The sequence below is a fragment of the Arthrobacter sp. MYb221 genome, assembly GCF_002979835.1.
GTDB lineage: Bacteria > Actinomycetota > Actinomycetes > Actinomycetales > Micrococcaceae > Glutamicibacter.
In genome coordinates this window covers 342,621-383,591 of record NZ_PCPW01000003.1, presented here as the reverse complement: position 1 = coordinate 383,591, position 40,971 = coordinate 342,621, and the positions used below count along the sequence as shown (strand labels likewise).

Below are 40,971 nucleotides of genomic sequence, written 5' to 3'. Positions count from 1 at the left end.
TTCCGGGGTGAATTTCTGACGTTTGGACATGCACTCATTCTCCTACATACGCGTGTCTCACAACATCATGACAGCTCAGTTGCAACTTTGCTGGGCTTCGGATTTTACTTCGTCAGGGGCGGGGTGCAGATTCGGGTTGCTCCGAAGGCGTTCAAACGCATGAAGGATACGATTCGGAGGCTGACTTCCCGTAAGTGGAGTGTGTCGATAGACTACCGCATCGGTCAGCTGAACCGTTATGTTCGGGGTTGGATGGGCTATTTCCGGTTGTCTGCGACACCGAAGAAGTTCTCTGAGCTTGATAAGTGGTTTCGGCATCGGATGCGTCAGATCCGTTGGAAGGAATGGAAGCTTCCGAGGACTCGGGTGGCGAATCTTCGTCGTCTGGGTATCGTCAAGGATCAGGCTTACCAGTGGGGTAATAGCTCGCGTGCTTATTGGCGTGTGGCTGGTTCTCCGATTCTTCAGCGTGCCCTGCCGAATTCCTATTGGGAAGAGTTGGGTGTGTTGCTCTTTCGCCGGGCTTGGGACCGTTTTAAATGACTTGGCGAACCGCCGGATGCGGGCCCGCATGTCCGGATTCTTCTATATCTGTCAAGCCTTGCTCGGTAGCATTTCGGCGGACTCAAGGATCTTGAAGATTCGGCGAGCTAAGAACCGTTTGATGCACCGGCGGATCTCCTTGATTGTCTTGCCTTCCGCGGTACGTTTCTCAACGTAGGCCCTCGTCTCCTCGTCATGGGTCATCCGCACCAATGCAGCAGTATGCAGCGCCTTATTCAGCTTTCGGTCCCCTCTCCGATTGAGCCGGTGGCGCACCGTATTCCCCGAAGACGCAGGGATAGGATTCACTCCCGCCAAGGAGGCGAACGCGGCCTCCGAACGCACTCGGCCGGGATGCGACCAGGCCGCTACGCAGACCGCCGCGACCACCGGCCCAATACCTGTGACGTTAAGCAGTTCCTTGCCTTCGCTGAGCTTGACCAATTCAGACATTTCCGAGGAGTTCTCCTTGATGTCCGTGTCTAGTTCACCGATGCGTCGGGCCAGGCGTACCGCCTCGGCGCGGGCAACCCGTAATTCGATGGTTTCATCCCGGGTGCGCCAGCCCGCCACCTCGAGGATCTGAGCGTTGCTCAAGGGTTTGCGGGCATCGATACCCAGCAGGGTCACACGCAGAAGCGCGGTGAGTGCGTTGACGTATTTCGTGCGTTCTACGGCCAGCATGTCACGGGCTGTGACCAGTACGCGTAATGCGGCGCGGGCCCCGTCGTTCTGCCGTGGAATACGTAACTTTTCGCAGTCCACTGGTAGCGCTGCTGCGGCCATTCTCTGGGCGTCTAGTGGATCAGTTTTGCCCACGCCGCGTCCGGCTTTTGCGTAGCCGCCGGGGGCTTCGGCGACCGTGTAACCGGCGTCGGAGACGGCGCCGGTGAGGATCGCTCCGTAGGAGGCTGTTCCTTCGATCACCCATAGGGTGTTGGCATCTCCACCGGTGCGTCTGCCGACCCAGGCGATGGCTCGTTTGATGCTGGCGCTGGTGGTGGGGAAATCGCGGGTTTCGAGGTGTTCACCACTGTTGGTGATGATGGCGTAGACATGCTTTTTCGCGTGGGTGTCCACGCCGATGATGTAGGAGTATGTTTTGGCGATGCTCTGGGGGAGGATAGTCATGCGGCTCGGTGCTCTCTTCTTTTCACGGACAAGGGTTTCGGCCGTACGGCCGGTACCGGTCCGGGGAGAGGTCACCGTCGGAGCAACACTGTGATGGGTCACGCCCTGTTGGGTGGACAATCTTCTGATCAGGCTACCGGGGTGGGCCGGGTAGGTGCCGGCCGCCCACCACCGAGAGCAGACAATTCCGGACAATGACACCATACGGGTCAGTAGTGTGATGAGTCATGTTCCCGGCAGTGAGAGGCCTGGTTCCTACCTTGCCAGCTGATCCCAGACCAGCCACTACAAGACTCACAGTGGTGTGAGAGGTGGGGGCTAGACACCCCCACCTACTCGATTCCGTTCCGCTGCGGCCCCGAAGAAAATCAGCCTCCCGCCGCCTCCGCGCGAAACTCCAGCGGACTGATCGGCGGGATGGGATCGGTGGGCAACCGCGCATAATTCAACACATCGATCCGCTGGCCATTGATCAGGAACTTGCCGCGCTCGCGTCCTTCGAGAATGAACCCGCAACGCTCGGCGACTATCTTCGACGCCGGATTGTTCACGCGCAAACCCAACTCCAGTCGCTGCAAGCGGTAGCTGGAGAATAACTCCGCCGAGAGGGCGGCCAACGCCCGGCTGCTCAACCCGCGGCCCCGATGCTCCGCGTGCAGCCAATACCAGACCCAGGCGCTCAGGTTCGCCTCATCGATGGTCCCGCACACCAGACCAACGAGCGCAGAATTCTCGACGACGGCCAACGGAACCTGCCGGGCCGGGAATTCGAGCAACATGCGGACATAGGCTTCGGCCTCGGCAAGCGTACTCACCTCGCCTTGCCGGGCCATATCCGGGCTCGAAAGGAAGGCCGCGAGGACTTGCGGTGCATCCGCTAGGCGAAGCGGACGCAAAGATGCCGTCGTTTCGCCAGCGGCGCCGAGCCGCCGGCCGCTGATCTGGGACGACGCGGATTGACCGGTGCCTTGATGAAAGAGCAATTGCCAACCTTGGGCCGAATGAACCCAGAGCGAGGTGCGTTGGCTCAGGTTCTCCGGCTTGGTTCGCCACCGCAGAATCAGCAGCGAATCGCTGAGCCTGCGCACGCGCGGATCATGCACTTCGTCCCTAGTCGATTCAACGACTGGTTCATTGCACAGCTGCTCGATAATCTGCGCGCGAGAATAGCACCTGCCCGAGGCACCAACCTCTTCGAAATCTGCGTGGAGCAGCCGCAATAATGCCTGCCGATCCCGGCGGACGGCAGGCAAGAGCAGTTGCCGTTCGCCATCGATGACAACCTGTGCCAGTCGATGATCGGTAGACAAATCCTCCGGACCACTGAATTCGCTCATGCCAACGAGTAAAACACAGGCAGAAGCACAGGTTGAAGTCATGAAGTTCGCCAAAGTGAGCTGAGGCATGCTTATAATCCAAGTACTCCGCGGGAGCCCAACAGCGATTGGGCTGAGAGGGCCATGTGCCGACCGCTACACCTGATGCGGGTCATGCCGCCGTAGGAAGGAAATGCCTTCGTGCATATAGTCATTGTCGGCGCCGGAATCATCGGGCTTGCCACGGCATTCGAACTGCGCGCCCGCGGCGCCGAAATCACGCTAGTGGATCCGGCGCCTGGGCTAGGAGCCAGCCACGCCGCGGCGGGAATGCTCGCACCGACCGCCGAAACCACCTGGGGACAGGGCGCACTTCACCGCCTGATGGCCACTTCGGCCAAGGAATACCCCGCATTCATTGACCGCGTGGAACAAACCACCGGCAGCAGACCAGCGTACGTAGAAAACTCCACGCTGGTCGTCGCCGCCGAAACCGCGGATATGGACGCACTGCTTGCGCTCATGAAGCTGCAAGCCTCGCTGGGATTCAGCGCCGAGCGGCTGCTGGGCAGCGCGGCACGCAAACTCGAGCCGGCGCTTGCCACCGGCATCGCCGGCGCCATCCGCTGCGCCGAAGACCAGCAACTGGACCCGCGGTCCCTGCTGCGCATCCTGATCGATGAGCTTGACCGGTCGATCGTGCGCGAAACGGCGGTGCGGCTGCTGCGCCAGGGATCACGGACCAGTGGAGTGCTTACCTCAACTGGCCAAGAAATCCATGGCGATCAGGTACTGCTTGCCAACGGGTTGGGCGCGCTAGCAGGTGCGCCAGCTCTGCCATTGCGCCCGGTCTACGGAGACATCCTCAGGCTCCAAGGACCGGTGGGCGCGCCGCTGATCAAGCACACCGTGCGCGGAATCGTGCATCGGCAGCCGGTCTACCTGGTGCCACGCACCGATGGAAGCCTCGTGCTGGGCGCGTCGAGCCGCGAGGACAGCCAAGAGCAGGTGAACGTGGGAGAAATGCACGCCCTGCTGGACAATGCGCGCAGGCTCGTGCCGGGCATCGTCGACACCACCTTGAACGAGGCGATCGTGCGGGCCAGACCGGCGACACCCGATGATCGGCCGCTGCTCGGACGCGTAGATGAGGGACTGGTGGTTTCCACCGGTTATTCGCGCCACGGGGTGCTGCTTACCCCGCTCGGCGCACGGCTGGGGACCGAGCTGCTGCTCGGGAACCCGGCAGATGCACAACAGCTGACCAGCGTTTCACTCGATAGGTTTGGCGCGCAACTCGCCAACAGCACACCATTTTAGGAGCCAGAGAAGATGCAACAGATCGAATTTATCCTCAACACCGAGGCGGCCACCGTGCCGGCGGGAAGCACCGTGCGCGAGCTGCTCGCGGCGCACTTGGGAAAGAGCATCGGAACGGACGGACGGGCCAGCGACGGGTCGCGTTTAGGCGTTGCGGTGGCGGTGGACTCGGCAGTTGTCCCGCGCAGTGGCTGGAATGACTTCGAGCTGAAGCCCGGCCACCGGGTTGAACTCGTCACCGCGGCTCAGGGAGGCTGAAGATGGAAGAGCTAACTCTTGACACCGATGGCTTCGAGGTCGCCGGGGAACGCTTCGACTCCCGGCTGATTCTCGGCACCGGCGGGGCGACCTCGATGCATACCCTCGAGCAGGCCCTGCATGTTTCGGGCACCGCGCTGACCACCGTCGCCATTCGCCATTTCGCCGCGGCCGGTTCCGGATCGGTGTACGAGCTGCTGGCGCGCAACGGGGTGCGCCCGCTGCCCAATACCGCCGGATGCTTCACCGCGCGAGATGCGGTGCTCACCGCCCAGCTGGCGCGCGAAGCGTTGGAAACCGACTGGATCAAGCTCGAAGTGATCGCCGATGAGCATACGCTGCTGCCGGATCCGATCGAATTGTTCACCGCGGCCGAAGAACTCGTCGCCGACGGCTTTAAGGTCTTCGCCTATACCAACGATGATCCGGCCCTGGCCATGCGGCTCGAACAGCTAGGCGTGGCAGCGGTCATGCCGGCCGGATCCCCGATCGGCTCCGGAATGGGGATCCTGAATCCGCACAACATCTCAACGATTACCGCGCGCGCCGGGGTGCCGGTGATCCTCGACGCCGGGGTGGGGACCGCCTCGGATGCGGCCAAGGCGATGGAGCTGGGCTGCGATGCGGTGCTGCTCGCCAGCGCGGTGACCCGAGCGCAAAACGCGCCCTTGATGGCCGCCGCGATGCGCGACGCGGTCCGGGCCGGGCGCGCGGCGTTCCTTGCCGGGCGTATTCCGCAACGCGATCTCGCGCTGGCCTCATCTCCGACAGCGGGAATGATGCAAAGACTCGTTGGAGAATTCTGATGTCTACCAAGCCGATGCCGCCGCGCAGCCGTGCACAACTCGCCCGGTACACCCGCCATCTGTCCCTGCCCGGGGTGGGTGTGGAAGGCCAAGAGCGTATCGCGAACGCGAAGGTACTGATCGTGGGCGCTGGGGGATTGGGCAGCCCTATCGCCAGCTACCTGATCGCGGCCGGCGTCGGAGAGCTGAGCGTGATCGATCCGGACACCGTCGAACTCTCGAATCTGCAACGCCAGACCGTGCACCGTGAAACGGACCAGGGCCAGCTTAAGGTTGAATCGGTGCGGCGCCTGGCGGAAGAACTGAACAGCGAAGTTTCTGTGCGGCTCTACGCACAGCGACTGGATCCTGGCAACGCGTTGGAACTTTTTGCCGAACACGATGTGGTGATTGACGGCAGCGACAATTTCGCCACCCGGTACCTGTCAAACGATGCCGCGGAGTTGACCCAGACGCCGCTGGTCTGGGGCACCATCTTCCAATTCTCCGGTCAGGTCTCGGTGTTCGACCCCCGAGTGGGCCCAATGCTCAGGGATATTTTTCCCGACCTCCCGGAAGCGGATTCGGTCCCTTCCTGTGCCGAGGGAGGAGTCTTCGGGGCCCTTTGCGGAGTCATCGGTTCGCTGATGGCCACCGAGGCGCTGAAGCTGATCACCGGCGTCGGAGCACCTTTGAGCGGAAAGCTCTGGCTCTACGACGCGTTGGACGCAAGCGTGCGCATCTTGACGTTTGCACGAGATCCGGAGCGTGCTCCGGTCACCGGGCTCGGTGAATATACCGTGGCGTCCTGTGCGGTTGCAGGCTCCGCCCAGGAGCTGAACGCAAATGAATTTGAACTGCTTCGGGCCGCCCGGGAAGTCCTGGTGGTAGATGTTCGCCAGGGGTGGGAACGCGAGCTTGCGGTCATTCCCGGCAGTGTCCACTTCCCGCTGGAAAGACTTGCCAACGAAGGCTGGCGGGAGCTTCAGAGCTTCCCTGCAACCGAGCTGGTTTTCGTGTGCAAAACCGGTGTTCGCTCGCTGCGCGCCGCCACGGAATTGAACCAGTCGCTCCCCGAAGGCAGCGCCCGGGTGCGGAGTTTGCGCGGGGGAACGCTTGGGTGGCTTGCGGAAATCCGCGATGAAATAGTGACTTACTAGCCGGTGCTGACATACTGAGGCTATGCAGCGTTCCACGAAACTAGTGATCAGAGAGCTTGTTCCGGATGATGAAAGGCAGGCTATCGCCGCTCATCACGACTTGCTGGACGATGACTTTGATTTTCTTCCGACGTGGTCCGCACGCCAAAACTGGGAGGCGTACATCGAGCGCATGGCCGAGGGGCGCAGCGGCGAGTTCGTCCCCGAGGGATGGGTGCGCAGCGGACTGTTCGTTGCCGAACTGGACGGACAACTCGTTGGCCGTGTTTCGGTGAGGTACGAACTCAACGATTTTCTCAGCGAAGTCGGCGGACACCTGGGCTATGGTGTTGTCCCGAAATTCCGCGGACAGGGAATCGCCACCCAACTGTGCAGATTCGCCCTCGCCGAGCTGGGATCCCACGGTGTCGACTCGGCTTTGGTAACCTGTGATAAGCAGAACGCCGCCTCGCGCGCAACGATTATCGCGTGCGGCGGCCAAATAGATCAAAACCGTCCCTCGGTTGAAGAAAACGGCGGAAATACGAAGCTCCGCTATTGGATTTCAACACGCGGCTAGATCCCGTTAATCAAGTAATTTCTGTATGTTGCGCCACAGATAAACAACGCAATTGCCTCGAGCGCGTAAAATAGTATGTTGGGTCGCCTGTGGCCCCGCCTCCGAGACCCTAAATTCTCTACACGAAGTGAGCCTTCCCGTATGTCAGATACAACTCTCATCCGTCGCGACGACCTGCGCAACGTAGCAATCGTTGCTCACGTTGACCACGGCAAGACCACCTTGGTCAACGCAATGCTCCAGCAGACTGGTGCATTCGACAGCCACGGTGAAACCGAAGATCGCGTGATGGACTCCGGCGAGTTGGAACGCGAGAAGGGCATCACCATTCTTGCTAAGAACACCACGGTGTTCTACAGCGGTCCGGCCGCCGAGGGCAAGAACATGACCATGAACATCATCGACACCCCGGGTCACGCTGACTTCGGTGGCGAGGTCGAGCGCGGCCTTTCCATGGTCGATGGCGTGGTTCTGCTGGTTGACGCTTCCGAAGGTCCACTGCCACAGACCCGTTTCGTGCTTCGCAAGGCCTTGAGCGCCAACCTTCCGGTGATCATCGTCGTGAACAAGACCGACCGCCCGGACTCGCGCATCGAAGGCGTCATCTCCGACTCCATGGATCTGCTGCTGGGTCTGGCCTCGGACTTGGCCGATGAAGCTCCAGATCTGGATCTGGACGCGATCTTGAACGTTCCTGTCGTCTTCGCTTCGGGCAAGGCCGGCTACGCGTCGAAGAACCAGCCAGAAGACGGCACCCTGCCAGACAATGAGGACCTCGAGCCATTGTTCGAGACCATCATCAAGCACGTGCCGGCCCCGACCTACAACGAGGGCGAAGTTCTCCAGGCGCACGTCACCAACCTTGACGCCTCGCCATTCCTTGGCCGTCTTGCCTTGCTGCGTATCTTCAACGGCACCCTGCGCAAAGGCCAGGTCGTCGCCTGGGCCCGCCAGGATGGCACCATGAAGCAGGTCAAGATCACCGAGCTGCTGGCCACCAAGGGCCTGGCCCGCGTTCCGGCCGAAGAAGCCGGTCCGGGCGAGATCGTTGCAGTCGCCGGTATCGAGGACATCATGATCGGTGAAACCCTCACCGACCTTGAGAACCCAAAGCCATTGCCGCTGATCACCGTTGATCCACCGGCCATCTCGATGACCATCGGTATCAACACCTCGCCGCTGGCCGGCAAGGTGAAGGGTGCCAAGGTGACCGCGCGCCAGGTCAAGGACCGCCTGGACAAGGAACTGATCGGTAACGTTTCGTTGAGCGTACTGCCAACCGAGCGTCCGGATGCTTGGGAAGTTCAGGGCCGTGGCGAATTGGCACTGGCAATCCTCGTCGAGCAGATGCGCCGCGAAGGCTTCGAACTGACCGTTGGCAAGCCACAGGTTGTCACCAAGATGATCGACGGCAAGGTCAACGAGCCAATGGAACACATGACCATTGACGTGCCAGAGGAGTACCTCGGCGCAATCACCCAGCTGATGGCTTCGCGCAAGGGCCGGATGACCAACATGGCCAACCACGGCACCGGCTGGGTCCGCATGGAATTCATGGTTCCAGCCCGTGGCCTGATCGGCTTCCGTACGCGCTTCATGACCGAAACCCGCGGCGCCGGCATTGCCGCCTCGTTGGCTGAAGGCTACGAGCCATGGGCCGGTCCGATCGAGTACCGCATCAACGGTTCGATCGTGGCTGACCGCGCTGGCGTGGTCACTCCGTTCGCGATGATCAACCTGCAGGAACGCATGAACTTCTTCGTGCGTCCAACCGAAGAGGTCTACGAGGGCATGATCGTTGGCGAGAACTCGCGCGCCGATGACATGGACGTGAACATCACCAAGGAAAAGAAGCTCACCAACATGCGTGCGGCTTCCTCGGACTCCTTCGAGAACCTGACCCCACCGCGTAACCTGACTCTCGAAGAGTCGCTGGAATTCGCTCGCGAAGACGAGTGCGTTGAGGTGACCCCGGAAGCGATCCGCATCCGCAAGGTGCTGCTGAACGCAAACGACCGTGCCAAGGCAACGCGTGCACGAGCAAAGAGCTAACCAGCCGCTCACCGTCGGCGGCAACCCGGGCGCGCTGCTGCGTGGCCTGGTTGCCGCCGTGGTTGCAGGTTTACTCGGTACGGCAATCCACGCTTCGCTGAGCTACGCGGGCGATATCCCGCTGGTCTGGGGAGTGCTGCTGGCTTGGCTGCTGCTGGGGCTGCTCGTTTACTGGTCTGTGATTGCCTCGGGCAAGCTCTGGGCCGGGGCGGTCGGCTTCATCGGCTGCTACCTGGTCGTCGGCTCGATTTCCTATTTCGGAAACGACACGCTGATCTTGCCGTTGCAGTACCTTCAGTACCTGCCAGGTCCGACCATCGCGTCCCTGTTGTGGATGTATGGGATGATCGTGCCCGCCGTGATCGCTTTAACCGCTGCACTGCGAGTGCTTCGCAAACGCCAGCGTTAAGCCAAAAAATCCCCAGCCAATGGCTGGGGATTTTTTTGCGCAAAAACTACTTATTGCCGGTCACATCGAGGTGGTGGGCCAGGAACAACGAGGTGGCAACGCCGTCAACCTCCGGTTCGCGCATCGCATAGTCTTCGATAACCGCGCGAATGCGGCCCATCATTTCCTTCTGCGTAGCCTCGGATAATTTCAACCCCACGCGGATGACCTGAATCTCCTCGGGCTCCAGCCCGTTGATTTCCTGCAAGAACGTGTCCACAAGCAGGGGAGCGGCATCGGGGATGCGGGTACCCCACGATTGGCGGGTGCTGCGATAGGGGACTTCCTTCGCCCCACGGTTTCCCCGGCGAGGTTCCTCTGCGCTGAGAAAACCGCTGCTCACCAGCGTGCGTACGTGATGCAACGAGGTAGCCGGGTTCAACTCGAGAATGTCAGCTATTTCCTTGTTGGTGCGAGGCTCATGCAGGCATAGGCGCAGAATTCTAAGCCGCAACGGCGAGCTCAATGCTCGAGCGCGGGCTTGGACATGTTCGTCGGACGGCATATGGCCAGCATACGCGAAATTGGCCCAGTGATTGGTATCTTCAAATCACATGTCGCGAAACCAGCGGCCTGCGGGCGGCGGCGCAACCGCGCAAAGAGCTCCGCGGGGCTCCGTGGAACCTCTGCGGGCCCGTCAACGCGTTGGCTCGCGCGGAGGGATTACTTCAGGGTTGGCGGACGAGATCGGCGTACCGGTGGCGGCGGAACGCGTTTGGCATGGGTGATATTTTCACGCTCCACCTCGACCGGGCCGCGCCGAGTGCTGATGCGGATCTTGTCCGCATGCACCTCGATGACCTCCCCGAGTACGTCGCTGCTGGCGCGGTTGCCTGTGGCGACAGATGACTCGGTAAGTCGGTAGCGGACCACAATGCGGTCACCGGGAGTAAGATCTTCAAATTTGAGCATATTTTCCGTCATGTAATTGTAAGAAGAATTCACTTTCGCAGTCGCGCAACGAAATGTGAATGGTCGATTACGTCACAGGATGAGCGTGCGAGATCCCTTGCATGGGTATCAGGACTAGACTGTAGCTAGAGCTTACTTGCGGATTCAACGAGCAGTCGTTAAATCCGTGAAACCGAAGTGAAATCTTAAAATTGCGCTAAGAAAGGTCTCAGCACCCGTGACTTACATCATCGCCCAGCCGTGCGTCGACGTTAAAGACAAGGCGTGTGTCGAAGAGTGCCCGGTAGATTGCATTTACGAAGGCGAACGCTCGCTGTACATTCATCCCGATGAGTGCGTCGACTGTGGTGCTTGTGAACCGGTGTGCCCCGTCGAGGCCATCTACTACGAGGACGATGTTCCGGACGAGTGGGCCGACTATTACAAGGCCAATGTCGAGTTTTTCGACGAACTTGGTTCACCCGGTGGCGCCGCTAAGATTGGAAACACAGGAAATGATCACTCGTTGATCAGCGTCCTGCCTCTGCAAAACCAAGGCTAGGTTCCCCCTTTTATGCTTGAGCTCCCCGATTACCCCTGGAACCAGCTCGCACCCTACCGCGAGTTGGCTGCCGAACATCCAGATGGTGTTGTCGATCTTTCCATCGGCACACCTGTCGATGACACACCACAGGTAATCCAGCAGGCTCTGGCAGAAGCCGCAAATTCCCATGGATACCCGACCACCCACGGAACGCCCGCGGTGCGTCAGGCAATCGTCGACTGGTATGCCCGACGGCGCAACGTCACCGGGCTCGGTATTGACGATGTCATGCCCACCGTTGGTTCCAAAGAGCTGGTGGCCTGGCTCCCGCTCTTGCTCGGCATGGGTGCCGAGGACATCTTGGTGCGTCCGAAGATTGCTTACCCCACTTACGATATCGGTGCTCGCTTGGTTGGAGCCACGGCCATCGCCGCGGACGATTTGAGCGAACTGACCGAGGCGGAACGCGCTCGCGTGAAGCTGGTCTGGGTCAATTCTCCCGGTAACCCCACCGGCAAGGTCCGCGACGTGGAATCGCTGCGCCAATTGGTCGCCGAGGCGCGCGAACTCGGTGCGGTCGTGGCCTCCGACGAATGCTACGCCGAGCTTGGCTGGGATGAGTTCGACGGTCAGGTGCCCAGTGTTCTGGACCCGCGGGTCAACGGTGGAAACCTGGATAATTTACTCTCGCTGTACTCGCTGTCCAAGCAATCGAACCTCGCTGGATACCGGGCCGCATTCGTTGCCGGTGCCCCGAATTTGATGCCCGCGTTGGTCAACAGCCGCAAACATGCCGGCATGATCGTCCCGGGTCCCATTCAGCACGCAATGGTCATCGCCCTGGGTGATGACGCGCATGTGGCCGCGCAGCGTGAACTGTATCGGGCGCGCCGCGAAGCGTTGCGCCCAGCTCTTGAAAACTTCGGGTTGACCATCGAGGATTCGGTGGCCGGACTCTACCTCTGGTGCACCGAGGGCCGCTCCAGCTGGCAGACGCTGCAGCGCCTGGCGGAGCTTGGAATCGTCGCCGGCCCAGGTGCCTTTTACGGAACTGCCGGGCAGTCGCACGTACGTGTGGCGCTGACCGGTTCCGACGAACGGATCGCCACGGCCGTTGAGCGGTTGAATTCATCCGCCGCCCGGTGAAGATGACAGTCTAATTAGCATGAACGGGTCAGTTAGCGGTATGTTCTACCGTGACGACTGACCTTTCGGAACTAAAGCCTTTCCGGTTAGGAGATGCAATGACAGATACTAAATCTGCACAGCTACATTTTGGTGAATCCAGCCTAGAGCTACCGGTTATCCCGGCTGCCGAGGGCAATGATGGTTTTAACGTAGCGCCACTATTGAAGACCACCGGGAACGTAACCTACGATCCCGGCTTCATGAATACCGCGGCCACTAAGTCCGCGATCACCTACATCGACGGCGACGCAGGCATCCTGCGCTACCGCGGTTACCCAATCGAGCAGCTGGCACAGCACTCGAGCTTCACCGAGGTCAGCTACCTGCTGATCAACGGCGAACTGCCTTCGGCGACCGAGCTGGAAACCTTCGATGGTTCCCTGCGCCGCCACACCCTGCTGCACGAAGAGCTCAAGGGCTTCTTCGGCGGCTTCCCCCGCGATGCACACCCCATGCCGGTGCTGTCCTCGGCCGTTTCGGCCCTGTCGACCTGGTACCAGGATTCGCTGGATCCAACCGACGACGTGCAGGTCGAGCGTTCGACCCTGCGCCTGCTGGCAAAGCTGCCGGTACTTGCCGCCTATGCGCACAAGAAGTCCATCGGCCAGGCACTGCTGTACCCGGATAACTCGATGAACATGGTCGAGAACTTCCTGCGCCTGTGCTTCGGTACCGCCGCCGAGCCTTACGAGCTGGACCCAGATGTGGTCAAGGCCCTCGACCTGCTGCTGATCCTGCACGCAGACCACGAGCAGAACTGCTCGACGTCCACCGTGCGCCTGGTCGGCTCCTCGGATGCGAACATGTTCGCCTCGGTCTCCGCAGGCATCCATGCCCTGTCGGGCCCAGCACATGGTGGCGCCAACGAGGCAGTGCTCAAGATGCTGCGCGAGATCCAGTCTTCGGGCATAACTCCTGAGGCCTTCATGGAGAAGGTGAAGAACAAGGAAGACGGCGTACGCCTGATGGGCTTCGGCCACCGCGTGTACAAGAACTACGATCCACGTGCACGCATCATCAAGCAGACCGCACACGATCTGCTGGCCAAGCAGGGCAATAACCAGCTGCTTGACATCGCGATGAAGCTGGAAGAAACGGCGCTGAACGATGAATACTTCATCTCACGCAAGCTCTACCCGAACGTGGACTTCTACACCGGCCTGATCTACACCGCGATGGGCTTCCCGGAGAAGATGTTCACCGTGCTCTTCGCCATCGGCCGCCTGCCGGGCTGGATCGCCCAGTGGCGCGAACTGATCAAGGACCCAGAGACCAAGATCGGCCGTCCACGCCAGTTGTACATGGGTGAGACCGAGCGCAACTACCCGGGCGTCTAAACCGCGGATAGACGATTGAGTCTTGGCGAAACGGCCGGGCAAGCACGAAAGTGTTTGCCCGGCCGTTCCCTGTTTTAACGCGGAATTTCGGCGTATCCTAGGGTTCTAGGGCGCAATGATGCGTGGAAAAGTCAGGTGGTGCGCGTGTATTTTCGTCGTGGCAATAATTGGACTTTGGCCATAAATACAAATCCGAGCATGGTGTTGGCACTTTACCTACGCGAGTTGGGCGGGCTGGACCCGACCGAGGTGGGACCGAACTCCGGACTTGCGCCTGGCATCAAGGCACGCGGCAATCGGCAGGTGGCGGCCGGGCAAATCAAGCAGGAATGGTCCTCCTGGTGGGATTCGCTCATTTCCCGGGATCCAACAAGCGACGCCGAAGGCACCGTGGATCTGCTGGCGGACCTAGGCGCCGGCTGCTATCCAGAACTAGCGAAGCTGGCCAGCGCGCACTACGGGCAGGCCACCTTGTATGCTCAGCAGCACCGTGCGAAATTCAGCGAGCAGTCCAAAGACTATATTCCGCAGCGCATGGACGAGGTCGAACGGATTCTCATCGACCACGGGGTAGAACATGCCCAAGAGGTGGAAGAAATGCAGATTCAGGTCATCGACGTGCCGCTCACCGAGCCGCGGGCCTGGCTGATCGGCGGCGCGACGATCGTCGCGAGCACCTCGTTGTTGCGTGACGGGCGGGCCTTTCACGGTTACATCCAACCCATGGTGACCATCATCTTCCCCTGAGTGCTGTACGCAAAGAGGTCGAGGGACGCACCAGCCGGTGCGTCCCTCGACCTTTTGCGTTGGGAGAACTAGTTGGCGTGCAGCGCGCTGTTCAGCTCGACCTGCTGTCCGGCGCGGGCCAGTGCCTCCACGGCGCCGCTGACCGAATTGCGGCGGAAGAGCAGGTTCGGGACACCGGAAAGCTCCAGGGCCTTGACCGACTTCGCACCGAGCTGCACCCGGGTGCCAGCGGTAACGTAAAGTCCTGCTTCGACCACGCAGTCATCTCCGATGGAGATGCCCACCCCCGCGTTGGCTCCCAGCAGGACGCGCTCGCCAATGGTGATGCGTTCCTTGCCGCCGCCGGAGAGCGTGCCCATGATCGAGGCGCCGCCGCCGACATCGGAGCCGTCGCCGACAACCACGGAGGCCGAGATGCGCCCTTCGACCATCGAAGCGCCCAGGGTGCCGGCATTGAAGTTCACGAAGCCCTCGTGCATCACCGTGGTGCCTTCGGCCAGGTGCGCGCCGAGGCGGACACGGTCCGCATCGGCGATCCGCACGCCGGTGGGCAACACGTAGTCGACCATGCGCGGGAACTTGTCGACGCCGAAGACATCGACGTTGCCGCGGGCACGCAGTTTCAGTCGGGTCATTTCGAATCCCGCCACCTGGCAAGGGCCGAAGTTGGTCCACACCACGTTGGCCAGGTGTCCGAACACGCCGTCGAGGTTGATCGAGTTCGGGGTGACCAGGCGGTGCGAAAGCAGGTGCAGGCGCAGCCACACATCGGCGGTGTCGGCAGGCGCCACATCGAGGTCGATGGTCAGCGAAATGACCTTCTGCATGGTGCCACGCTGGGCGTCGTCGAGTGCGGCGGCGGAAAGTTCGCCGGAAAGTTCTGGAGCCTCGGCGAGCACACCGAGAACGGGGGCCGGGTACCAGACGTCAAGTACGGTGCCATCGGTCGCGATGGTGGCCAAACCATGACCGGAGGCCAAACGTACTGAGGAGTCAAAAGAAGTTGCTGCAGGTTCAAAAGTCATTCTCTGATCGTAGCGTTTGCACTGCGAGTAATGTTGATAAATGACAGCGGTATGAACTCAAAAAGTGTAGAACGATGGGTATTGTGAACGAATTAGACCTTCGAGAAGACGTCGCCAGCTTGACCGAACGGATCATGAATATCGAATCCGTCTCCGGAAACGAAAAGGCGTTGGCAGATGCGGTCCATCAAGCGTTGTTGGCGCTGGAGCACCTGGAGGTGCATCGGGACGGGGACTCCATCGTGGCGCGCACTCGGCTCGGTCGCGAGCGACGGGTGGTGCTGGCCGGGCACCTGGATACGGTGCCGTTGCCGCATACCCAAGGAGCGCGCGGCACGGTGCCGGCCACGGTGGTCGACGGGGTGCTCTACGGCCGCGGGGCGACGGATATGAAAGGCGGGGTCGCGGTCCAGCTGGCTCTGGCCGCCGAACTGACCGATCCACGCTATGACGTCACCTACATCTTCTACGACCACGAAGAGGTCGCCGCGGCGAAATCCGGATTGGGACGTCTGGCCCGGAATGCGCCAGAGCTGCTGACCGCCGACTTTGCGATTCTGCTTGAACCGACCAACGGCACGGTGGAGGGCGGCTGCAATGGCACAAGCCGTTTCCTGGTGCGAACCACCGGCGCCGCGGCGCATTCGGCTCGCGCCTGGATGGGGGAGAACGCCATCCACAAGGCCGCTCCGATCCTGGCACGCTTGGCAGCCTACGAGCCGCAGACCGTCGATGTCGAAGGCCTGGCCTACCGGGAATCGATGAACGCGGTACGGATCTCCGGTGGCATCGCCGGGAACGTGATTCCGGATTATTGCGAGGTGGAGGTCAACTACCGCTTCGCCCCGGATAAGGACCTGGCCCAGGCCGAAGCGGCCGTGCGCTGGCTGTTCGAGGGATTTGAGGTCGAACGCACCGATGGTGCCGAAGGCGCCCGCCCGGGCCTGGACCAAGCCATTGCGGCCTCGCTGGTCGAGATCCTCGGGCAGGAGCCCAAGCCGAAATACGGTTGGACCGATGTGTCGCGTTTTTCTGCGCTGGGAATCTCGGCGGTGAACTTTGGCCCGGGCGACGCCTTGCTGGCCCACACCGATGACGAGCATGTCACGCAGCAGGCCATCCGCGATTGCCGCAACACCCTGCGTGCCTGGTTGAGCGAAACCAAATAGTAGCCGGACCCTTGGACCCGGGGGTTAAAACAGCAGTTGCCTCCCCCAAAGGAGAGGCAACTGCTGGCGAGGAGCAATCCGACTAGCTCCGAGGATTCGGTTCGTCCTCGGCGTTCGGAGTTGGTTCCACCGGCAATACCGAGGGAGCTCCGACGACTGCAGCCTGCGGGGCCTGGCCGCCGGTCTTGTCCTTCTTCTCCCTGCTGCCCAGACGGCGCGAGACGATCTCGGCAATCTTGCCCAGGGTGAAGTTGATCAGGATGAAGATCGCCGCGGCAACGATCAGTGCCTGCAGGACGTTGCCGTTGGGAGACGAGTAGGTGCGTGCGAAGAACAGCAGCTCGTTGAAGCTGATGATGTAGCCCAGGGCCGAGTCCTTCAAGATGACGATGAACTGCCCGATCAGGGCCGGCAGCATGGCCACCAACGCCTGGGGGATTTCAATGAACCGCAATGACTGCCCGCGGGTCAGGCCGATCGCAATGCCTGCCTCGCGTTGCCCCTTGGGCAGGTTATGCACGCCGGAGCGCACCAGCTCGGCGACCACCGAACCGTTGTAGAACACCAGTGCGGCGACCACAGCCCACAGCGCGGTATCTCCGGGCAGTTGCAGGGAACGGGAGAAGAACACGTTGAAGAACACGATCATCAGCAGCACCGGCACGGCGCGGAAGAATTCCACGACAACGGTGCTGAACCCGTTGATGAGCTTGTTCTGCGAAAGCCGTCCGACGCCGAAGATCAGGCCGAAGATCACCGAGCCGACGATGCCCAGCACGGCGGCCTTGAGCGTGTTCAGCAGACCCGGCAGCAGATAGTTGGCCCAGGTGCTGCCTTCGATGAAGTCATCCCATTGGGAAGGCTGCATCTGGTCCTTGTTGGCCAGCCCGAAGATGATCCAAGCCAGGAGTCCGGCCGCAATCAGCGCGCCGACGACGTTGATGGCCAGGATGTTTCGCCGGGCCTTAGGACCCGGGGTGTCAAAGAGAATCGAGGCGCTCATCGTGCCACCGCCAGTTTCTTGGAGAGCCAGGTTGTTAGCAGACCCACCGGGATCACGATGATCACAAAGCCGACGGCGAAGGTCAGGAAGATCGGGATCACGATGTCCGCGCGGAATTCGATCATGGTCTTCATGGTCGAGGAGGCCTCGGTTGCCACCGAGCCGACGGCTGCTACGGTCGAGTTCTTAATCAGCGCGATCAAGGTGTTGCCCAACGGGACGATTGCGCCGCGGAAGGCCTGCGGCAAGATGACCTCGCGGGCCGCAGGCAAGAAGCTCAGCCCGATGGCGCGAGCGGCCTCGGCCTGCCCCAGCGGCACGGTGTTCACGCCCGAGCGGATGGCCTCGCAGACGAATGCTGCGTGGTAGAGGGCAAGTCCCATGACCGCCAAGCGGAAGAAGTTCCCCTGGAAATCTCCACCCAGGTTGAAGCCCAATTGCCCGTAAAGCGCCAGCACTCCGAAGAGGATGATGATCGTCAGCGGAGTGTTCCTGATGAGGTTCACATAGCTGGCGCCTATCGCACGGAAGCTGGCGACCGGTGAAATGCGAAGGAGCGCAAGTACCGTGCCTAGGAGCAGGGCGCCCAGAGCGGCCCAGAAAGTTAGTTGGATGTTGACCCAGAATGCTCCGGGTACGTCGTATTCAGTGAATATCGATAGATAGTTGTCCACTGCAAGCCTCTATCTCGATGGCCGCACCTGCGGCCAAGCGGCTATGGGTGTGGTGCCCGCTGCAAGGGGCACCGCGAAACATGAAGGTGTGCAAAGGGGCCAAGGGCAATGCGCTTGGCCCCTTTGCTACGGATGCTGCTAAGCGCAGGTATCCGAGAGTTCCGGTGGGTTGGTTTCCGAGTTCGGCGTGTAGCCGGTGCCCTCGGTGTTTGCCGTCAAGGCTTCTTCCCAGGCGCCGGATTCGATCATCTTGGTGATCGCCGCGTTGATGTCGCCGCACTTGTCGGTTCCGTCGGGAAGGCCCACTCCGTAGTTTTCCTCGGAGAACGGTGCACCGGCAACCTTGAACTTGCCCTGGTAGGCAGGCTGGGCCGCCAAACCGGCGAGGATGATGTCATCGGTGGTCACCGCGTCGATGGTGCCGCCGCCCATCTGGGTCACGCATTCTGCGTAGCCCGGAAGCTCCTGCAGGTTGGTGTTCTCGGCGTAGTTGTCCTTCACCTTCTGGGCCGAGGTGGAACCGGTGACCGAGCACAGGTTCTTGCCGTTGAGGTCTTCAGGGCTGGCGATATCCGAATCCGTGGCCACCAGCAGATCCTGGCCTGCAACGAAGTATGGTCCGGCGAAGTCGACAACCTTATTGCGTTCCTCGGTGATCGAGTAGGTTGCGAAGATCATGTCGACCTGGTCATTCTGGAGCATGGTTTCGCGGTTCGCCGAAGGGGCCGAAACCCATTCGATGTTCTCCTCGGCGTAGCCCAGCTCGTTGGCAACGTACTTGGCAACATCTACATCGAATCCGGTGTAGTTGTTGCCGTCTTTGAAGCCGAGGCCCGGCTGGTCGAACTTGATGCCGATGCGGATGCTCTCGGCATCGCCTTCGCCGCTCCCGCCGCCACATGAAGTGAGGGCCAAAGCCGCCACGGCTGCCATTGCAGCGACAGCGCCTAAACGATTCTTACGCATGATTCCTCCTGAATACAGAATGCGGTGATGGAATTAGTGGTTGGTAATGAGCTTGCCCAGGAAGTCCTTGGCACGGTCGCTCTGCGGGTTGGTGAAGAACTCGTGCGGAGTGGCCTGCTCGACGATCTGCCCGTCGGCCATGAAAATCACTCGGTCGGCGGCCTTGCGGGCGAAGCCCATCTCGTGGGTCACCACCAGCATGGTCATGCCTTCCTTGGCCAACCCGACCATGGTGTCTAGCACCTCATTGATCATTTCCGGGTCCAGCGCACTGGTCGGCTCGTCAAACAGCATGACCTTCGGCCTCATGGCCAGCGCACGGGCAATTGCCACGCGCTGTTGCTGGCCGCCCGAGAGCTGAGCCGGCAATTTGCCGGCCTGGTTGGCGACGCCCACGCGCTCCAAGAGCTGCATGGCGAGCTTGTCCGCCGCGGCCTTCTTCAGCCCCTTGACCTTGATCGGGCCGAGAGTCACGTTCTCCAGGATGGATTTGTGCGCGAAGAGGTTGAAGGACTGGAAAACCATTCCCACATCGGCGCGAAGCGTCGCCAGCGCCTTGCCCTCCTCGGGCAGGATCTTGCCATCGATGCTGATTTTGCCGTCGTCAATCGTCTCCAGACGATTAATGGCGCGGCAGAGCGTCGACTTGCCCGAACCGGAAGGTCCGAGAATGACTACAACCTCACCCTTGGTGACCTGAAGATTGATGTCGTTCAGTACATGGAGTGCCCCATAATGCTTGTTGACCCCAGTCAATTCAACGATGGGGCCGTCAGAAGAAGCTTGAGCTTGCTGATCGCTTTTCATAATCTAGACATTACTTCATGTGACGCACATAATGCGAGGCTACGAATGCGTCACAAAAAGTTGTTATCAAACTGTTCCGTAATCGTGCATCGGGCAATGCGCTGGATGCTGGGTGGTTACCGATAGAGTGAGGTCATGGTCCATAAGCGTAAAAGCGAAGAAAATGCGCATGCAGGGCGCAAGGTCCACGTTGAAGCGAGCTGGCCGAACAAAGAGCCAGCCGAGCAACTTGACCGCTATCTGCTGGAGAGTCCGCAGGAAGACGTCACGCATAGCGATGTGTGGCGCGTGCTGCGCATCCAATCGGAATTCGTCTCTGGCTTCGGTTCGTTGGCAGGGCTGGGACCAGCGGTGTCGGTTTTCGGTTCGGCGCGCACCGATCCGGACAGCCTGTACTACAAGCAGGCTTATCGCATCGGGCAACGGCTAGCCCAGTCCGGGGTAATCACCATCACCGGTGGCGGCCCGGGCGCGATGGAGGCTGCCAACAAGGGTGCCAGCGATGCGGAAGGCTCCTCGGTGGGGCTGGGGATCGAACTGCCCTTCGAAACCGGGCTGAATTCCTGGGTGAACCGCGGCATCAACTTCCGCTATTTCTTCGTGCGCAAAACCATGTTCGTCAAGTACTCGCAGGGATTCATCGTGCTGCCTGGCGGTTTTGGCACCTTGGACGAGCTTTTCGAGGCATTGACCTTGGTGCAGACGCAGAAGATCACCGGATTCCCCATTGTCTTGGTTGGCACCGAATATTGGGGTGGGCTGGTGGACTGGCTGACGGATGTGGTTGCCAAGGAACGCGCCATTTCACCAAAGGACCTGGATCTCTTCCACCTCACCGACGATCCCGACGAAGCCGTGGACATCGTGTTGCGTAATATGGTGGAGGACCTGGAAAAGAAGCAATCGAGCCGGAGCTAGCCATGCCATTTTTTCTCATAGCACTGGCAATCCTGGCCGTGGGCGGCGTGGCGTTGCTGATTTCAAGCCAACGGAAATCGGTTCCGGCCGGCCGGCATTTCGAATCCACGAGCGAGCCAATTGTGGGGCTCGTGGAGCATGAAGCGTCGTTGCCGCCTGTGTTGTTGCCGGAGCATCCGCGCGCCAACGATATTGACTCCGTGAAGTTCTCGCTGGGGCTGCGCGGCTACCGCTGCGATCAAGTAGACGACACCCTTGATGTGCTGGCTGCCGAGATCACCCGACTGGAAAATACAGTTCGTGACATGGAGTCCCGGCGTGTGATTAGCGACACGACGCAAAATTAGCAATAATAGAAGATAAGTGTCCCTTATCAGCGACGAATCATCGCAGAAGGTGGACTTAGACATTGGGTTGTGCGCAAGGCAAAAAATGTTGCGCGCGTTAGCCACGGACGAAGGGAACAGCTCATATGGCTGCGATGAAGCCACGTACCGGCGACGGGCCGATGGAAGTCACCAAAGAGGGTCGAAGCCTGATTTTGAGACTGCCAATCGACGGCGGAGGTCGTCTGGTGGTGGAGCTGAACAGTGCGGAAGCAACTGAACTGCGTAACTGTCTAGTTGGGGTCACCGAATAATTCTTTAGCAAACCGAGGGCCGGCAAGATGCCGGCCCTCGGTTTTTCTACCCGCCGAACGCGCTGCTAGCGCGCTTTAGGTGCGGACAGCACCGTGGCGACGAACAATCCCTGCTCGCTGGGGAAAAGGTGAGTCTGCAGCTTCGGGTCCTCGCGCAGCAGGCGCAGCGCATCGCGGGTGGCGACGGTGGAGGCGCGGCGTACCGCGGGACGCGCGAGGCGGTGTTCATCGAATGCGTTATTCAGCACGATCACTCCGCCCGGACCCACCAGGCGCTTGGCCTCGGCCACGTAGTCCAGCAGCAGTTCCGCGCTGGCATCGATGAGCACCAGGTCATAGGCGTGGTCGGCCAAGCGGGAGAGCACGCTTTCGGCGCGCTCGTTGATGATGCGCACGCGCGCCGAGAGGATTCCGGCTTCGCGCAGGCCCTGGCGCATGGCGTTGGCATGCTCCAGATCCGATTCGATGGCCGTCAGCGTCCCCGTGGCGCCCATGGCTTCGAGCATCGCCATGGAGGCGACACCCACTCCGGAGCCGATCTCGACGATGCTGTGCGGGGCGCGCAGGGTGCAGAGCAAGGCGAGCATCGAGCGCCCGGCCGGATCGATGCATCGAACACCAAGATCCGCGGCCCGCTCGCGTGCGGCAAGCACATGATCGCGCTCGGGCAGCTGGTTTTGGCTGAAGCCCCAGCTGGCGAGGAGTTCTGGATTCATCGAAGGCATGAGTGTGAGGTCCTTGGGGTTGTCTGTCGGGTGGTCCGGAGACCATCGTACCTACCGAGTTGGGCCGATCTTGGACGAACTGCTGGCAGGTGCGCAGGCGATTCTTAGCTTCAGCTCAGCTTTCCGGGTCACAATTGAAGAGTGAACACTGCAAGTAGCCAGCTAATTGCCCCCGTGGACGGCCCCGAAACCGAGACCCCCTCATGGGACTCCATGGTGCACGACCATGGCGAACGGGTCTTCCGTTTGGCGTACCGTCTGACCGGTAACCGCCAGGATGCCGAGGACCTGTCGCAGGAAGCCTTCGTGCGGGCGTTCAACGCGTTGGAGAAGTACACGCCCGGCACCATGGGCGGATGGCTGCACCGCATCACCACCAACCTGTTCCTCGACCAGGCGCGGCGCAAGTCCAAAATCCGTTTTGACCGTTTTGCCGAGGGCGCCGAGGACCGCTTCCCGAGCAACGCGGTCACCCCCGAGCGGGACTTCGAATTCAACAATCTGGACGTCGATGTGGCCAAGGCGCTCAAGGCGCTCGCCCCCGACTTCAGGGCGGCGATCGTCTTGTGCGATATGGAGGGTTTCTCCTATGAGGAAGTCTCGCAGATCCTGAATGTGAAGCTGGGCACCGTGCGGTCGCGCATCCACCGTGGGCGCGCCATGCTGCGCGACGCGTTGGCGCACCGCAACCCGGCCAACCGCGCCCCGTTGACCGTGAGCCTGCCGCGCATCCCGTTGGGGCTGCGCACCGCCAAGCAGGGCTGACGCATAAGTCATCCGCCGTGGCGCGGTGACTTCGACCATTCGAAGCCGACAAGGTAATCTTTCATACGTGGAGTTAATTGGAATCAATGGCGGAGAATTCATCATTCTCGCCATCCTCGCAGTGGTGATCTTGGGTCCCGAGAAGCTTCCGGAGTACGCCAAAAAACTGGCTAACCTGGTCAAGGAACTACGCCGCATGGCCAATGGCGCCAAGGAGCAGCTGCGTGAAGAGGTCGGCGACGAGGTCGCAGACATGGACTGGCGCAAGCTGGACCCGCGGCAGTACGATCCGCGGCGGATCATCAAGGAAGCGCTCGTCGATGAATTCGACGAGGCGGTGAACGCGGCCAAGGCGCCGCCGCACCCCGCGCAGGCCCCGGTGCGAACGGCCGTTGAGACCGCCAAGCAGCAACCGCTGGCGGCCGACGAGCTGGCCCCCTTTGACACGGAAGCCACCTAGAACCTCTAGAAGGACATTGGCAGCGATCGCCCGGCAAGCCCGCGCGGCCGCTGCCCTAATTTCTGCGCCAGCTGGCGCAGGGAACCTGCCACCGGCGACTCCGGGGCGCCCAGCACCACCGGGACCCCTCGATCCGAGCCCACCCGCACCGCCTCTTCCAGCGGCAGCTGGGCGAGCAGCTCCACCGGATATCCGAGCTGTTCGCTGAGCGATTCGCTCAGCCGCAGCCCGCCGCCGGTTCCGAAGATCTCCATCTTGCCGCCGTCGGGCAGGCTCAGGTAGCTCATATTCTCCACCACGCCGATGACCTGCTGCTTGGTTTGCAAGGCAATGGTTCCGGCGCGTTCGGCCACCGCTGTCGCGGTGGACTGCGGGGTGGTGATCACCAGCAGTTCGCTATTGGGCAGCAGCTGCGAAACCGAGATCGCCATATCCCCGGTGCCCGGGGGCAGGTCCAGCAGCAGCACGTCCAGGTCCCCGAAGTACACGTCGGTCAAGAACTGTTCCAGCGCGCGGTGCAGCATCGGCCCGCGCCAGATCACCGGCTGGTTCGAGTCCAGGAACATGCCGATGGAAATGACCTTCACCCCGTGGGCCACCGGGGGCAGGATCATCTCGTCCACACGGGTCGGTTTCCCGGTGATGCCCATCAGCGCCGGGATCGAGAAGCCGTGCACGTCGGCATCGATCAGTCCGACCTTCAGCCCGTCCGCGGCCATGGCGGCCGCCAGATTCGCGGTGATCGAGGACTTGCCCACCCCGCCCTTGCCGCTGGCCACCGCGATCACCCGGGTCAGCGAATCCGGGTCGGAGAATACCGTGCGCTTGGCTTGCAGCTTCGCGCGCAGCTCGGCGCGCTGGACCGGGTCCATCACATCCAGCACGACGTTCACCGCCGCCACCTCGGGCAGCGCGCCCACCGCCTTGGCCACGTCGGCCTCGATGGTCGAACGCATCGGGCAGCCGGCGATGGTCAGCAGGATGCGCACCTGCGCGGTGCCCTCGACCAGTTCGGCGGAAGCCACCATGCCCAGCTCGGTGATGGGGCGGCGCAGCTCCGGGTCGATTACGGATTCAAGGGCGCGGTGCAGGTCCGCGGATTGGGTCACTTGGGGTTTGCCTTCCGATGCTGGGAGCGGTTGGAATCAACCGTGTCGATTAATCCGGTGGACGGATTGCTGTGCTTGTTCTTGCGCTTGGCGCGCAGATGCAGGTCTTCGCCGTCGGTGGTTTCGAGCAGTTCTTCGAGCACATTGCGCAGTTCGGAACGCACATAGTCGCGGGTGGCGACATCGCGCATGGCCAGGCGCAGGGAGGCGAGCTCCCGGGTGAGGTATTCGGTGTCGTAGAGATTGCGCTCGGCGCGGTTGCGGTCCTCCGTGAGCGAGACGCGGTCGCGGTCATCCTGGCGGTTCTGCGCGAGCAGCAGCAGCGGGGCCGCATAGGAGGCCTGCAAGGAGAGCATCAGGGTCAGCGCGGTGAAGCCGATGGCCGCGTCATCGAAGCGCCAGGCGGCCGGGGCGACGGTATTCCAGACGAGCCAGAAGGCGCAGAAGATCGTCATGTAGAACAGGAACTGCGGGGTGCCCATGAAGCGGGCGAATTTCTCCGTCGCCGAACCGAAGAGGTCCGGATCGGGGGAGAATTTCGGCCAGAACCGGCTGCGTGCCGAAAGGGGAGTATCCAGCCCGTTGCTCTTGCGCTGTTCGGCCATCCGGTGAACTCCTTTGCTGCTGATCGAGAATGCTGAAGCTTGCCGGCCTAATCCGCCGAGCGCCAGTCATCGGGAAGAATGTGGTCCAGGACGTCGTCGACGGTGATGGCGCCGACGAGCCGCCCCTCGTTGTTGACCACGCCCACCGAGGTGAGGTTATAGGTGGCCAGATGGCGGACCACGTCGGTGATGCTCGACAGGTCCGACATCGGTTCAAGTTCCTTGTCAAGAATATCGCCCAGCGGCTCCGGGGGAGCGGCGCGCAACAGCGCCTGGATGTGAACTTGGCCCAGGTAGCGGCCGGTGGGGGTCTCCAGCGGCGGGCGCACCACATAGACCGTGGAGGCCAGCGCCGGGCTGATCTCTTCGAAGCGGACCGAAGCCAGCGCCTCGGCCACCGTGGATTCCGGGGTGAGGATCACCGGCACCGGGGTCATCACCGAACCGGCGGTGCCTTCGGGATAGGCCAGCAGGCGGCGGACGTCCTCGGCCTCCTCCTCGTTCATCAGCTCCAGCAGCTGGTGCTTGGTCTCCTCTTCCACCTCGGCGAGCAGGTCGGCCGCGTCGTCCGGGTCCATCTCCTCGAGCACATCCGCGGCGCGCTCCAGGCTGAGCGCGGAGAGGATTTCGACCTGTTCGCGGTCCGGCAGCTCCTGCAAGACGTCGGCCAGCCGGTCATCTTGCAGATGCGCAGCGACTTCCAGCCGGCGTTTGCCGGTCATCTCATGCAGCGCGTCGGCGAAGTCGGCGGCCTTCATCTCATCGTGGGTGGCCACGAAATTATCCGCGGACTGCGGTTCGCTCTGCGCCCCCTGGCGGATCTCCTCCCAGGAGACCAGCACCTTGTTGCGGCGGCGGGTGCGCAGGCCCAGCAGCGTGCTGGTGGTTTCCAGACGCTGGACGAAGTACTCGTTGATCTCCCAGTCCCCGCGCCGGGTCTGGGTCAGGCCCACGTCCTCGATCAAACCGCGCCCGGAGGCATCGAGGAAGGTGACCGTGCGGTCGAACATTTCGGCGACGACGAGCATTTCCTGCCCGCGCTGCTGGAAGCGGCGCATGTTGACCAGTCCGGAGCAGATGACCTGGGTGGATTCCATCGACTGGATCCGGGTCATCGGCACGAAGACGCGGCGTTTGCCCGGAACTTCGACGACCACGCCGACACAGGCCGGGGCCCGCTGCGGGCCGCGCGAAACGACGACGACGTCGCGTAGCCGGCCCAGGCGATCGCCCAAGGGGTCGAAGACGTCCAGCCCGAGGAGCCGGGCGACAAAGATTTTAGAAACGTGTGCGCTCACCGTTCTAGCCTAGCGTGCAAAGGGGCCGTTGGCGGTGTGCTGGGCCACGAAGCGGCACAGGATTCTTTCACCCTCAGCGATAGTGGGTGTACAACTGGGCCCACTCACAGTATTAGCGTGCACAATATAGGTATGACCTCGCCGCATGGAGTAAATTCAATCAGCCCCAACGGTTTGCCCCGTGGCGAACTGCTTGGGCGCTACACCAGCTATCTGGATGCCCAGAAACTGGTCGACTATCTTGCAGATAACAACTTCCCGGTCTCCGCCGTGAGCATCGTGGGCAATGACGTGCGCACCGTGGAACGGGTGACCGCGAAGCTTTCCTACCCGAAGGTGGCGCTGTCCGGCGCGGCCCAGGGCGGCATGATGGGCCTCTTCGTGGGCCTGCTGCTCTCGCTCTTCGGCGGCAGCGGAACCGGCCTGTACCAGATCCTCTCGGCCATCGGGCTGGGCATGGCGATCTGGATGATCGCCGGAGTCGTTTCCTACTCGATGCGCCGGGGCAAGCGCGACTTCGCCTCCTCGAGCAAGTTTGTGGCGACCAGCTTCGACGTGGTCGTGGACTTCGAGCATTCGCAGACCGCCCGGCAGCTGGCCGCCCAGCTGCCGATGCGTCCGCAGCCGGCACCGGGCACCGCGCCGGCAGCGCAGCCGGTACAGCCGCCCACTGCCCCGGTGGCGCAGCCAGTACAGCCGCCCGCAGCGACGCAGGCTCCGGCAGCTCCGGCAACGGAAGCAGCGCCCGCACCGACCAGCCAATTCGGCGACCTGCCAGATGGCCGCCCGCGCTATGGTGTGCGCGTGGACGAGCCGAAGCCCGCGGCGCCGGCGCAGCCCGAGGCGCAGGATGTGGCGCAGGCCGAGCCGACGGTGAAGCAGGATGCGGTGCAGCCGCCCTCCGGCGAAGCCGCCCCGGATGCGGCGGACCAGCCGCGGGCCGAAGCCAAGGAATCCGACAAAGAGACCAAGCAGCAGTAACCGAAGCGCAGCAAACCCGCCACGAAGTCTTCCGCACCGAGCGGAGCAGCGTGGCGGGTTTTTGCTTGCCCGCTGGTGCGCGAGAGGCAGCTGGCGAAGCCAAAAGCCAGGGGCAGCCGGGCTTCCGAGGTGGAAACCGGCTGCCCCTGGCAACTGTGCAATGACCGCTGGCGGACTAGCCGCGCAGCTTTGCCATCCACGCCTCGACCTCGTCGGGCTTGCGCGGCAGGGCAGCGGAGAGGTTCACCGCACCATCGGCGGTGACCAGGATGTCGTCCTCGATGCGCACGCCCAGCCCGCGGTACTCTTCCGGGATGGCCAGGTCCTCATTCTTGAAGTACAGGCCCGGTTCGATGGTGAACACCATGCCCTCGACGAGTTCCGCGTCCAGGTAGAGATCCGCACGGGCCTGGGCGCAATCATGCACATCCAGGCCCAGGTGGTGGCTGGTGCCATGCGGCATCCAGCGGCGGTGGTGCTGGCCTTCGGGGGACAGCGCCTCCTCCAGGGAGACCGGGAGCAGCCCCCAATCCTGCAGGCGTTCGGCGAGCACGGTGGTGGCGATGAGGTGCAGGTCGCGGAACTTCAGCCCCGGGCGGACCGCGGCGTAGGTTGCATCGGCGGCGTCGAGCACGGCCTGGTAGACCTTGCGCTGCAGCTCGGTGTACTTCCCGGAGACCGGCAGGGAGCGGGTGATGTCCGCGGTGTAGAGCGACTCGGCTTCCACTCCGGCGTCCAACAGCAGCACCTCGCCCTCGTTGACCTCGCCGGTGTTGCGGATCCAGTGCAGGATCGTGGCGTTGTTGCCCGAGGCGGCGATGGTGTCATAACCCAGTTCGTTGCCCTCGAGGCGGGCGCGGGCGAAGAAGGTGCCCTCCACGATGCGTTCCCCGCGCTGGTGGGCAATGGCGGCATCCAGGTTGCGCACGACGTCTTCGAAGCCTGCGATGGTGGCATCCACAGACTTCTGCAGTTCGGCCAGTTCGTACTCGTCCTTGACCAGGCGCAGCTCGGAGACGAACTCGGCGAGCTCGTTATCCAGCGCATCGCTGGCCTCCAGATCCTGTCCGGTGTTGATCCGCGAGGTATCGACCAGCGCCTCGACGTTCAGGTCGATCTCGCGCATCAGGCGGATGCGGATCCCGCCCAGGGCCTGCGGTCCCGAGTTCTTGGTCAGCGCATTTTCCAGCAGATCCAGCGACTGCGTGGAGATGCCGGTGCGGGCGGACATGGTGCTCAGCGTGGGACGCGGGCCCACCCAGAATTCTCCGGCGCGCGAGTCGAGGTAGAAGTCCGAGCTGTCACGGCCCGCCATCGGCGCGAAGTACAAGGTGGCCGCGTGGTTGCCGCCCTGGTCCCCGGCCCCGTCGTCGGTTGGCTCCAGCACCAGGACCGCATCGGGTTCGTGGTCCACGCCCAAACCGGTCAGGTGCGCGAAGGCCGAATGCGGGCGGAAACGGTAGTCCGTATCATTCGAGCGGACCTTTGCCGGGCCGGCCGGAATGACCAGGCGTTCGCCCGGGTAGTGCGCGGAGAGGGCCGCACGGCGGGTGGCTGCAAAGCTTGCGGCAGGATCTGCTGCGGGAAGCTGGGAGGTGTCCGGCGCCCAAGAGGAAGCCATGAACTTCTTGAATGCTTCCGAGGTGGGACGCTGGGAACGGTTGTTGACGCGATCTTCGAGCGGCTGGTCGTTGCCCGAAGGCGAAGAAACTTGATTGGTCATACTACTTAGTGTGTCACCGATTCGGGTATCCGGGCAAAGTAGCAGTAGGCCAGCTAATCTAGGGATATGCGAATTGACCTGCACACCCATTCAAATGTTTCGGATGGGACGCAACCGCCTGCCGAACTGATCGCGGCCGCGCAGCACGCCGGATTGGATGTGGTGGCGCTGACCGATCACGATCAGACCGCCGGGTGGGGCCAGGCGCGGCAGGCCGCGGCGAAACTTGGTGTGGGTTTTGTCCCCGGGATGGAAATCACCTGCCAGGACCATCAGGGAATCAGCGTGCACCTGCTGTGCTATCTGCAGGACCCCGGCTATCAGCCGTTGCTCGATGAATTGGATCTTTCGCGCAACTCCCGGGTCATCCGCGCCCAGCGCATCGTGGATCGGCTCGCCGAAGATTTTCCGATCAGCTGGGATTTGGTCTCCGAGCATTGCCAGCCGGGCGCCACGGTGGGACGCCCGCACATCGCCGACGCGTTGATCACCGCGGGGGTGGTGGAAAGCCGCAATGAGGCCTTCGCCAATATCCTCTCGGCGCGCTCGCGCTACTACGTGGGGCACCCGGCCATCGACCCGCGCGACGCGGTGCGCCTGGTCCTGGAAGCCGGGGGAGTGCCGGTCTTCGCGCACCCTGCGGCCGCCTTGCGCGGACGGGTCGTGCCCGAAGCGACCTTCCACGAGATGATCGATGTGGGACTGGCCGGGGTGGAGATCCACCACCGGGACAACAGCGCGGAAGGCAAGCGCTTCCTGGCCCGGCTGGCCAAGCAATACGACCTGATCGTGACCGGTTCTTCCGATTACCATGGGGCCGGAAAACTGAACCGGCTCGGTGAGAATCTCACCGAGCCGGACATGCTGGATCGAATTATTGCGGCGGGAACCGGAGCTCAGGCCTCTTTGTAGGCGGTGGTTTCCGGCAAGCGGGAACGCATCACCTCGATGGCCTCGGCGTTCTGGTCGATCAGCACGAAGCGCCGATTCAACTTCGCGGCTACCGCACCGGTGGTCCCGGAGCCGGCGAAGAAATCCAGCACCCAGTCGCCTTCGCGCGATGAGGCGGCGATGATCCGACGCAGGATCCCTTCGGGCTTCTGCGTCGGGTAGCCGGTCTTCTCCTTGCCGGTCGGAGAGACGATGGTATGCCACCAGACATCGGTGGGCAGTTTGCCCAGGGCACGCTTCTCCGGAGTCACCAGACCGGGAGCCATATACGGTTCGCGGTCCACCTCGGCCGAATCGAAGTGGTACTTCTTCGGGTCCTTCACGTATACCAAGATGGTGTCGTGCTTCGCCGGCCAGCGGCTTTTGGCGCGGGCACCGTAGTCGTAGGCCCAGATCAATTCGTTCAGGAAGTTCTCGCGCCCGAAAATCTGGTCCAGCAGCACCTTGACGTAGTGCACCTCGCGGTAGTCCAGATGCACATAGAGCGTGCCGTCTTCGGCAAGCAACCGGTGGGCTTCGTGCAACCGGGGCTCGATGAAGCTGAGGTAGTCATCGAAGCTGTCGTGATAGGAGCGCGCGGCCCCCAGCTCGGTGTTGTAGGAAAGACCCTTGAAGCCCACCCGATCGCCTTCGCCCTCGGCGGCCCGCACCATGGTGCGTTGCGCCCGGGTTTGCTTCCGGCCGGTGTTAAACGGCGGGTCGACATAGATCAGCGTGAAACTCCCGTCGGGCAGTTCCGACAAAGCCTTCACATTGTCACCGTGCAGTACGGTATTTTCCTGCGCCGGAGCGCCCGCGGTGAGTGCGGGCGCTCCGGTTTCGGGCAGGGTGGAATCCTCTGGTTGAGCGAGCACCGTTGGTACTGAATCCTTTCGGAAGAAGAATGAAAACGGAGAACTAATTAGTCCTGCGTTCCACCTTCGGTGCTGCGGGTGCGGCGGCGGGGCCGGCGGCGCGCACGCGATTCCTGCTCGGAGTCGGTGCCGGCAGCTGGCTGTTCCTCGTGCTGGTGGGTTTGGCGGTGGCGTTCGCCCTCGCGCGCCGGGCGGTCCTGCTTGCCCTTGGAATGCCCGTGGCGGCTGGCGCCCTGATCGCCGGACTGTTCGCCTTCGACGGTGCGGGTACGGCTGCGGCCACCGGTGCTGCGCCGGCGCGGGGTGCGCTCGGTGCGCTCGGCTTGGTCGCGGCGCGGGGAACCGTCGCCCTCGGCCGGGGCGGTCTTCTTTGCACGCTGCAAGCGGCCCTTGGTGCCCTTGGGGATGTCCAGGTCGGCGAAGAAGTGCGGGGAGGAGGAGTAGGTTTCGACTGGCTCGGGCACATTCAGGCCCAGCGCCTTGTTGATCAGCGACCAGCGAGGCACCGAATCCCAGTCCACGAAGGTCACCGCGATGCCGGTGTTGCCGGCGCGGCCGGTGCGGCCCACGCGGTGCAGGTAGGTCTTCTCGTCATCCGGGCACTGCAGGTTCACCACGTGGGTGACGTCGTCCACGTCGATGCCGCGGGCCGCGACGTCGGTGGCGACCAGGATCTCGACCTTCCCGGCGCGGAAGGCCTTCAGCGACTGCTCGCGGGCCCCCTGGCCGAGGTCCCCGTGCAGGGCGCCGGCGTTGAATCCACGGTCGATCAGTTCGTCGGTGAGCTTGGCCGCCGAACGCTTGGTCTGGGTGAAGATGATGGTCTTGCCGCGGCCCTCGGCCTGCAGCAGGCGGGCCACCATCTCGTCCTTGTCCAGGTTGTGCGCGCGGTAGACCAGCTGGCGGATGTTGCGCTTGGTCAGCGAATCGTCGTCGCCCGGGTCGGTGGCGCGAATGTGGGTCGGGCGGGACATGTAGCGGCGGGCCATGGTGATCACGGCGCCCGGCATGGTCGCCGAGAACAGCATCGCCTGGCGCAGCGGCGGCAGGGCGGCCAGGATGCGCTCCACGTCGGGCAGGAAGCCCAGATCCAGCATTTCGTCGGCCTCATCGAGGACCACGGTCTTGATCTGCTTCAGGTTCAGCACGCGCTGGCGGTTCAGGTCGATCAGGCGTCCCGGGGTGCCGACGATCACGTCGGTGCCGGCCTTGAGCGCGTTGATCTGCTCCTCGTACGGGCGGCCGCCGTAGATGGTGGTGATCGAGATATTCGAGTGCTTCGAAGCCTGCGCCAGGTCGGCGCCGACCTGAATGGCCAGCTCGCGGGTCGGAGCCACGATCAGCGCCTGCGGGGCGCCGGGGAATTCGAGCTTCTCGTAGCCCTTGTCGCCCTCGCGGATGACGCGCTGCAGCGCGGGGATGCCGAAGCCCAGGGTCTTGCCGGTACCGGTCTTCGCCTGGCCGATGATGTCGTTGCCACCGAGCGCCACCGGAAGGGTGAGCGACTGGATGGGGAATGGGTACTCAATACCTGCTTCGAGCAGCGAAGCGACGATGTCTTCGCGGACCTTGAGCTCGGCGAAGGTCTGCTTGGGAACCTCTACGTCGGCGGTATCAATTGGCTCGGGGAGTTCGACCTGTTCGGTCGATAGCGTCGTGTCGGTCACGATGTGTGTGTTCTCGTTTCATTTGTGGCACCGGAACTGGTGCTGCCAGCCCTGAGCTTCCAGGGGGCCGGCACCTGCCGGTGCGGGTCCAGCGGAGCCGATCGCGTCATACACGTCAACCGCCGCACGGGCGGATGTCGCAATGGTGACCGCTGGGAAGTCACCACGAAACTGTTCTCTTCGTTCAGCACGGTGCGACCGGGCATCCTAAATAGTGATAGCCCAAGCATAGCCTCTCCGCGCCGGATTCCCGTCGGCCGGGGGCGCTAGCCAACGATGTCGAACATGATCTTGCGTGTGGCGGGGTCCGCCGAACGCAGCGTGACGGTGACCAGCGTGCCTGGTGCCGCGCTTCCGGTGAACTGCCCGGTGATCGGTTCGGTGACCAATTGCAGGTTTCCGGGGCGGTCCTTGGCCTCGGTCGAGGCGGGATCGCCATTGTGCGCTCCGGTGGCCTCGCGCAACACGATGGCCTCAAACCTCTCGCCGACCCGGTGCTGCAGGACGTAGGCCTCGATCAGGTTGATGGCCGCCCGGGAGATCTGATTCGCCGAAATTGAACTTTCCCGCATCAGCCCCGGCAACTGCTCCAGCGCTTCGCGCAACTCGTCCGGGATGGGCTTGGCATTGGCTTGCAGGAAGCAGCACAGCAGCACGAAGCGGTCCACCAGGCGGCGCAACGGTGCGGTGGTGTGCGCATAGGGGGCGGCCAGCGCCGCCTGCTCCATCTCGTCTTCGTTTTGCCCGTTGATCACGTCATAGTCTGCGCCGCGGAACAGCGAGGCGGCCCGATGCATGATGACCAGCTGCCGCGGATCATTCACGTCTAGGGTGCGCAGATACTGGCCGTAGTTAAGCTGTCCATCCCAGGGGTGTCCCAGCAGCTTGGTCTGCTCCTTGAATTCTGCCAGGTCCTTCTCATCCGGGGCCGGCATGGTGCGCAGAATTCCGGTGCCGTGATCGAGCATGATCCGGGCGGCGGCCATGCCGGTGAGCAGGGAAATCTGCGCGTTATAGTCTTCCAGCGGCAAGGGCTGGCGGCTGACCAGTTTGTAGCCGCCATTGTCGGGCTCGACCTCTTGATCCGGAAGGTTCAGCGAGGCGCCGCCGCGCAGGCGTTCCTGCTCGATGCGCACCGCGCCGATTTGTGCCAGCAGCTCCAGCTGCTCCCCGCCGTGGCCGGAGTCCAGCTTCGCTTGCGCGGAGGCGTAGTCCAGCATTTCCCGGGATTTGATCGTGGTGCGGCGCAGCTGCACGTCGGTGATGGCCCCCGCGGAATCCAGCGTGATAAGCCACAGGAATACCGGGCGGACCGCGCCGGGCAGCAAGGAACCGGCATCTTCTGAAATCAGCGGCGGGTGAAGGTTGATCTTGCGTTGCGGCAGATAGTAGGTCTGTCCGCGTTCCCTGGTGACCTCATCGAGTTTTGAGTTCAAGGCGACGAATGTGGGAACGTCGGCGATCGCATAGTGCACCAGGTAGCCGTCGTCTTTTCGTTCCAGGTACATGGCCTGGTCGAGATCCGTGGCACCCTCGGGGTCGATCGTGAAAAACGGCAGCGCGGTGTCGTCGTGTTCCGGTGCCCGCAAGTTATCGACTGCCTCCTGGGCAGCTTTGAGGGTTTGCTCGTCGAAGGGCGCGGGGACCCCCAATTCGCTTTCCAAGGCGAGCAGCAGCTCGTCCAGATTCGCTGCGGCATGTTTGCGGGGGCTGTGGATTCGTGGATTGGTCACACACCTAGGATTATCACAGAAGAGTGATTCAAACCACGATTAACGCAGCGTGGCCGCCCCCAAATGCCGGGGGCGGCCACGCTAGCGCAGGAAAGTTTGCCTTACTGGGCGAAGCCCACGCGGCGGGCCTCTTCGGGACCAACCTCAACATAGGCGATACCGGCCGCTGGGACCAGCACTTCGCGGCCCTTGGGATCCTTCAGCGATAGCATCGTACCCTCGGAGATCGCCTTGGATAACAGCTCGTTCACTTCGGCGTTGCTCAGCTCGGACTCGAGCACGACTTCGCGGGCTACATTCTGAATGCCAATCCGGATTTCCATGATTGTCAATGATCCTCTCGAAAGAATTACGAGTCCCGTCAGGGGCCTCTGAAACAAATCTAGCTAGTTTTCCTTCGGGAACCGTGAAATTCCGCGCCAAGCTAAACGCGAGATCAGGTCGACTGCGGTTTCCTGGTCCACCGGCTCGCCGCTGGTGGCCCAATATCGTGCCGAAACCTGGGACAGGCCGGCCAAGGCGCGCCCCACAAGCAACCCTTCGTCCTCGTCGAGGTCGGTATCTTTGACAACAACCTTCGAAATCGAAGTTGCCAGCGCATTGTTGAATTCTTCAATGCGTGCGGCGACCAGCGGATCGGAGAGCACATCCGACTCGAAGATCAGCCGATAGGCCTGCGACTCACGTTTGATGTACTGGTAATAGGTGTTGATCGTTTCGAAGACGCGTTGGCGGTTTTCGTTTGTCGAGGAGATTGCGTCATCCAGCAGCTTGGTGAAATCGGCCAGATGCGAATCGAGCAAGGCCAGATAAAGTTCTCGCTTGCCGGGGAAATGCTGGTAGAGCACCGGTTTGGAGACGAGTGCAACCTCGGCGATCTCGTCCATCGAAGCCCCGTGGTAGCCGTGGGCTACGAATACCTGGTGGGCTGCCTGCAGCAGCTGGCGGCGGCGCGCTTCGCGAGGCATCCGCTGGGTGCGTGGATTCTTGATTTCCCCGAGTTCCGCCATGATGTAGACCTTTCAACCTGCTGCGTGTGGTGGTTGCCGGCGAATGCTCCGCCCGTAAAACCACCACCTACTTGCAAGTAGTATTCCATGTCGCGCCGAAAATATCGCCAGCGACGGCGGGGTGTCTGAAGTGCTTAAGCGCTTTGCTCCAAGGGAAGTACCGGGCAGGCGGCGTTATCTGCAGATTCTGCGTCGACACGCACCGGCTTGGCCGGCGCGGTGGCCGCGGAACCGGAGAGATCCAGCCCGTAGAGGGTTTCGAGGGCTGCCACATATTCGTCGGTACGGCCTTCGGCCGCCAACTCGCGGGCCCGCATGGTTGGCACGTGGAGCAGCTGGCGCATCATCCGGCGCATGGCTAGTTCCACTTCTTCGGCCGCGGCGGTGCATCCGTGCTGCGCGCGGACCTTCGCTACTTCGGCGTCCAATACGGTCTTGGTGTGGGCGCGCAGCGCCACAATGGCGTGGTCCGCTTCGCGCTCGCGCTGCGCGGCGGAGAATTCGCGGGCGGCCTTGGTGACGATCCTGGTGGCGTCGTGCACGGCCAGAGCCTGGTCGTTGGGCGCTGCCATCCGAACCGATTCGAGGGTGATGAGCTCAACGTCGGCCAGTTGCGCAATGGTTGGATCAAAATCGTGGGTCAACGCCATATCGATGGCTATCAGCGGCTGGCCCTCAACGCGCAGTTCCTCCAAGGTATGGCTTTCCAAACGGTTTCCACCGCCGGAACAGCCGACGATGACGTCGGCTTCGCGCAGGGCTTGGGTCAGGTGCTGCTCGCTCAGCGGGAAGCCGCCGCGCTTATCGGTGAAATCCGTGGCCCGGCCCGAGTGGGAGTACACGCTGATGCGCTTGACGCCGCGTTCCTTCAGCAGCGCCATGGTGGCGCCCGCATAGGATCCGGTCCCGAAAAGCACGATGTCCTGGTCTTGCCAGCTGCGGCTGCCATCCATCAGCTCTTCGGCGAGATCCAAGGCCACCGAAACGACGGATTTTCCTTGGGAGCCCAAATCGGTGCTGCTTCCGACATCCTTCGCGGCGCGCGTGGCGTTTTGGAAGAGCCGGGTGAGGCTGCTCGTGGCTGTTTTCTCCTGCTGGGCCTGGGTCAATGCGCGACGGACCTGACCGGCAATTTCACGTTCGCCCACCACGGCGCTGTCCAGGCCGGCGCCCACGGAGAAGAGGTGGTCGATTACCGGTTCCCCTTCCAGGGTGGTCAGCCGGCGGGCGAGGAAGTCCGCGGACAGCTCGGTGTGCGCGGAAAGTTCATTGACCAGATGCTCGGTGGCATCTTCGACGTTTTCCACATCCGCATAGACTTCGAACCGGTTGCAGGTGGCTAGCACCACGGCACCGTTGATAGCCGCCGAACCATTGATGGAAGCGGCGGCTAGCCCGCTGGCCGAAGCGCTCAGTTGCGCCACGGTCTCCAGATCGAGCTGTGAATGCGATGCGACAAGAGATAAGAAAACCACAATGTTCCAAGAATAGGCCGAATTAGGGCAGCTAAACAACGCAGGCGAACCTAACTGATGGGGGTTTTGGCCCGTAATGTTGCTCACCTTCCCCTGAGGGTGAACGGCACAAATGGGCTTTTACCTGCAAGAGTTGGCATCATTGAATCATGACTCTGTCGCAGAACCATCCCTTCGTTGATGGACGTACCTCCGATTCCGCATTGATCCAGGCCCTGACCGGTCGCACACCGAGCCACCACCCGGTGTGGTTCATGCGCCAGGCAGGGCGCTCGCTGCCCGAATACCTCAAGCTCCGCGAAGGCGTGAGCATGCTTGACTCGTGCCTGGATCCTGCGATGGCCAGCGAAATCACCTTGCAGCCGGTGCGCCGGCACAAGGTCGACGCCGGCATCTTCTTCTCCGATATTGTGATTCCCTTGCGGCTGGCGGGCATCGGCGTGGACATCGTCCCCGGTGTCGGCCCGGTCCTGGACAAGCCGATCCGCACCGCAGAAGACGTGGCCAATCTGCCCGAGCTCACCGATGAATCCCTGGACCCGATCCGCGAAGCGGTGGCGCTGACCGTCGCCGAGCTGGGCAGCACCCCGTTGATCGGTTTCGCCGGGGCACCGTTCACCGTGGCCGCCTACATGGTTGAGGGCAAGCCGAGCCGCGACCACCTCGGCCCACGCACCATGATGCATTCGGAACCCGAGGTCTGGGACAAGCTGATGAGCTGGGCCGCCGACGCTTCGGGCAAGTTCCTGCGCGCCCAGGTGGAGGCCGGCGCCTCCGCCGCGCAGCTGTTCGACTCCTGGGCCGGTTCGCTGTCCCTTCCGGATTATCAGCGGTTCGTCGCCCCGTATTCTTCGCGTGCGCTGGACTTCGTCCGCGATACCGGCGTGCCGCTAATCCACTTTGGCACCGGCACCGGCGAATTGCTGACCGCCATGCGCGACTCCGGCGTGGACACCGTGGGCGTGGATTACCGCATCCCGCTGGAAACCGCGATCGAGCGGCTGGGCCAGAGCGTGTCGGTGCAGGGAAATATTGACCCGGCCCTGCTCACGGCCCCCTGGGAAGTGCTCGAAGCCCACGTCCGCCAGGTCGTAGCCAGCGGCGCCAAGGCCCGCGGGCATGTGCTGAACCTGGGGCACGGCGTGCCGCCAACCACGGATCCGACGGTGCTCACCCGAGTGGTTGAACTAATCCACTCGCTCTAGGCACACAGGGCTAGGCTAGGTTTCAAAGACAGATCTCCGCTTCCGGGACGCGCCGGCAATCCCGGCACGTCCCGTTCGGCGGGGAACATCGAGTTGAAGGTGGAAGGTGCAGCGCCCATGACCAAGAATCAGCGCAACGCCCCGGCGGCAGACAAACAAGGTGCACGTCCGGCGGCAAAAATCCGCCGTGATCTCGCCGGAGACACGGCAGCACATGCCCTGCGCCTGCTGGAAAAGGTCCGCGCGGCCGCGGAAACCCGGGCCTCGAAAGACAGCGCACCGCACGCTGCCGCACCGCACGCGATAGTTGTCGGCGGCGGTATCGCCGGATTGGTGGCCGCGCGTGAAATGAGCCAGACCGGATACCGGGTTACGGTCCTTGAAGCCTCGGACAATTTCGGTGGCTGCCTGCGCCGGGTTGAGGTCGCCGGCCTGGCCCTCGACGCCGGAGCCGAGTCTTTCGCGTTGCGCGGCGGCACCGTCAGCGCATACCTCGATGAGCTGGATCTGAGCGAAAAAATCGCCCAGACCTCCGGGGTCGGCGCCTGGCTGATCCAGGGGGACGCCGAAAACGTCGAGGCTAATCCGCTGCCGCCGAGCTCCTTGCTGGGGATCCCCTCGAATATCCGCAGCGATGAGGTGCGCCGAATCATCGGCCGGGCCGCCACCGTGCGTGCCGCGGCCGATCTGGTCACGCCGATGCCCAAGAAGTGGGCCACGGAAAAGCTTTCGCTCGCCGAGGTGGTGCGCCACCGCATGGGGCAGAGCGTGCTTGACGCTTTGGTCGCCCCGGTAGTCAACGGGGTGTACTCCACCGACCCGGCGCGGATCGACATCGACGCCGCAGCCCCGGGGCTGCGCGAAGCAATGCAGCGAACCGGATCGCTGGCCAAGGCCGTGGCCCAGCTGCAGGGCGATGCCCCGGCAGGTTCGCGAGTCGCCGGCCTGGACGGCGGCATGTACACGCTGGTGACGACGCTGACCGAGCAGCTGCAGGAATCCTCGGTGGCGCTGGTGCGCAATTCGCCGGTAACCGAGATCCGCCATCACGACGGGGCCGCGCAGCCGTACACCGTGCAGACCCTGGGCCAGGAGCTCGGCGCGGACCGGGTAGTCATTGCCACCGAGGCCCAATCCGCGCTCAAGCTGCTCAACCCGCTGCTTGAAGAGCAGCAGCGCATCAGCGCCGAGGCCGAGGCCAATTCCATCGCCCTGGTGGTGCTCGTGGTCGATAAGCCAGAACTCGACGATGCGCCGCGCGGTTCCGGGGCGCTCGTGGCCAAGGAAGCGCCCTTGGTGGCCAAGGCCATGACCCATGCCAGCGCGAAATGGCCGTGGCTGGCAGAGCAATCCGGTCCGGGCACCCACGTGCTGCGGCTGTCCTTCGGCCGGATCGGGCAGCATGAGCCGCTGGTCGAGTCCGGAGACGAGCAGGCGCTGCTTGCGCAGGCAGTCAAAGATGCTTCAAAGATTCTCGGTGTTGAATTGCATCAGGACGATGTCGTGGGAAGCGCCGTGTCGCGCTTCAACGACATGGTGCCGCTGCAGGGCGAGGCCGCCAGTGCACGCCGGGCGCAGGTGAACTCGGCGGTGGAGAAGTTTGACGGTTTGGACCTCGTGGGCGCGTGGCTTGCCGGCACCGGGTTGGCCCGAGTCATCGGACACACCCGGCGGACAGTTGCCATCAGCGCCCGCTAACTAGTTTTAAAGCATGAGATAGATCAGTTGATCAAGGAGAGCACTAAGTGAGCTACGAAGTACAGCACAATTCACCGGTCATGCGAGACCGCGACGCCGCTGGTGAAAACCCGACCATGTTCTACACCTTGTGGACCGTGTTCAAGCGCTCCGCCAACGTGGAACTAGGCGCGGCGGATGTTGCGGCCTTCGACTCGCTGGTCGCCGAACTTGCCGCATCCGGTGTGGCCGTGCGCGGTATCTACGACGTGTCGATGATGCGCGAAGAGGCCGACGTGATGCTCTGGATGCACGGACCGGCCGCCGAGCTGCTGCAGGCCTCGATGCGCCAGCTGCGCCGCAGCTCGCTGCTCGCCGGCACCGAGATCGTGTACTCCACGATGGCCGTGCACCGCGAAGCCGAATTCGCCAAGGACCACTCGCCGGCCTTCGCCCGCGGCCTGGATGCCAAGGAATGGATGACCGTCTACCCCTTCGTGCGCACCACCGACTGGTACACCATGGACCCGGCGGACCGCGGCAAGATGCTGCGCGATCACGGCATGCTCGGCCGCGAATTCCCGAACGTGCTGGCAAATACCGTTGCCGCCTTCGCCTTCAGCGACTTCGAATGGCAGATCTGCCTCGAAGCCGACGACATGATCGACCTGGTCGACATGATGCGCCACCTGCGCTACACCGAAGCCCGCCACCACGTGCGCGAAGAGACGCCGTTCTACACCGGACGGCGCATCTCGGCCGCCGAGGTCATCGAGGTTTTGAAGTGACCCAGGATTTCGATCCACGCACCGGCTATGACGCCAACGGCAAGATGGCGCCGAAAGCCTACGACGCGATTCTGCTCTCCTCCTTCGGCGGTCCCGAAGGCCAGGAGGACGTGATCCCGTTCCTGCGCAATGTCACCGCAGGCCGGGGGATCCCCGACGAACGCCTCGAAGAGGTGGCGGTGCACTACCGCAAGAACGGCGGCGTCTCGCCGATCAACGCGCAGAACCGCGCGCTGCTTGCCGCCCTGCAGGCCGAACTGACCGCGCGTTCCATCGAGGTGCCGGTGTACTGGGGCAACCGCAACTGGCACCCGTTCGTCAACGACACGCTGAAGCAGATCGCCGAGGACGGGCACCGCAAGGTGCTGCTGCTGGGCACCGGCGCGTACACCGGCTACTCGGCCTGCCGCCAGTACCGCGAAGACCTCGGCATGGGACTGCGCGATACCGGGCTGGAGGGTGTG

44 protein-coding genes and 1 riboswitch (1 of these 45 cut by a window edge) are annotated in these 40,971 nt (G+C 62.6%); of the genes, 24 read left to right on the top strand and 20 right to left on the bottom strand.

Annotation, left to right across the window (positions count from 1 at the left end):
• Nucleotides 1–543: group II intron maturase-specific domain-containing protein (locus CQ015_RS06265; protein ID WP_308727272.1), on the top strand; the 543-nt coding region annotated here is incomplete at its 5' end.
• 51 nt (nt 544–594) lie between these two features.
• On the opposite strand, the gene CQ015_RS06260 is transcribed toward CQ015_RS06265, so the two are convergent.
• Nucleotides 595–1,674 (bottom strand): IS110 family transposase, encoded by a 1,080-nt coding sequence (locus CQ015_RS06260; protein WP_105649593.1) that lies wholly within the window; start codon nt 1,672–1,674, stop codon nt 595–597.
• Between the two features lie 368 nt (nt 1,675–2,042).
• A complete protein-coding gene (locus CQ015_RS06255) occupies nt 2,043–3,011 on the bottom strand; it encodes a GNAT family N-acetyltransferase (protein WP_181150363.1) in 969 nt (322 codons plus the stop codon).
• 79 nt (nt 3,012–3,090) lie between these two features.
• Nucleotides 3,091–3,196: riboswitch (TPP riboswitch) on the top strand.
• On the opposite strand from CQ015_RS06255, the gene thiO reads away from it, so the two are divergent.
• The 7 genes from thiO (at nt 3,192) to CQ015_RS06220 (ending at nt 9,533) form a co-directional block, all read left to right on the top strand.
• A complete protein-coding gene (thiO, locus tag CQ015_RS06250) occupies nt 3,192–4,310 on the top strand; it encodes a glycine oxidase ThiO (protein ID WP_105649591.1) in 1,119 nt (372 codons plus the stop codon). It overlaps the preceding riboswitch by 5 nt.
• A gap of 12 nt (nt 4,311–4,322) precedes the next feature.
• Nucleotides 4,323–4,568 carry a sulfur carrier protein ThiS gene (thiS, locus tag CQ015_RS06245; protein WP_096284514.1) on the top strand — a complete coding sequence of 82 codons (246 nt, stop codon included), beginning with the start codon at nt 4,323–4,325 and terminating at the stop codon, nt 4,566–4,568.
• 2 nt (nt 4,569–4,570) lie between these two features.
• Nucleotides 4,571–5,374: a thiazole synthase gene (locus CQ015_RS06240; RefSeq protein ID WP_105553023.1), complete on the top strand. Its 804-nt coding sequence runs from the start codon at nt 4,571–4,573 to the stop codon at nt 5,372–5,374.
• On the top strand, nt 5,374–6,513 hold the full coding sequence (locus CQ015_RS06235) for a ThiF family adenylyltransferase (protein WP_105649590.1): 1,140 nt from the start codon (nt 5,374–5,376) through the stop codon (nt 6,511–6,513). The genes CQ015_RS06240 and CQ015_RS06235 overlap by 1 nt, the downstream gene beginning before the upstream one ends.
• A gap of 22 nt (nt 6,514–6,535) precedes the next feature.
• Nucleotides 6,536–7,072 (top strand): GNAT family N-acetyltransferase, encoded by a 537-nt coding sequence (locus CQ015_RS06230; protein WP_105553021.1) that lies wholly within the window; start codon nt 6,536–6,538, stop codon nt 7,070–7,072.
• A 141-nt stretch (nt 7,073–7,213) separates the two neighbouring features.
• Nucleotides 7,214–9,124: a translational GTPase TypA gene (typA, locus tag CQ015_RS06225; RefSeq protein ID WP_096284523.1), complete on the top strand. Its 1,911-nt coding sequence runs from the start codon at nt 7,214–7,216 to the stop codon at nt 9,122–9,124.
• Nucleotides 9,105–9,533, top strand: coding sequence for a hypothetical protein (locus tag CQ015_RS06220; protein ID WP_096284526.1), 429 nt, complete (start codon nt 9,105–9,107; stop codon nt 9,531–9,533). Before typA ends, CQ015_RS06220 begins: the two co-directional genes overlap by 20 nt.
• A 46-nt stretch (nt 9,534–9,579) precedes the next feature.
• Here the strand turns inward: CQ015_RS06220 and CQ015_RS06215 are convergent, their stop codons facing one another.
• Nucleotides 9,580–10,077 (bottom strand): helix-turn-helix domain-containing protein, encoded by a 498-nt coding sequence (locus tag CQ015_RS06215; RefSeq protein ID WP_096284528.1) that lies wholly within the window; start codon nt 10,075–10,077, stop codon nt 9,580–9,582.
• 158 nt (nt 10,078–10,235) lie between these two features.
• Complete coding sequence (locus CQ015_RS06210; RefSeq protein WP_181150362.1) at nt 10,236–10,496, bottom strand: hypothetical protein; 261 nt, start codon at nt 10,494–10,496, stop codon at nt 10,236–10,238.
• A gap of 205 nt (nt 10,497–10,701) precedes the next feature.
• Here CQ015_RS06210 and fdxA point away from each other — a divergent pair, with 205 nt between their 5' ends.
• From fdxA to CQ015_RS06190, 4 genes are all read left to right on the top strand, one after another.
• Nucleotides 10,702–11,025 carry a ferredoxin gene (gene fdxA / locus CQ015_RS06205; RefSeq protein ID WP_096284532.1) on the top strand — a complete coding sequence of 108 codons (324 nt, stop codon included), beginning with the start codon at nt 10,702–10,704 and terminating at the stop codon, nt 11,023–11,025.
• A gap of 12 nt (nt 11,026–11,037) precedes the next feature.
• Nucleotides 11,038–12,153 (top strand): succinyldiaminopimelate transaminase, encoded by a 1,116-nt coding sequence (dapC, locus tag CQ015_RS06200; RefSeq protein ID WP_105649588.1) that lies wholly within the window; start codon nt 11,038–11,040, stop codon nt 12,151–12,153.
• Nucleotides 12,154–12,251: 98 nt separating this feature from the next.
• Nucleotides 12,252–13,532, top strand: a complete 1,281-nt coding sequence (locus CQ015_RS06195) for a citrate synthase (RefSeq protein ID WP_096284536.1) — start codon at nt 12,252–12,254, stop codon at nt 13,530–13,532.
• A gap of 198 nt (nt 13,533–13,730) precedes the next feature.
• A complete protein-coding gene (locus CQ015_RS06190) occupies nt 13,731–14,279 on the top strand; it encodes a hypothetical protein (RefSeq protein WP_096284538.1) in 549 nt (182 codons plus the stop codon).
• A 68-nt stretch (nt 14,280–14,347) separates the two neighbouring features.
• Here the strand turns inward: CQ015_RS06190 and dapD are convergent, their stop codons facing one another.
• Entirely contained in the window at nt 14,348–15,304 is a 957-nt protein-coding gene (dapD, locus tag CQ015_RS06185) for a 2,3,4,5-tetrahydropyridine-2,6-dicarboxylate N-succinyltransferase (RefSeq protein WP_105649587.1), read from the bottom strand.
• A gap of 74 nt (nt 15,305–15,378) precedes the next feature.
• Between dapD and dapE the strand changes: the two genes are divergently transcribed.
• Nucleotides 15,379–16,473: a succinyl-diaminopimelate desuccinylase gene (gene dapE, locus CQ015_RS06180; protein ID WP_105649586.1), complete on the top strand. Its 1,095-nt coding sequence runs from the start codon at nt 15,379–15,381 to the stop codon at nt 16,471–16,473.
• Nucleotides 16,474–16,555: 82 nt separating this feature from the next.
• Here dapE and CQ015_RS06175 read toward each other — a convergent pair whose 3' ends face one another.
• The 4 genes from CQ015_RS06175 to CQ015_RS06160 form a co-directional block, all read right to left on the bottom strand.
• Nucleotides 16,556–17,476, bottom strand: coding sequence for an amino acid ABC transporter permease (locus tag CQ015_RS06175; RefSeq protein WP_096284544.1), 921 nt, complete (start codon nt 17,474–17,476; stop codon nt 16,556–16,558).
• A complete protein-coding gene (locus CQ015_RS06170) occupies nt 17,473–18,150 on the bottom strand; it encodes an amino acid ABC transporter permease (protein WP_096284546.1) in 678 nt (225 codons plus the stop codon). Before CQ015_RS06170 ends, CQ015_RS06175 begins: the two co-directional genes overlap by 4 nt.
• Before the next feature lie 138 nt (nt 18,151–18,288).
• Complete coding sequence (locus CQ015_RS06165; RefSeq protein ID WP_096284548.1) at nt 18,289–19,116, bottom strand: glutamate ABC transporter substrate-binding protein; 828 nt, start codon at nt 19,114–19,116, stop codon at nt 18,289–18,291.
• 33 nt (nt 19,117–19,149) lie between these two features.
• Nucleotides 19,150–19,881 carry an amino acid ABC transporter ATP-binding protein gene (locus CQ015_RS06160; protein WP_219843920.1) on the bottom strand — a complete coding sequence of 244 codons (732 nt, stop codon included), beginning with the start codon at nt 19,879–19,881 and terminating at the stop codon, nt 19,150–19,152.
• A gap of 177 nt (nt 19,882–20,058) precedes the next feature.
• Here CQ015_RS06160 and CQ015_RS06155 point away from each other — a divergent pair, with 177 nt between their 5' ends.
• From CQ015_RS06155 to CQ015_RS06145, 3 genes are all read left to right on the top strand, one after another.
• Nucleotides 20,059–20,841, top strand: a complete 783-nt coding sequence (locus tag CQ015_RS06155; RefSeq protein WP_105649585.1) for a TIGR00730 family Rossman fold protein — start codon at nt 20,059–20,061, stop codon at nt 20,839–20,841.
• A 2-nt stretch (nt 20,842–20,843) separates the two neighbouring features.
• On the top strand, nt 20,844–21,188 hold the full coding sequence (locus CQ015_RS06150; protein ID WP_105649584.1) for a DivIVA domain-containing protein: 345 nt from the start codon (nt 20,844–20,846) through the stop codon (nt 21,186–21,188).
• Between the two features lie 125 nt (nt 21,189–21,313).
• The gene (locus CQ015_RS06145; protein ID WP_096284556.1) at nt 21,314–21,481 is read left to right on the top strand and encodes a DUF3117 domain-containing protein; all 168 of its coding nucleotides are present in this window, start codon (nt 21,314–21,316) and stop codon (nt 21,479–21,481) included.
• Between the two features lie 65 nt (nt 21,482–21,546).
• On the opposite strand, the gene CQ015_RS06140 is transcribed toward CQ015_RS06145, so the two are convergent.
• A complete protein-coding gene (locus CQ015_RS06140; protein ID WP_105553016.1) occupies nt 21,547–22,206 on the bottom strand; it encodes an O-methyltransferase in 660 nt (219 codons plus the stop codon).
• 141 nt (nt 22,207–22,347) lie between these two features.
• Here CQ015_RS06140 and sigE point away from each other — a divergent pair, with 141 nt between their 5' ends.
• Together sigE and CQ015_RS06130 are read left to right on the top strand one after the other, a co-directional pair.
• On the top strand, nt 22,348–22,971 hold the full coding sequence (gene sigE / locus CQ015_RS06135; RefSeq protein ID WP_255248371.1) for an RNA polymerase sigma factor SigE: 624 nt from the start codon (nt 22,348–22,350) through the stop codon (nt 22,969–22,971).
• Nucleotides 22,972–23,038: 67 nt separating this feature from the next.
• Nucleotides 23,039–23,431, top strand: a complete 393-nt coding sequence (locus CQ015_RS06130; protein ID WP_096284562.1) for a sec-independent translocase — start codon at nt 23,039–23,041, stop codon at nt 23,429–23,431.
• A gap of 5 nt (nt 23,432–23,436) precedes the next feature.
• Here the strand turns inward: CQ015_RS06130 and CQ015_RS06125 are convergent, their stop codons facing one another.
• The 3 genes from CQ015_RS06125 to CQ015_RS06115 are packed head-to-tail and all read right to left on the bottom strand — an operon-like array spanning nt 23,437 to nt 26,443.
• The gene (locus CQ015_RS06125) at nt 23,437–24,540 is read right to left on the bottom strand and encodes an Mrp/NBP35 family ATP-binding protein (RefSeq protein WP_105649583.1); all 1,104 of its coding nucleotides are present in this window, start codon (nt 24,538–24,540) and stop codon (nt 23,437–23,439) included.
• On the bottom strand, nt 24,537–25,145 hold the full coding sequence (locus tag CQ015_RS06120) for a DUF1003 domain-containing protein (protein WP_096284564.1): 609 nt from the start codon (nt 25,143–25,145) through the stop codon (nt 24,537–24,539). Before CQ015_RS06120 ends, CQ015_RS06125 begins: the two co-directional genes overlap by 4 nt.
• A gap of 47 nt (nt 25,146–25,192) precedes the next feature.
• Entirely contained in the window at nt 25,193–26,443 is a 1,251-nt protein-coding gene (locus CQ015_RS06115; RefSeq protein WP_096284566.1) for a magnesium transporter MgtE N-terminal domain-containing protein, read from the bottom strand.
• A 132-nt stretch (nt 26,444–26,575) separates the two neighbouring features.
• Here CQ015_RS06115 and CQ015_RS06110 point away from each other — a divergent pair, with 132 nt between their 5' ends.
• Nucleotides 26,576–27,424, top strand: coding sequence for a general stress protein (locus CQ015_RS06110; protein ID WP_181150361.1), 849 nt, complete (start codon nt 26,576–26,578; stop codon nt 27,422–27,424).
• 175 nt (nt 27,425–27,599) lie between these two features.
• Here the strand turns inward: CQ015_RS06110 and CQ015_RS06105 are convergent, their stop codons facing one another.
• Entirely contained in the window at nt 27,600–29,147 is a 1,548-nt protein-coding gene (locus CQ015_RS06105; protein ID WP_105553013.1) for an aminopeptidase P family protein, read from the bottom strand.
• 66 nt (nt 29,148–29,213) lie between these two features.
• Here CQ015_RS06105 and CQ015_RS06100 point away from each other — a divergent pair, with 66 nt between their 5' ends.
• Nucleotides 29,214–30,059, top strand: coding sequence for a PHP domain-containing protein (locus CQ015_RS06100; protein ID WP_096284570.1), 846 nt, complete (start codon nt 29,214–29,216; stop codon nt 30,057–30,059).
• On the opposite strand, the gene CQ015_RS06095 is transcribed toward CQ015_RS06100, so the two are convergent.
• The 6 genes from CQ015_RS06095 to CQ015_RS06070 all read right to left on the bottom strand — a co-directional run bounded on the left by CQ015_RS06095 (nt 30,044) and on the right by CQ015_RS06070 (nt 36,837).
• Nucleotides 30,044–30,925 carry a site-specific DNA-methyltransferase gene (locus tag CQ015_RS06095; RefSeq protein WP_096284652.1) on the bottom strand — a complete coding sequence of 294 codons (882 nt, stop codon included), beginning with the start codon at nt 30,923–30,925 and terminating at the stop codon, nt 30,044–30,046. The two genes, CQ015_RS06100 and CQ015_RS06095, sit on opposite strands and share 16 nt — an antisense overlap.
• Before the next feature lie 74 nt (nt 30,926–30,999).
• The gene (locus CQ015_RS06090; RefSeq protein WP_105553012.1) at nt 31,000–32,619 is read right to left on the bottom strand and encodes a DEAD/DEAH box helicase; all 1,620 of its coding nucleotides are present in this window, start codon (nt 32,617–32,619) and stop codon (nt 31,000–31,002) included.
• Between the two features lie 266 nt (nt 32,620–32,885).
• Nucleotides 32,886–34,352 (bottom strand): RNB domain-containing ribonuclease, encoded by a 1,467-nt coding sequence (locus CQ015_RS06085; protein ID WP_105553011.1) that lies wholly within the window; start codon nt 34,350–34,352, stop codon nt 32,886–32,888.
• 101 nt (nt 34,353–34,453) lie between these two features.
• Nucleotides 34,454–34,675 (bottom strand): DUF3107 domain-containing protein, encoded by a 222-nt coding sequence (locus CQ015_RS06080; RefSeq protein WP_096284576.1) that lies wholly within the window; start codon nt 34,673–34,675, stop codon nt 34,454–34,456.
• A gap of 63 nt (nt 34,676–34,738) precedes the next feature.
• Nucleotides 34,739–35,362 carry a TetR/AcrR family transcriptional regulator gene (locus tag CQ015_RS06075; protein ID WP_096284578.1) on the bottom strand — a complete coding sequence of 208 codons (624 nt, stop codon included), beginning with the start codon at nt 35,360–35,362 and terminating at the stop codon, nt 34,739–34,741.
• Between the two features lie 134 nt (nt 35,363–35,496).
• Entirely contained in the window at nt 35,497–36,837 is a 1,341-nt protein-coding gene (locus tag CQ015_RS06070; protein WP_105553010.1) for a glutamyl-tRNA reductase, read from the bottom strand.
• A 149-nt stretch (nt 36,838–36,986) separates the two neighbouring features.
• On the opposite strand from CQ015_RS06070, the gene hemE reads away from it, so the two are divergent.
• The 4 genes from hemE to CQ015_RS06050 form a co-directional block, all read left to right on the top strand.
• Complete coding sequence (gene hemE / locus CQ015_RS06065; RefSeq protein ID WP_105568843.1) at nt 36,987–38,042, top strand: uroporphyrinogen decarboxylase; 1,056 nt, start codon at nt 36,987–36,989, stop codon at nt 38,040–38,042.
• A 117-nt stretch (nt 38,043–38,159) separates the two neighbouring features.
• Nucleotides 38,160–39,740, top strand: coding sequence for a protoporphyrinogen oxidase (gene hemG / locus CQ015_RS06060; RefSeq protein ID WP_105649582.1), 1,581 nt, complete (start codon nt 38,160–38,162; stop codon nt 39,738–39,740).
• An 80-nt stretch (nt 39,741–39,820) separates the two neighbouring features.
• Nucleotides 39,821–40,507 (top strand): hydrogen peroxide-dependent heme synthase, encoded by a 687-nt coding sequence (gene hemQ, locus CQ015_RS06055; RefSeq protein WP_096284654.1) that lies wholly within the window; start codon nt 39,821–39,823, stop codon nt 40,505–40,507.
• Nucleotides 40,504–40,971, top strand: partial view of a ferrochelatase gene (locus CQ015_RS06050; RefSeq protein WP_258137789.1) — the beginning only. Its footprint extends 738 nt past the window's final position; the window shows 468 of its 1,206 coding nt (coding positions 1–468); the start codon lies at nt 40,504–40,506; the stop codon falls past the right edge of the window. The genes hemQ and CQ015_RS06050 overlap by 4 nt, the downstream gene beginning before the upstream one ends.

Coding starts and splice junctions, on each gene's coding strand:
- CQ015_RS06260 (WP_105649593.1), bottom strand. CDS start 1,674: ATGACTATCCTCCCCCAGAGCATCGCCAAAACATACTCCTACATCATC.
- CQ015_RS06255 (WP_181150363.1), bottom strand. CDS start 3,011: ATGAGCGAATTCAGTGGTCCGGAGGATTTGTCTACCGATCATCGACTG.
- thiS (WP_096284514.1), top strand. CDS start 4,323: ATGCAACAGATCGAATTTATCCTCAACACCGAGGCGGCCACCGTGCCG.
- CQ015_RS06240 (WP_105553023.1), top strand. CDS start 4,571: ATGGAAGAGCTAACTCTTGACACCGATGGCTTCGAGGTCGCCGGGGAA.
- CQ015_RS06235 (WP_105649590.1), top strand. CDS start 5,374: ATGTCTACCAAGCCGATGCCGCCGCGCAGCCGTGCACAACTCGCCCGG.
- CQ015_RS06230 (WP_105553021.1), top strand. CDS start 6,536: ATGCAGCGTTCCACGAAACTAGTGATCAGAGAGCTTGTTCCGGATGAT.
- typA (WP_096284523.1), top strand. CDS start 7,214: ATGTCAGATACAACTCTCATCCGTCGCGACGACCTGCGCAACGTAGCA.
- CQ015_RS06215 (WP_096284528.1), bottom strand. CDS start 10,077: ATGCCGTCCGACGAACATGTCCAAGCCCGCGCTCGAGCATTGAGCTCG.
- CQ015_RS06210 (WP_181150362.1), bottom strand. CDS start 10,496: ATGACGGAAAATATGCTCAAATTTGAAGATCTTACTCCCGGTGACCGC.
- dapC (WP_105649588.1), top strand. CDS start 11,038: ATGCTTGAGCTCCCCGATTACCCCTGGAACCAGCTCGCACCCTACCGC.
- CQ015_RS06195 (WP_096284536.1), top strand. CDS start 12,252: ATGACAGATACTAAATCTGCACAGCTACATTTTGGTGAATCCAGCCTA.
- CQ015_RS06190 (WP_096284538.1), top strand. CDS start 13,731: ATGGTGTTGGCACTTTACCTACGCGAGTTGGGCGGGCTGGACCCGACC.
- dapD (WP_105649587.1), bottom strand. CDS start 15,304: ATGACTTTTGAACCTGCAGCAACTTCTTTTGACTCCTCAGTACGTTTG.
- dapE (WP_105649586.1), top strand. CDS start 15,379: ATGGGTATTGTGAACGAATTAGACCTTCGAGAAGACGTCGCCAGCTTG.
- CQ015_RS06175 (WP_096284544.1), bottom strand. CDS start 17,476: ATGAGCGCCTCGATTCTCTTTGACACCCCGGGTCCTAAGGCCCGGCGA.
- CQ015_RS06165 (WP_096284548.1), bottom strand. CDS start 19,116: ATGCGTAAGAATCGTTTAGGCGCTGTCGCTGCAATGGCAGCCGTGGCG.
- CQ015_RS06155 (WP_105649585.1), top strand. CDS start 20,059: ATGGTCCATAAGCGTAAAAGCGAAGAAAATGCGCATGCAGGGCGCAAG.
- CQ015_RS06150 (WP_105649584.1), top strand. CDS start 20,844: ATGCCATTTTTTCTCATAGCACTGGCAATCCTGGCCGTGGGCGGCGTG.
- CQ015_RS06145 (WP_096284556.1), top strand. CDS start 21,314: ATGGCTGCGATGAAGCCACGTACCGGCGACGGGCCGATGGAAGTCACC.
- CQ015_RS06140 (WP_105553016.1), bottom strand. CDS start 22,206: ATGCCTTCGATGAATCCAGAACTCCTCGCCAGCTGGGGCTTCAGCCAA.
- CQ015_RS06120 (WP_096284564.1), bottom strand. CDS start 25,145: ATGGCCGAACAGCGCAAGAGCAACGGGCTGGATACTCCCCTTTCGGCA.
- CQ015_RS06110 (WP_181150361.1), top strand. CDS start 26,576: ATGACCTCGCCGCATGGAGTAAATTCAATCAGCCCCAACGGTTTGCCC.
- CQ015_RS06105 (WP_105553013.1), bottom strand. CDS start 29,147: ATGACCAATCAAGTTTCTTCGCCTTCGGGCAACGACCAGCCGCTCGAA.
- CQ015_RS06100 (WP_096284570.1), top strand. CDS start 29,214: ATGCGAATTGACCTGCACACCCATTCAAATGTTTCGGATGGGACGCAA.
- CQ015_RS06080 (WP_096284576.1), bottom strand. CDS start 34,675: ATGGAAATCCGGATTGGCATTCAGAATGTAGCCCGCGAAGTCGTGCTC.
- CQ015_RS06075 (WP_096284578.1), bottom strand. CDS start 35,362: ATGGCGGAACTCGGGGAAATCAAGAATCCACGCACCCAGCGGATGCCT.
- hemE (WP_105568843.1), top strand. CDS start 36,987: ATGACTCTGTCGCAGAACCATCCCTTCGTTGATGGACGTACCTCCGAT.
- hemG (WP_105649582.1), top strand. CDS start 38,160: ATGACCAAGAATCAGCGCAACGCCCCGGCGGCAGACAAACAAGGTGCA.
- hemQ (WP_096284654.1), top strand. CDS start 39,821: ATGCGAGACCGCGACGCCGCTGGTGAAAACCCGACCATGTTCTACACC.